Annotated in this window: 53 protein-coding genes (1 of these 53 cut by a window edge); 26 read left to right on the plus strand and 27 right to left on the minus strand. The window is 53.5% G+C overall.

Annotation, left to right across the window (positions count from 1 at the left end):
• The first annotated feature begins 156 nt into the window (after positions 1-156).
• On the plus strand, positions 157-564 hold the full coding sequence (locus tag MED297_RS12430; protein WP_008045407.1) for a GFA family protein: 408 nt from the start codon (positions 157-159) through the stop codon (positions 562-564).
• A 23-nt stretch (positions 565-587) separates the two neighbouring features.
• On the opposite strand, the gene MED297_RS12435 is transcribed toward MED297_RS12430, so the two are convergent.
• Positions 588-1,337 (minus strand): hypothetical protein, encoded by a 750-nt coding sequence (locus MED297_RS12435; protein WP_008045409.1) that lies wholly within the window; start codon positions 1,335-1,337, stop codon positions 588-590.
• A 302-nt stretch (positions 1,338-1,639) separates the two neighbouring features.
• On the opposite strand from MED297_RS12435, the gene MED297_RS12440 reads away from it, so the two are divergent.
• A complete protein-coding gene (locus MED297_RS12440) occupies positions 1,640-1,984 on the plus strand; it encodes a hypothetical protein (protein ID WP_040557206.1) in 345 nt (114 codons plus the stop codon).
• A gap of 45 nt (positions 1,985-2,029) precedes the next feature.
• Positions 2,030-2,527: a GNAT family N-acetyltransferase gene (locus tag MED297_RS12445; RefSeq protein ID WP_008045413.1), complete on the plus strand. Its 498-nt coding sequence runs from the start codon at positions 2,030-2,032 to the stop codon at positions 2,525-2,527.
• Positions 2,528-2,560: 33 nt separating this feature from the next.
• Here MED297_RS12445 and MED297_RS12450 read toward each other — a convergent pair whose 3' ends face one another.
• Complete coding sequence (locus MED297_RS12450) at positions 2,561-3,397, minus strand: helix-turn-helix transcriptional regulator (protein WP_154650931.1); 837 nt, start codon at positions 3,395-3,397, stop codon at positions 2,561-2,563.
• A 114-nt stretch (positions 3,398-3,511) separates the two neighbouring features.
• Between MED297_RS12450 and MED297_RS12455 the strand changes: the two genes are divergently transcribed.
• Positions 3,512-4,897, plus strand: coding sequence for an MATE family efflux transporter (locus tag MED297_RS12455; protein ID WP_050762917.1), 1,386 nt, complete (start codon positions 3,512-3,514; stop codon positions 4,895-4,897).
• Between the two features lie 41 nt (positions 4,898-4,938).
• Here the strand turns inward: MED297_RS12455 and MED297_RS12460 are convergent, their stop codons facing one another.
• The 8 genes from MED297_RS12460 to MED297_RS12495 form a co-directional block, all read right to left on the minus strand.
• The gene (locus tag MED297_RS12460; protein ID WP_008045420.1) at positions 4,939-5,400 is read right to left on the minus strand and encodes a CopD family protein; all 462 of its coding nucleotides are present in this window, start codon (positions 5,398-5,400) and stop codon (positions 4,939-4,941) included.
• A gap of 11 nt (positions 5,401-5,411) precedes the next feature.
• Positions 5,412-5,966 (minus strand): nitrous oxide reductase accessory protein NosL, encoded by a 555-nt coding sequence (locus MED297_RS12465; protein WP_008045422.1) that lies wholly within the window; start codon positions 5,964-5,966, stop codon positions 5,412-5,414.
• A gap of 2 nt (positions 5,967-5,968) precedes the next feature.
• On the minus strand, positions 5,969-6,787 hold the full coding sequence (locus MED297_RS12470; RefSeq protein WP_008045423.1) for an ABC transporter permease: 819 nt from the start codon (positions 6,785-6,787) through the stop codon (positions 5,969-5,971).
• Positions 6,784-7,713 carry an ABC transporter ATP-binding protein gene (locus MED297_RS12475; RefSeq protein WP_008045426.1) on the minus strand — a complete coding sequence of 310 codons (930 nt, stop codon included), beginning with the start codon at positions 7,711-7,713 and terminating at the stop codon, positions 6,784-6,786. Before MED297_RS12475 ends, MED297_RS12470 begins: the two co-directional genes overlap by 4 nt.
• Positions 7,713-8,984 carry a nitrous oxide reductase family maturation protein NosD gene (locus tag MED297_RS12480; protein WP_008045428.1) on the minus strand — a complete coding sequence of 424 codons (1,272 nt, stop codon included), beginning with the start codon at positions 8,982-8,984 and terminating at the stop codon, positions 7,713-7,715. The genes MED297_RS12475 and MED297_RS12480 overlap by 1 nt, the downstream gene beginning before the upstream one ends.
• 71 nt (positions 8,985-9,055) lie before the next feature.
• Positions 9,056-10,954, minus strand: coding sequence for a TAT-dependent nitrous-oxide reductase (gene nosZ, locus MED297_RS12485; protein ID WP_008045430.1), 1,899 nt, complete (start codon positions 10,952-10,954; stop codon positions 9,056-9,058).
• A 20-nt stretch (positions 10,955-10,974) separates the two neighbouring features.
• Entirely contained in the window at positions 10,975-13,065 is a 2,091-nt protein-coding gene (nosR, locus tag MED297_RS12490) for a transcriptional regulator NosR (protein ID WP_008045433.1), read from the minus strand.
• A 154-nt stretch (positions 13,066-13,219) separates the two neighbouring features.
• Positions 13,220-13,537, minus strand: coding sequence for a c-type cytochrome (locus MED297_RS12495; RefSeq protein WP_008045435.1), 318 nt, complete (start codon positions 13,535-13,537; stop codon positions 13,220-13,222).
• Positions 13,538-13,798: 261 nt separating this feature from the next.
• On the opposite strand from MED297_RS12495, the gene MED297_RS12500 reads away from it, so the two are divergent.
• The gene (locus MED297_RS12500) at positions 13,799-14,506 is read left to right on the plus strand and encodes a Crp/Fnr family transcriptional regulator (RefSeq protein WP_008045438.1); all 708 of its coding nucleotides are present in this window, start codon (positions 13,799-13,801) and stop codon (positions 14,504-14,506) included.
• A 93-nt stretch (positions 14,507-14,599) separates the two neighbouring features.
• Here MED297_RS12500 and MED297_RS12505 read toward each other — a convergent pair whose 3' ends face one another.
• From MED297_RS12505 to MED297_RS12515, 3 genes are all read right to left on the minus strand, one after another.
• Complete coding sequence (locus MED297_RS12505) at positions 14,600-15,793, minus strand: NnrS family protein (RefSeq protein WP_008045440.1); 1,194 nt, start codon at positions 15,791-15,793, stop codon at positions 14,600-14,602.
• A 17-nt stretch (positions 15,794-15,810) separates the two neighbouring features.
• The gene (locus MED297_RS12510; RefSeq protein WP_008045442.1) at positions 15,811-16,278 is read right to left on the minus strand and encodes an RrF2 family transcriptional regulator; all 468 of its coding nucleotides are present in this window, start codon (positions 16,276-16,278) and stop codon (positions 15,811-15,813) included.
• A gap of 257 nt (positions 16,279-16,535) precedes the next feature.
• Positions 16,536-19,349, minus strand: coding sequence for a M16 family metallopeptidase (locus MED297_RS12515; protein ID WP_008045443.1), 2,814 nt, complete (start codon positions 19,347-19,349; stop codon positions 16,536-16,538).
• Positions 19,350-19,778: 429 nt separating this feature from the next.
• Here MED297_RS12515 and ddlA point away from each other — a divergent pair, with 429 nt between their 5' ends.
• The 5 genes from ddlA (at position 19,779) to MED297_RS12540 (ending at position 24,018) form a co-directional block, all read left to right on the plus strand.
• Positions 19,779-20,858, plus strand: a complete 1,080-nt coding sequence (gene ddlA / locus MED297_RS12520; protein WP_008045445.1) for a D-alanine--D-alanine ligase — start codon at positions 19,779-19,781, stop codon at positions 20,856-20,858.
• 77 nt (positions 20,859-20,935) lie between these two features.
• Entirely contained in the window at positions 20,936-21,958 is a 1,023-nt protein-coding gene (gene arsB / locus MED297_RS12525; RefSeq protein ID WP_008045446.1) for an ACR3 family arsenite efflux transporter, read from the plus strand.
• 22 nt (positions 21,959-21,980) lie between these two features.
• Complete coding sequence (locus MED297_RS12530) at positions 21,981-22,481, plus strand: phosphatase domain-containing protein (protein WP_008045447.1); 501 nt, start codon at positions 21,981-21,983, stop codon at positions 22,479-22,481.
• A gap of 114 nt (positions 22,482-22,595) precedes the next feature.
• The gene (locus MED297_RS12535) at positions 22,596-23,027 is read left to right on the plus strand and encodes a GAF domain-containing protein (RefSeq protein WP_008045450.1); all 432 of its coding nucleotides are present in this window, start codon (positions 22,596-22,598) and stop codon (positions 23,025-23,027) included.
• Between the two features lie 10 nt (positions 23,028-23,037).
• Positions 23,038-24,018, plus strand: a complete 981-nt coding sequence (locus tag MED297_RS12540) for an ion transporter (RefSeq protein WP_008045452.1) — start codon at positions 23,038-23,040, stop codon at positions 24,016-24,018.
• A gap of 9 nt (positions 24,019-24,027) precedes the next feature.
• Here the strand turns inward: MED297_RS12540 and MED297_RS12545 are convergent, their stop codons facing one another.
• The 4 genes from MED297_RS12545 to MED297_RS12560 form a co-directional block, all read right to left on the minus strand.
• Entirely contained in the window at positions 24,028-25,206 is a 1,179-nt protein-coding gene (locus MED297_RS12545; protein WP_008045453.1) for a M24 family metallopeptidase, read from the minus strand.
• A 215-nt stretch (positions 25,207-25,421) separates the two neighbouring features.
• Positions 25,422-26,216 (minus strand): hypothetical protein, encoded by a 795-nt coding sequence (locus MED297_RS12550; protein ID WP_008045455.1) that lies wholly within the window; start codon positions 26,214-26,216, stop codon positions 25,422-25,424.
• Between the two features lie 95 nt (positions 26,217-26,311).
• Positions 26,312-29,644: a methylmalonyl-CoA mutase family protein gene (locus MED297_RS12555; protein ID WP_008045457.1), complete on the minus strand. Its 3,333-nt coding sequence runs from the start codon at positions 29,642-29,644 to the stop codon at positions 26,312-26,314.
• Between the two features lie 206 nt (positions 29,645-29,850).
• Positions 29,851-30,729, minus strand: coding sequence for a 3-hydroxybutyryl-CoA dehydrogenase (locus tag MED297_RS12560; RefSeq protein ID WP_008045460.1), 879 nt, complete (start codon positions 30,727-30,729; stop codon positions 29,851-29,853).
• Positions 30,730-30,895: 166 nt separating this feature from the next.
• On the opposite strand from MED297_RS12560, the gene MED297_RS12565 reads away from it, so the two are divergent.
• Together MED297_RS12565 and MED297_RS12570 are read left to right on the plus strand one after the other, a co-directional pair.
• On the plus strand, positions 30,896-31,291 hold the full coding sequence (locus tag MED297_RS12565) for a MerR family transcriptional regulator (RefSeq protein ID WP_008045462.1): 396 nt from the start codon (positions 30,896-30,898) through the stop codon (positions 31,289-31,291).
• Positions 31,292-31,384: 93 nt separating this feature from the next.
• Positions 31,385-31,876: a YajQ family cyclic di-GMP-binding protein gene (locus MED297_RS12570; RefSeq protein ID WP_008045464.1), complete on the plus strand. Its 492-nt coding sequence runs from the start codon at positions 31,385-31,387 to the stop codon at positions 31,874-31,876.
• A 6-nt stretch (positions 31,877-31,882) separates the two neighbouring features.
• Here MED297_RS12570 and MED297_RS12575 read toward each other — a convergent pair whose 3' ends face one another.
• From MED297_RS12575 to MED297_RS12590, 4 genes are all read right to left on the minus strand, one after another.
• Positions 31,883-32,779, minus strand: coding sequence for a chemotaxis protein (locus MED297_RS12575; RefSeq protein ID WP_008045466.1), 897 nt, complete (start codon positions 32,777-32,779; stop codon positions 31,883-31,885).
• 175 nt (positions 32,780-32,954) lie between these two features.
• A complete protein-coding gene (locus MED297_RS12580; protein WP_008045468.1) occupies positions 32,955-33,410 on the minus strand; it encodes a hypothetical protein in 456 nt (151 codons plus the stop codon).
• 147 nt (positions 33,411-33,557) lie between these two features.
• Positions 33,558-34,232: a response regulator gene (locus MED297_RS12585; protein WP_008045470.1), complete on the minus strand. Its 675-nt coding sequence runs from the start codon at positions 34,230-34,232 to the stop codon at positions 33,558-33,560.
• Positions 34,229-35,650 carry an ATP-binding protein gene (locus MED297_RS12590; RefSeq protein ID WP_008045471.1) on the minus strand — a complete coding sequence of 474 codons (1,422 nt, stop codon included), beginning with the start codon at positions 35,648-35,650 and terminating at the stop codon, positions 34,229-34,231. The genes MED297_RS12585 and MED297_RS12590 overlap by 4 nt, the downstream gene beginning before the upstream one ends.
• 131 nt (positions 35,651-35,781) lie before the next feature.
• Between MED297_RS12590 and MED297_RS12595 the strand changes: the two genes are divergently transcribed.
• Positions 35,782-36,714: an SDR family NAD(P)-dependent oxidoreductase gene (locus tag MED297_RS12595; RefSeq protein ID WP_008045472.1), complete on the plus strand. Its 933-nt coding sequence runs from the start codon at positions 35,782-35,784 to the stop codon at positions 36,712-36,714.
• Here the strand turns inward: MED297_RS12595 and MED297_RS12600 are convergent.
• Positions 36,675-37,118 (minus strand): chemotaxis protein CheW, encoded by a 444-nt coding sequence (locus MED297_RS12600; RefSeq protein ID WP_040557207.1) that lies wholly within the window; start codon positions 37,116-37,118, stop codon positions 36,675-36,677. The two genes, MED297_RS12595 and MED297_RS12600, sit on opposite strands and share 40 nt — an antisense overlap.
• A 305-nt stretch (positions 37,119-37,423) precedes the next feature.
• On the opposite strand from MED297_RS12600, the gene MED297_RS12605 reads away from it, so the two are divergent.
• From MED297_RS12605 to MED297_RS22095, 5 genes are all read left to right on the plus strand, one after another.
• Complete coding sequence (locus MED297_RS12605; protein ID WP_008045474.1) at positions 37,424-38,677, plus strand: sensor histidine kinase; 1,254 nt, start codon at positions 37,424-37,426, stop codon at positions 38,675-38,677.
• Between the two features lie 128 nt (positions 38,678-38,805).
• Complete coding sequence (locus MED297_RS12610; protein ID WP_008045475.1) at positions 38,806-40,740, plus strand: acetoacetate--CoA ligase; 1,935 nt, start codon at positions 38,806-38,808, stop codon at positions 40,738-40,740.
• Positions 40,741-40,934: 194 nt separating this feature from the next.
• The gene (locus MED297_RS12615; RefSeq protein ID WP_008045476.1) at positions 40,935-41,216 is read left to right on the plus strand and encodes a hypothetical protein; all 282 of its coding nucleotides are present in this window, start codon (positions 40,935-40,937) and stop codon (positions 41,214-41,216) included.
• A gap of 405 nt (positions 41,217-41,621) precedes the next feature.
• Complete coding sequence (gene katG, locus MED297_RS12620) at positions 41,622-43,826, plus strand: catalase/peroxidase HPI (RefSeq protein WP_008045477.1); 2,205 nt, start codon at positions 41,622-41,624, stop codon at positions 43,824-43,826.
• Positions 43,827-44,004: 178 nt separating this feature from the next.
• The gene (locus MED297_RS22095) at positions 44,005-44,166 is read left to right on the plus strand and encodes a hypothetical protein (protein ID WP_008045478.1); all 162 of its coding nucleotides are present in this window, start codon (positions 44,005-44,007) and stop codon (positions 44,164-44,166) included.
• Positions 44,167-44,187: 21 nt separating this feature from the next.
• Here the strand turns inward: MED297_RS22095 and MED297_RS12625 are convergent, their stop codons facing one another.
• Positions 44,188-45,264, minus strand: a complete 1,077-nt coding sequence (locus MED297_RS12625) for an NADH:flavin oxidoreductase (RefSeq protein ID WP_008045479.1) — start codon at positions 45,262-45,264, stop codon at positions 44,188-44,190.
• 181 nt (positions 45,265-45,445) lie between these two features.
• Between MED297_RS12625 and MED297_RS12630 the strand changes: the two genes are divergently transcribed.
• From MED297_RS12630 to MED297_RS12665, 8 genes are all read left to right on the plus strand, one after another.
• Positions 45,446-46,159, plus strand: coding sequence for a YebC/PmpR family DNA-binding transcriptional regulator (locus MED297_RS12630; protein WP_008045480.1), 714 nt, complete (start codon positions 45,446-45,448; stop codon positions 46,157-46,159).
• 60 nt (positions 46,160-46,219) lie between these two features.
• The gene (locus MED297_RS12635; RefSeq protein ID WP_008045489.1) at positions 46,220-46,618 is read left to right on the plus strand and encodes a ParB N-terminal domain-containing protein; all 399 of its coding nucleotides are present in this window, start codon (positions 46,220-46,222) and stop codon (positions 46,616-46,618) included.
• Between the two features lie 20 nt (positions 46,619-46,638).
• On the plus strand, positions 46,639-47,109 hold the full coding sequence (locus MED297_RS12640; protein ID WP_008045491.1) for a RidA family protein: 471 nt from the start codon (positions 46,639-46,641) through the stop codon (positions 47,107-47,109).
• A gap of 14 nt (positions 47,110-47,123) precedes the next feature.
• Positions 47,124-47,636 (plus strand): GNAT family N-acetyltransferase, encoded by a 513-nt coding sequence (locus MED297_RS12645; protein WP_161599302.1) that lies wholly within the window; start codon positions 47,124-47,126, stop codon positions 47,634-47,636.
• Between the two features lie 366 nt (positions 47,637-48,002).
• Positions 48,003-49,100 carry an ABC transporter ATP-binding protein gene (locus MED297_RS12650; RefSeq protein ID WP_008045496.1) on the plus strand — a complete coding sequence of 366 codons (1,098 nt, stop codon included), beginning with the start codon at positions 48,003-48,005 and terminating at the stop codon, positions 49,098-49,100.
• Positions 49,101-49,173: 73 nt separating this feature from the next.
• Complete coding sequence (locus MED297_RS12655; protein ID WP_008045497.1) at positions 49,174-50,268, plus strand: extracellular solute-binding protein; 1,095 nt, start codon at positions 49,174-49,176, stop codon at positions 50,266-50,268.
• A gap of 75 nt (positions 50,269-50,343) precedes the next feature.
• Complete coding sequence (locus tag MED297_RS12660) at positions 50,344-51,894, plus strand: ABC transporter permease (RefSeq protein ID WP_008045498.1); 1,551 nt, start codon at positions 50,344-50,346, stop codon at positions 51,892-51,894.
• Positions 51,895-51,900: 6 nt separating this feature from the next.
• Complete coding sequence (locus MED297_RS12665) at positions 51,901-52,755, plus strand: ABC transporter permease (protein ID WP_040557329.1); 855 nt, start codon at positions 51,901-51,903, stop codon at positions 52,753-52,755.
• Between the two features lie 1,099 nt (positions 52,756-53,854).
• Here the strand turns inward: MED297_RS12665 and MED297_RS12675 are convergent.
• The 4 genes in view from MED297_RS12675 to MED297_RS12690 are tightly spaced (at most 38 nt apart) and all read right to left on the minus strand, a layout consistent with a single transcriptional unit that may run on beyond the window.
• Entirely contained in the window at positions 53,855-54,829 is a 975-nt protein-coding gene (locus MED297_RS12675) for a substrate-binding domain-containing protein (RefSeq protein WP_008045501.1), read from the minus strand.
• Between the two features lie 38 nt (positions 54,830-54,867).
• Positions 54,868-55,851, minus strand: a complete 984-nt coding sequence (locus MED297_RS12680; RefSeq protein WP_008045503.1) for an ABC transporter permease — start codon at positions 55,849-55,851, stop codon at positions 54,868-54,870.
• A complete protein-coding gene (locus tag MED297_RS12685) occupies positions 55,848-57,380 on the minus strand; it encodes a sugar ABC transporter ATP-binding protein (protein WP_008045505.1) in 1,533 nt (510 codons plus the stop codon). The genes MED297_RS12680 and MED297_RS12685 overlap by 4 nt, the downstream gene beginning before the upstream one ends.
• Positions 57,377-57,671: the 3' portion of a Gfo/Idh/MocA family protein gene (locus MED297_RS12690; protein WP_040557209.1), read on the minus strand. The gene runs 842 nt beyond the window's last position; the window shows 295 of its 1,137 coding nt (coding positions 843-1,137); its start codon lies beyond the right edge, outside the window; its stop codon occupies positions 57,377-57,379. The genes MED297_RS12685 and MED297_RS12690 overlap by 4 nt, the downstream gene beginning before the upstream one ends.

Genomic DNA, 57,671 nt, shown 5'->3' on the forward strand with positions numbered 1-57,671 from the left:
GCCATATCCAGGCGAGTTTCCAGACCAAGACCCCGATTCCGCCGAAGATAAGTCCGAGGTCAAACGCCCATTCAATCGATTCCGGACACTCGACGATGGGCATTCTCATATAAATGATTTAACCTCATTTGAGTGAAACGGGAATCAGGAGCATTTATGCCTCAGCAACACAAAGGGTCTTGCCTGTGCGGCGCGGTCACATTTGAACTGACCGGAGAGTTCAAGAAATTCTTTCTGTGTCACTGCAGCCGCTGTCGGAAAACCTCCGGCTCAGCTCACTGCGCCAACCTGTTTGCGCCAAGCGCCGAAGTCACCTGGCTGACCGGCGAAGACAACCTCAGCTACTACCGCCACGAAGACACGCACTTTGCACGTACCTTCTGCAAAACCTGTGGTTCTAACGTACCAACGGTGTCAAAAGAACGAGGTCTGGTGGTGGTCCCGGCAGGGTGTTTGGACACCGATGTCGACCTGACCGCGCAGGCCAACATCTTTATGGGCAGTAAAGGTAACTGGGATGAAGACTTGTATAAGGCCCCACACTTTGAAGAACGGCCGGGTTAATGAACCCGACCGGCTAATCGGACTTATCGTTGAGGACCGGTGTAAGCCAACAACGTATCGTTGTTTTTCAGGACATAATAACGGGCATCATTCGGCCGACGCTGCATACCCAAAATCAGATAGGTATCACCGGTTTCAGTTACCTGATAAGCCTGATCCGCAAACGGCACATCCACCGTGACAACCTGAGCAGCCTCGCCATTTACCGTCAACAGGCCCTCCGTGTCATCGAAAACCAGCGTTTCCGCATTCGGGTGCGTTAAGGTCAGCGTACCGTCCATTTTCAGGCGGAACGGCATGTAGTAATCAAAATAGTCCACCGTCCAGGTCGATTCATCCTCGCCTTTTACGGAGTATGGATATCGCCAGCTTTTCAGCAAAAAGCCTAACTCTACATTGGCTTGTTCATCCGCGATGGAATAGCAGCCAGGACGCGTCTGACTGATTTCATAGTCACCTTCATACAGTCCAACTTCGCTGATATTGAATGTGCGATCACGGGTAAAATCACCCTGCCCGGTAATGAATGCAGCCGGACCTTGAAGATCGTCAGTTCTTGGTCCTTTGTTCGCAAACATCACCCAGGTTTCGCCGTTGTAGTAAACCCGTTCAGTATGAACGTAGTTATCACGCACGATCGTTGATGCCGCTTCAATTTTTGAGGGTTTCGCCGGCTCAGTCAATTCAGCCACACATTGCTCTTGATAACTGAGACCCGCGCAACCGGTAAAGGTAACCGCACCGATTAATGACAACAAAAAACCTTTTCTCATGTTTCATTCTCCTTTGAACATCGCCGGGTAATTTACGAAATTGAACAGCATTCCACAATAACGCCAAGCTGATTTAACGCATGACCGTTGAGACTAAAAGGGCTGCCAATGCGAACAAACATATAAATTGTGAATTCTGTCTAAAAAAATTTTCTTTGGTTGCGTTTCTGCACTCTAAAAAAACCAAGACGACAACCGCCCTCACATGAAAGCTGATACCCTCTCGCCCATAATCAGACGTGCTTAGTGTTCACGGTTATTAAATGGTGAACCGGCATCATCACAATCAGGACGTGTGCTTCATGAAAACTTTTCTGTTTTGTTTAACGGCGTTTCTGTCGAGTTTGCAAGCCGGGCTTTGCTATTTATGGACAAGCAAAGACGGCAAGACCATAGAGCAGTTCCGCAATATGCTGGACTTTGCCTACGGCGATGTACCGTTATGGACGACGATCGCATTCTCGTTCGGGGTTGGCTGGTACGGTGTTGCGTTTTTATGGATTGCTCTCGCGGGTTCAACCTTCCATCGTCGAGTCCCGGATAAGGTCATCAACAGCATTGTGACACTGTCAGTTTTTGTTCTTCTCGGTATGTTCTATGCGATGTACCCGATTCATTTTATGCTGACACACAGCATGAACATTTGAACAAGTCCACAAACAGTCATCATTCCTTCGGCGACGACAACAACCATGAACATCACCCTGCAAGCCAACCCAAGCTACGACATCATTCGTACGCTTTTTCAGTATTATCTTTATGACATGTCAGAATACACCGGCTGGCCACCGAATGAACACGGCTCTTATGACCCAGATGAGTCGGTGCTCGATCTTAAAGACTATTGGACCCAGCCAGACCACGAAGCCTTTTTGATTTTGGTTGACGGTGAGATGGCCGGCTTCTGCCTCATCAGACCGTACCCTTTCGCTCCGAACCTGAACGAAATCGGGCAGTTTTATGTGCTGCGCAAATTCAAGCGTCAGGGGGTGGGAGAAGCAGCGTTTCAGAAAATCGTCAAGAACCGTCCGGGGGACTGGTTAACGCGGATATTGCCAAACAACGACGGCGCTAAAGCGTTTTGGTTTCGAGTGATTGAAGCTCACGCCGACCATCATCACTATTCGGTATCCACCGAGCTTTATCGCGACATCGAGATGTTGTTTGTTTGGTATCGGATTGCGGGCTAGAGCGACTCAAAATTGTTCAATGCCCGAGAATGATCATGCGTGCTCAGCGTGCTTGATACGATACTCCGACGGACTCAAACCCGTCTCCCGCTTAAACCGATTCGAAAAATTAAACTGATCGGAAAACCCTAATCGTCCTGCTAACTCCGCCAACGGCCAATCCGTTTGTTCAAGTAACTGCCGGGCTCGATCCATACGCAACTGCCGGATGATCTGCTTCGGGCTTTTACCGAAGCGTTCCTGACAAAGCCGGTAAAAGTGCGGTTCGGAGTAGTAACAGAGGTTGGCAACCTGACCAACCGTCCACGGCTTGTGCAGGCTCTGCTCAACCTGGGCAAAGGCCGCGCTGAGTCGGTCGGGCGTTTCCGGTTGGTTGGCCTTCAGGTTCAGCTCAATGTAACTGGCCAGTTTTTGGAAGGACGCTTTTGGATAGGAGGCATCCAGGTAGCGTTCCTGATCGATCACATGACACAGATGGAACACCGCCGGTGCCTGCCCCGTAGGTCGAACTTCGGCAACATCGGGCATCCACTGGTTCCAGTGCATGGCCGGTAACAGCAGAAACCAACACATGTCCCATCGGTCGCCTTCGATTTCAAAGCGTGCGGGCGTATGCGCCGGAATGACCGTCATACTGCCGGGTTCAATCGCCTGCTCCCCATGCTCAGTGGTTATATGCCCGGTACCAGACGACGTGAACAGCAGGGTGTGGATACTTGGGTCCATTCGTTCAACTTCATAAGGTGGGCGCAAATGTGCAATGCCCGCCAGATGAATGCCAACGCTTGCCATGGCAGGGAAATCGTCCTGAGTGATGAAGATTTCAAAGCAATCGTCCCCGATGCGCATATGGTTACTGAAGCGATTCACAGCGCGACCTCACAATGATAGGAATTAACATGCTCATCATAGAATTTCGCATACTTTTTCGCCAGCGCCGGCCTAGACTTTGCGCCCATTAAGTCCCCCTTCGGAGTATGCCCTATGTCGACGCCCCTGGTTCAACAGATTCTCAGGCTTGCCCTGCCCGTTGCCATGCAAAGCGTATTGATATCCCTGCTGGGCATGTCCGATGTGTTCATGGTCGCGCCACTGGGTGCCGAAGCCATTGCGGCCATTGGTCTGGGTGCCAAGCTGCATTTCGTGTTGATTATGGTCATGGCTGGCATGGGCTCAGCGGTCTCCATTCTGGTTGCCCAGTACCATGGTCGTGGCGACACCGTCGCGTCTCAGTCTATTTTGTCGCTGGGCATTGCCGCCGGTTTGATATTGCTGGTGCCGATTTCCGTTGCCTTCTTCGCCTTTCCCCGGCAGCTGCTGTCGCTGCTGAGTACCGATGTCACCATGATTGATCTGGGCGTGCAGTATCTGCGTTTAACGGTACCGCTGTTGTTCTTCACTCACATCATCATCGCCTTTGAAAGCGCCTTGCGTGCACGCGCTGAAACCATGACCCCACTGATTCTGGCGTCAGGCGCGATAGTTATGAACATAGTTCTGAATTATCTGTTGATTCACGGTATCGGCCCGTTCCCCGAACTCGGTGTGGCCGGTGTGGCGATTGCCAGTGACATTGCCCGGTTCGTCCAGGTTGTGCTCTTTCTGGTGTATCTGTCCTGGTATGGGCATGCATTCCGGTTATCGCAGTTGATTAACGGGGCCAAAGTTATATCACGATACGTTGCCAAGTACGCGCGCACGGCCTGGCCACTCACTGTGAACTTTTCGGTCTGGGGTGTGGGCACTTTTATCTACCACGGCATCGCGTCCAAGGTCGGCACCGATGCCCTGGCGGCGCTGAGCCTGATCAGCCCGATTGAAGGCCTGTACCACTCGCTGTTTTTTGGTTTGGTGACGGCCTGTTCGGTGTTGATCGGTCAGAGTCTTGGCCGAAGCGAGTTTGATCACGCCATTAGCTTGGCCAAACGCTTTGCGCTGTTCGCACCGATGGGCTCGATGCTGGTTGGCTTGCTCATTCTCGCGTCCACACCGGTGTTTCTGCCCTGGCTGCTGCCAGAAGGCACAGCTCTTTATACGCTCAGTCAGAGTCTGCTGTGGGTGATGTGCCTGACGTTCTGGATCAAGGTACTGAACATGACGTTAATCGTCGGTGTTTTGCGAGCCGGCGGCGATGCCAAGTACGTGCTCTATATCGATATGATTGCGATGTGGGTATGCAGTATCCCGGCGGTGCTGTTGGTCGCCTTTGTCTTTGAGCTGAGTTACCCCTGGATTTACGCGACGATACTGGTCGAAGAGTTCGTTAAAGCCAGCTTGGTCATACAGCGGGCACGACGCAAGAAGTGGGTGAAGAATCTCACTGAAGCCTCGAATGACGACACCTATCCGGAACCGGCGATCGCAGCCTGAGTAAAAAATACGGGCAGCCTGCCAGGGCTGCCTGAAACTTGTCAGAACGCGCCCAGTCCGCCGCCACGAAACGACACGCCAACCACCACAAACAGGACTGACAACACAGTAACCGGGACAATGTGCCAAGCCATGTCGACCAGGCCTCTTTCGGTTAATCCGGGAATCACCCGGAAACGGGCATCCAGCGCAAACACCACCGTCAGCAACAATAACGTCAGCTTGGCGATAATCGCCCTTGCGATGGGATTGCTCCAATCAAACCAGGCGGACACATCGGGGATCAGCCGATACGCCAGAGCGACACCGGTTACCACCTGCAGCAACAACGCTGGCATACCAATGCGTTCGTAGGCGGACTCAAACGCCAACAGCCGAGACACCGACCGATCGCGCAATACAGTCGGCAGTATCACCGTTGCCAACACCAAATGCCCACCGGTCCAGACCGTTGCCGCCAGTACATGAATGATCAGCAGCCACTGGCTCTCAAGAAAACTCATAGGGTTATCACTCAGAGCCCGTCGTGTGACGTGTTCATCAACTCGCCAGACATCATTTCCGACCCACTCATTTCCATACTGTGGGACGACGCATTCAATCGCTCCAGAGTAATGTCTTCAAAGCCATAAACAGTGCCACCATAGGTGTCCGCAAAGGTAGCCGCATGTGACTGTGAGCTGAAGCTGGCCAGTGTGTCGCCCATGGCGCCTTTTTTCTCACTGCCGACAACATAAAAGGCGTCACGCGCATCGATGAAATGATCATCATCCGGCGATGCCCAGGGAGACCGCGACATGTCATGCACATACAGTTGAATAACCCGATGCTGGTTTTCCGGTTGCAGGTAAAAAGCAAACAGATCGCGCGTTGAACAGAACTTTGAAACTTCCGTAGCGCCTTTGGTCACCAATTCGCCTTTGGGCCCGGGAAACCCGGCAATCATCATCCCGCACAGATGACACTGATCACTGCGTTCGATCGTGGCCGCCTCGATCACGGTGTTCGGCGTGTCGTCCGCACAGGCCAACAACACAAAGGACAACATCAAGGATAGGAACGCTTTCATGGTTACAGTCTCTTTCGTTTTAACAGTAATGTCGACACACCCAGCAGCAACGCGGTCCATCCTGCCAACAGCGCGTAAAGTGGCAACAGACCGAACTGCATCTGACTCAGCGATGCCAGGACACCGGCTCCGTTGGACTCCAGCGTCAGCAGATTAATGATCCGGAACAGGTCGGTCGGATTCGCAAGCAAGGCGACTTTCAACGCCAGCGGATTCATCCAGCCGGCGCTGCGCACCAGAATTGCCAGCAACGCCAGGTCGTAAAGCAGCGTCAGAAAAAACCAGGCCAGTAATGCCAACCCGGCGGCGCGTGCCTTTTCCGATACCAGCAAACTGACACTGTGTGCTAACGCAACAAAGACCGCACCGAGCAGTACCGCCGATGACAAAAAAATACCAATGGCAGGCAACAGATCGGCTGCTGGCTGCTGCCAGGCCAGAAAAATAAAGGGGCCGCCAAAGCCCACCAGAACCGCGCAAGCCAGTATCAGACACTGACCCAGAAACTTACCCAGCACCCAACCAATACGGCTGACCGGATAAGTCATCAGCAACAACAAGGTGCCCTGCTCCTGCTCTCCGACAAAGGCGTCAAACCCAATAAGCAGCGCAATCAACGGAATCACAATCACCGTCAGACTGCTCAGGCTAGCCAGTGTCGCGTCGAGTGTGACCAGACCCTGTTGCCCCTGCACGGAAGCCCCGAACCAGGTAATGCCCAAGGCGATGATGGCGAAAACAACCGTCACCGACAGCAACCAGCGATTACGCCACCCATCGCGCCATTCTTTTTCGGCAATGACCCACAGATTGGTTTTCATTGGACGGTCTCCGCTTGTGTCAAAAAGTGCTGGTACAACTCGGGTAAGCCCGGCGACACCACCTGTATGTCGGCCAGCGCCGGATACGCCAGGGCCGCCTGCAGAACGGCAAGCTTCTGACTGGCCGGAAACACCAGACGATCATCCGTCTGCGCATACTGTTGAAGCACCCGATCGGATCGTAAACTGCCGTTGAGCCCCCGAGCGGCCATCGACACCGGCAGATCCGCCTGTACAAACAGATCATCGATCCGCCCCTGTGCAACGGCCCGGCCGCGATTCAGAATTAAGGCCGAGTCCAGATACGGTTCTAACCCGGGCAGAACGTGCGTGCAGATAATTACGCCACACCCCTGTTCGCGCAGCTCCGCTAATAACCGGAAAAAATCCAACGTGGCAATCGGATCGAGCCCGACGGTGGGTTCGTCGAGAATCAACAAAGACGGCGCGGTTTCAGATCCACCCCGATGTACTGACGGCAACAGTGCCTGAGCCAGGCCAAGCCTTTGCTTCATGCCTTTGGAGTAATGTTTAACGCGACGATCCGCCGATGGCGACAGCCCGACACGGTCCAACAACGCCGTGCTGCGTTGGCGGGCCGCTTTGCGAGATAAGCCATTCAGGCGGGCAAAGTATTCCAGCGTTTCCCGACCGGTAAGCATCGGATAAAAACTGACATTTTCCGGGACATAGCCAATCTGCTGATTACGCAAACCCGGGGCGCAACCCAACACCGACAATTGCCCGACATCAGCTTGGATCAAACCCAGTATCAGCTTAATCAGGGTGGTTTTGCCTGCGCCGTTATGGCCCATCAGGGCCAGCATCTCGCCTGGATGCAAGGTCAGATCAACGGCTTGCAGCACCTCGGTGTGATCGTAGTGTTTCCCGACCTGACTCAGTTCAATTAGGACCTGATCATTCATTATTCGACTCCATTGAGCTGGTAAAGGGGATAGCTGTCACGGACACCCGGCGACTTAAGCACCGGAAAATTCCGCTGGACCCAACGCAGCAGCAACACCGCAGGCGAGTCCATCAACACCTCCGCCTCGGGGTAGGTCCACATCAGTTTGTCCATGTCATCGTTGGGTTCAAACCCGGCATCGCCGATGCCGTCACTGTCCAGATCCCAACCCAGGTAATTGCTCCAGTAATTGCCACGGCCATCGACACTCCATTCCTGCTCGCGCGAGGAAACATATTTCACTTGCACGCGATTGTGCACAAACCGGTTCTCGGTAAAGCGATTGCCTTCGGACCCGGCCGTGAGATGAATGCCCAGATCGCTGTCGGCCAATAGGTTATTCCGGAACAGGTTCTGGCCGGAGTTGTAAACGAACAACGCCTTGCCTTCGTCGTTCACAACCTGACCATCAGTGTCGCTGCGAATGGATTCCAGCCGATTGCCGACAAACTCTGAACGATTGACGAAGTTCAACAGCAGACCGTAGTCGCGGCAGTTTTGCGCGACATTGTCTGATACCGCCAGACTGTGCGAACTCATCAGGGCATAGCCGACATCAACGTTCTGCGCGACATTACCCTCGACGGTGTTGGCGTGCGAGTACATGTAATGAATGCCAAAGCGAAGATTCCGCATCTGGTTATTGACCAATCGGTTGTGCTGGGAATTGATGATGTACAGACCGTCGCGGGTATCGGAGACCCGGTTGCCGTCGACGACAATCTGTTGCGAGCTGATCAGATGAATACCATTGCCCCGATCGGCGGAGCGCATGGCAGGGTTACCCTGAACCCGGTTGTGTTCGATCTGTGCTTCGTTGACGTTTTCGAGATATATCCCGAAGCCGTCGCCCTGTAACAGGGTATTGCGAACGGTGAGGTTATTAACGGACACCGCTTTAATGGCCGCATCGGTCTCGGTCAGGTCCGATCCCCAGCCACGAATGTTCAAGCCATCAATGGTGACGTCATCGGCCTGAATGCTCAGGGCATTGCCGGTGCCCTGCGCGTCGATCTGTACTGAGCCTTGTGCTCTTATAAGTACCGGAACCGAGATCAGAAACGACCCGGTGTAAGTACCTTCGGTCAAGGTAATGCGATCGCCCGCACTGGCCTGGCTCAACACCTGACGTAACTGGTGAGCCGAATCGACCGACCAGTCGGTCGCCAGTGCCGGCCATAGACTGGTCAGACCGATCACAAGCGTTGCCAATAAACCGAATCGTTTCATAAAGCCTCAGTTCTATTGCTCGTCTGGGCACCCAACCGGGCGCCCTTTAAGGCCGGCTATCAGGCCGGCTATCAGGCCGGCTTCACCAACATGCGACCGCGCATTTCCATGTGCAGCGCGTGGCAGAACCAATGACAGTAGAACCAATGCACCCCGGGTTTATCGGCGACAAAGGTCACTGAAGAAGTCTGCTGCGGGCTGATTTCCATACTGACGCCATGATTGGTCATGACAAAGCCATGTGAGACGTCTTCGATCATATCGAGGTTGGTCACGACAACGGTCACTTCATCGCCCTGATTCACCTCGAACTTTTCCATACCGAAGGTAGGCGCCACAGACGTCATATAGACGCGGACTTTGTTACCGTCGCGGATGATCTTGTTGTCGGTTTCCAATGTCACGCCGTCTTTGGTCGCCATCGCAACTGTGGAGGCGAAGAATGGATCGTCGCGTTTCCAGATCTTGGACGGCTTCATTTTCGAGCGATGCACAATCATGCAGTCATGCGGTTCGGCAAAGGTCGGACCGTCGTGCACCAGTTTCATTTCATCACCGGAAATATCAATCAGCTGATCGTTTTCAGCGTGCAATGGTCCCACCGGCAGGAAGCGGTCTTTGGAGAACTTACACAAGGCGATCAGATATTTACCATCGGCATCTCGCGTTTCACCCATGGTGGTGTGGTTATGCCCAGGCTGATATTGCACATCCAGTTTCTGGCGAATGTAGTTAACGCTGTCACCGTTGTAGTGCTTGATCGCGTCTTCAACACTCCACTTCACAATCTGACTGTCGATGAACACAGTGGTATACGCATTGCCACGGTTATCGAAGGCGGTGTGCAATGGACCAAGGCCCAGTTCCGGTTCGGCAACGATGGTATCGCGTGGCTGGATCTTATCGGCGAACAGGTCCGGCAGTTTCTTAATGGAGATCACCGATACGGTTGGAGACAGCTTACCGTTCGCTACAAAGTACTCCCCGTCCGGTGCGGTATTCAGGCCGTGCGGGCTCTTCGGTACCGGAATGTAACGTGTCAGGTTGGTACCGGCGGCTTTACGACCGTCGACCACCTTGACACCGTTGTAGGTTTTGTACTGACCCGCCGCGATGGCTTTTTCAATGGCAGGGACGTCAAACACCACCACATGGTCACGCTCGGCGGAAATCATGCTGCCGAGATTCATACCCATTTCTGAGTTGTAGCAGGTTGAAGCCACAAACCGACCGTCATAATCAGCATCGGTATTGTCCAGGTTTCCGTCGACAATGACTTGCCAGGCTACCTCCATGTTCTCTGCATCGATCGCATTGAAAAGCGACACGTACTGGCTTGGATCGTCCAACACTGAGCCATCGTTCGGCAGCGGAACTTCGTATTCGCCATTGCAGAACACGTATTTAGTGTGCGGAACTTTCTGTACACGCAAACCATGAATGGCGTGGGCATTGGGAATCTCGACGATTTTGTCGGTCTTCATGATGTCGCAACGAATCCGCGCCACACGGGTGTTGGCCTTGTCGTTAATGAACACGTACTTACCGTCGTAACGGCCATCCTGCATGCTCATGTGCGGATGGTGTGCGTCACCGTTCGGATGTTTCGCGCCTTCGCCCAACACTTCTTTTGACTCGTTGGTGATGTTCCAGCCCGTTGCGCTCTCGGTGTTGAACACCGGGATACGCATCAGTTCGCGCATCGAAGGAATCCCCAGAATACGGACTTCACCGGAGTGACCACCGCTCCAGAATCCGTAGTACTCATCCAGCTCGCCGGGTTCAACGGCGTATTTCATTTTTTCCTGGGTGGCGGCATGCGCTGCCTGAGAAAACATGGCGGCCGTCATGGTTGGTGCCATGACCCCGAGACTGCCGACGAGGGCAGACTTTTTGAAGAAACTCCGTCGGGATGAGTCGTCATCCAAATGGGTTTCAACCGGCTCTGTTGGTTGATTTTTGTTTGTCATTGTTGTCTCCCCTTTTCAGGTCAGTTGACTTCGGTTGCTTCGATCAGACGGCCACTTGCCTTAAGACGCTGTTTCTCTTTTTTCGCTTTCTTAATCAGCGGTGGACACTTGTTTTCATTGAAATAGGTCATCTGGCAATCCAGGCAGTAGTGGCACTCGCGCTGGTTGATGGTGCCGTCAGGCTGAATGGCCTGAATTTCACATTCGTTGGCACAAACACGGCAGGGCTTACCGCACTCATCGCGTCGTTTGAGCCAATCAAAGAGCTTAATGTTGGTGGGCACTGAGAGGGCGGCGCCCAGCGGGCACAGGTAGCGACAGAACGTTTTTCGTTGAAACAGGTTGGTTGCCAGGATCAGTCCGGCCCAGAGTACAAAGCCCCACTCGCGCGAAAACTTCAGCAAAAAGGTGGTCTTAAACGGTTCAATCTCGGCGTATTGTTCCGCCAGAGCAAGCGACTGTATGGATAGGCCAAACAGGGCCAGAAGAATCAGATATTTTATGGCCCAGAGCCGCTCATGGACCGCAAACGGAAGTTCGAACTGCGGAATTTTCAGTTTTCGAGCGACTTCGTTGATCAGCTCCTGCAGTGCACCGAACGGGCACAGCCAGCCACAGAACACACCACGCCCCCACAACAACGCAGTGACGGCAACCGCCACCCACATGATGAAAATGATCGGATCGAGCAGAAACATTTGCCAATCGAAGTCCGACATAAACGCCTGCAGAAAGGTAAAGACGTTGACGATCGAAATCTGTCCGGCACAGTACCAGCCGATGAAGCCAACGGTATAGATCAGAAACCCGGTTCGGACATGGTGCAGGAAGCGTGGGTAACGGACCAGTACATCCTGGAAGAACAGGATCGCCAACAATACGCTCAGACCGGCGATCAAGAACGCGATTTCTATGCGCTTGTCGTACCAGACCTGTTCCGTCAGGCTTCGTTCGGGTTCGACCACGGCCGGTTCCGGCCGTTCCAGATATTTTTCCAGAACCTGATAGTCGCCTTTAAAGCTGGTGAACACCGAATCAATCGCACCAACCTGCCGTCTGACCAGCAGTTCAAACTGAAACGGCTGACCGGGATCGAACCCGTGGTGGTCGCGGATGATGAACATGGACATTTCGCTGAAATCGGGTGCATCGTCCAGATAGATGTCCTGCAGGCGGATGTAATCCAGGTCCCGAAACGATATCGCCAGATCATTTTGCAGCAGCTGTATCCGATCAAATATGCCGCCACGCACATAACCGGACCCTTTGTACGAGTAGCCGTTACCAAACAGCGCCAGCACATGCTCACCCGGCTTCAGCTCACTTTGCAGCCAGGCATATTCATCGTCACCGAGGATGTTCTTGCCCACCGCCGGCAGGTCGATCAGCGTGTAATAAATATCGGTGAACGTTTCCTGTGACTGGTCCTGCGGTACCTCATCGATGCCTTCGGCGGCCGTTCCCGAAAAAGCTTCGCGGATGTCTTCGTTTTTCAGATGCAGTCGTCGAACCGAGCCTTCCCCGGTGAGTTCTTGCCAGGAAAGATCGACGTCTACTGGTTTTTTGATCGAGGCTGGTAAGGTAACGCGTTCGGTGGCTTCAATCAGACCCAACGCCCGGGCTAATTCGGTGGCCCCGCGGGTAATCCCGACGTTCATTACCATCACTGTCACGGTCGCGCCCGAGATGCCATCGAGCTGCACCTGACCGGACGTCCGGTTACCACCGACTTTGATACGATCGGTTAACGATAACCCGGTATACTGATCGGTAAAGTCGTGCAGTTTCGACTCAGGAATGCCGACCAACAGAATCGGCTCGTGATGTTCCAGCACCTGAGCATGCAAATAGTCGCCTTCCGGGCTGATGAACACCAGCATGTTCACCGGTTCACCAGAATAGGCCGGTACGCGATGCAGATCGTTGGTTTCGAACGCGTAAGCGACGGTTTCGCCAGCTTGTTGAATGCGCCAATACGGCAGCGCTTTGCCAGTGGCGCTTTCAATGCGTTCACTTAAAAATCCGGCGTCCGGATAGCGCTCATTCAATACCCGATCGGCCGGAACGGGCTCACTGACGAACAGCGCCCAACCGGGTGACGATAACAGCATGAGACTAACCATCAACAACACTCGAAACACTGCACACCACCACGAAAAAAACGAATAAGAAAGAGACTAAAACTCAGTGAGAAAATTGCGTTTGACTGTTATCAAACCGACCCGGGCGATCACAGGCCGATTGATATGAATCAACGGCGTCGGGTTACTGGCCCGACGGATCAAGACTGGCAAAGTACGCGGCCAGGTTTTTAATGTCCTCGTCCGATAACGGTGCCGCCATGCCATACATCACCGCCGCCTGACCACCGGCGCGTTCTTTACTGCGATACGCTTTGAGCGCAGACTCCAGATACGCTGCTTTCTGGCCGGCCAGGTTGGGATACATCGGTACCATCGAAATACCATTGGCACCATGACAGCCCACGCAGGTCATCGACTTGGCTTCACCGGCATCAATATCGGCGGCGAAGGCTAACCCGGACGTCGCCATGATCAGAGCACTGAGAAAAAATTTGTTCATACAATCCTCATTGAGTTAACTCGAGTGTGTTCAAAAAAAAATATCGCGAACCAGAAACGGACAAAGTCCAGACTAGTCTCATTACGTTCAGGCCGAGATACCCATTAGTGGGTAGCCACCCTGATTTAGAACCAGAACTCGACAGAAAAGTGAGTGGATGTTGGGCAGACCACGTTGTCTGTTGCGGCAAACCTTATCGACATGCCGCCAGACATCCTTGATACTTATCAAGAGCCGTCTGTGCATTGACAGAGGAGTCATATGATTCAGGATCCAAAGGTCATCACGAACCTAAGCAGCCATCATCTTTTTTCCAGTTTGAACGAAGTACAACTCTCGACCCTGTTACGCAATGCCACGCGTCGAACGCTTGATGAACGAGAGGTGTTGTTTCGCCAGAGCGAACCGGCCGATCGGTTTTACTATGTTAGCCACGGCATCATCCGGTTATACCGAACATCACCGAGCGGACATGAAAAAGTGGTTGATATCGTGCGGGAAGGTCAATGCTTTGCGGAAGCCATCATGTTCAATGCACAGGAGCGTTATCCGGTCACGGCCGATGCGCAGGTTGCCTCGGAAGTCATCGGCATCGAAAACGGATCGTTTCATGGACTGTTGAAAAGCGACAACGAACTGTGCATGGCGTTGATGCGTCAGATGAGTATTCGATTGCACAGTCAGTTAAATGAAATTGAAAACTTATCTTTGCAAAACGCCTTGCACCGACTGGTCAATTATCTGCTGCACGATCTGCAAAGCCCGAACGACACGCTGACCTTCGACATTCCCAAGCGACTGATTGCCTCGCAACTCGGCATTCAACCCGAAACCTTTTCCAGGCTGTTGAGAAAACTGGAAGACAATCAGCTGATTCAGGTTTCGAACCGTGACCTGAAGATTCTCGATCGTGACGGGCTCTATCAGCTCACGCGAGACAATCAACCGTTGCGAGCGCGCAAGCCCTGAAAAGAGTGATCGGGAGCGCGCTGCTCATAGTTAAGAAGGTGCTGAGGTACTGATGCCTGACGTTTCAGTCAACACCTGCGTAAAGTGAGGTCACTAGCCCGGACGTCCATCGACGCGAGCGCGGAAGACAACCGGTGCATAGCGAACCATAAAAAGACCAAACGCCATCACCCACAACGCCGCCGATACCTGAATGGCCAAGGCGTAATCACTGAGCAGATAAGGCAGCGCAACGCGACTGACCACCGACAGCAGCATCAACACCAAGGCTATGGTCATGGTATAGCCGACAGCGATTCGACGACCGGTGTGACCCAATGACACTCTCGATATCATCGAAAGAATCATAAAACCGATGCCACCGACAGTAATGGCATGCAACGCGGTGGATGCTGACGCCAACAACTGAAACTGGTTGAGCCCCAATAACCCATACCCCAGGCACACAAACCAATAGCTTAAGTGTAACGACCAAACCAACGGCGTCGAGTAGGTCACCCAGATGCGCCAACGTAGCGCTCTGATCAGGTTGATCGCGCCGGTAAAAAAGTAAATTAACCCCAGAACAATCGCGGGAGTGTTTAAAAACCCAAGAGTCGCGACCACACTCAGCAAGACCGAGCCAATGGACAACTTTTCGAGAATGGCAATCGGGGCGACACGTGCGGTCCCGGTGCCATTGGCAGTAAACATCGGAAACACCCGCCCACCCATAATCGTCATCACCAAGCTGATCAGCAAGACCGTCAGATATCCTATCGATGGCGCACTGACAGCCACTGCACCGGATAAAGACAGATGCATCAGTCCATTCAACACCGCCAACGTCAACAAAATCGGAATAAAAAACAGGTTGCGCCAAAGACGCACTTTGACAATGGGTCGGGCAAACGCTAAGGCCGCCGCCGGCAGAAACAGCACATCGAGGATGGCAATACTGAGCGCGCTGAACGCGTCCGGGAAAAACATCATCACCCGGGCGCACAGCCAAAGTAAAAAGAGCAGCACCAAGGGCACAGCCTTAACACTGGTTACTCCGGTCCAGTTCTGCACCGCGGTTAACAAGAAACCAACAATGACGCCGACGGTAAAACCGAACAGCATTTCATGCAGGTGCCAGAAATAGCTGCCACCGTAAGGTGAAAAAACCAAACGCCCGGAATAGGCCATTGCCCACAGCGCGATACTGATGGCACCGAACGCCGCACTGAACCAGAAGAACGGCCGGAACGCCAGGCGAAAAAGCGGAACCTGAAAATCCTGATGAATCGGAGATTGCGTACTCATACCCGTTGCTCCTGTGGTTATTGCGCTCTGGTTGATTCAGCGGCGTCTGTGGGTAAATGCAACAGCTCAGCCAACAGTTTCTGCTGAGACGGCACCGTCATATCTGCGAGCGTGAACTGATCGAGGTGGCAAAAAAACTGCTCCATGGCACCGGTAAACATCTGCTTGATCTGACAAGCCGGCGTGATGACGCATTGATTGTCCGCACCAAAACATTCCACCAACTTTGAACCTTCTTCAAAGTACCGGACCAACTCACCAATGTTGATTTCACTCGCCGGTCGACTCAACGCGATGCCGCCGTTGCGACCGCGGGTAGCCTTGACATACCCCTGTGCGTTCAGCACCTGAACCACTTTCATCAGATGATTTTTGGAAATGTCATAGCTCTCGGCCACATCCTGAATGCGGGCCGGATGTTCCGTATCGACATTGAGGTACACCAGCACTCGCAAGGCGTAATCGGTAAATCTTGTGATGTTCATTAGTTATCAGATTTCATCTTTAAAGATGCATTTAATATACATCTTTAAAGATGAAAATAAAACCTATGAGCCAAGCACAAGAACCTGGTATACAGGGACAAATCGGTTGTAGTGTTACATGAGGGAGGCGGCGTCGCTCAATGATCTAGTCGATTTAGCAGCGCCGTGAAAAAAACGACTGGTCGAACAAACAAGATAAGGTACCACCCTAAATTAACAAACAGGGTGGTACTCATTAAAACAATGAAAAGTTATCTTCAGGGATGATGAATCGCCACCACCTGCTTCCCGCTTAACCACGTCTGCACCAGAGTGTTCACCTGCTCAGCCGTGACCGCATCAATCTGCGGTTTCGGGTTGTCATAATCGATCAACGGCTGGCCGATGATCACCGCACCGACCAACTCATTGCGTTGGCCTCCGTTGGTCGACAACTGCTGTTCGTACTGTTCTGCAACCCGACGACGGGCTTCCGTGATTTCCTTGGCGGTAAAGGGGTTGGCTTGTAGGTCAGCCAAGGTTGCATCCAGAGTATCCAATGCTTCCTGCTCTCGTTCCGGATCGGTACTGAGGCTGATGTGTAATGCCCATTGCTGGCGATAAAAGGATTGCACGGTATCCCAGACGGACGTGCCATAGGTCAAACCGGAGTCTTCCCGAATGGCCTGATGCAAACGTTTTTCCAACGCTTGAATGGCGACTTCTGACGTGAAGTATCGAGCTGGGTTTACCGGCAAATCATCCACTGCGAACACGTAGTGAATGTCTGAGCGTTGTTCTTTTAAGCCATCGACAACGACGTTTTTAGACTCTGGAGTGGCTGGCTCATACGACACCATATCGTCGGCATAACCAATGGGTAAACCGGCCAACGTAGATTCCAGTAACGGCGTAACCTGTTCGGGGGTGGTATCACCAACAATCACGATGACCGCGCTCAAGGACGTTTTCAGCAGGTGCTGCTGTACATCCAAAATCTGCTCGGCCGTAATACGACCGATGACCTCTGGCGACATCATTTGGTAGCGCGGGTCCTCGTTACCATACACGGCGGAGAAGTAAGCCTGGCTGTAGGCAAAATCGGGAGTGTTGGCATACTCGTTCATCGATTGCACCGAAGTATTGAGCGTCAACTCGACCATACGATCGTTCAACTGTTCTTCGGTATAAGTCCCGGCCATCATCTGCAACAGCATGCCCAACTGATCCGATGGACCTGACACGTCAACACCGCTGTAGCCTTCGCGCAAAAACGGGCTGTAGCTGACACCTTTGGCGGTCAGGTGATCGAAAAAGTCCTGCCCTGATAACCCATAGAGTCCCGATCGAACCCGGGCTTCCAGCCATTCATCGGCCGCTGGTATCAAAGCATCCGGAACCTGAAGGGTCCCACCCAAGAGCAAGGCTGTTGCGGACACACTATCAGGTTCCAGTGCACTCGGTTTGAGAACGACAGTCAGACCATTGTCCAGCTGCCAAAAGTACAGCCCTTCGCTATCGAGCATATCGGTTTGCTCGATGATCTCACCGGAAAAATCATACGCGGCGGTAGTTTCCACGATCGCTCGCGCAACCGGTTCGGTCACGGTTTTATCCAGTGACAATTGATACTGCTGAGTCCAACGCTCAGGCGAGACATCCGCCGACTGCGGGTGATAAAAATAGCCGAAGGCCCGGTCGATTTCGTAGGCGTGGGTAACATAGGCATTCAGCTGGTCGAGGGTCACCACCGCATTCATCTGTTCCAGTTCTTCGATACTGGCCTCGATGTCTTCCTGCACTTCATTTGCACTGAGGAAATACAACAAAAAATCCATGTGGTCATACGCCGACGCGCCTTCCAGCCAAGAGGCGGTATCAACCAGCTCGGCCAGCATCTGTTGTTTCGCCGATTCGAACTCCTGTGCGGTGACACCAAATTGCTGCAGGCGTTTCAGTTCAGTCACCATCGCATTCAGGGCCTCGGTCTCTTTCCCTTCATAGACGGTGGTCCAGACATCCAGAATCGGGGTGCCATCATAAAAGGCATCGGTTGCCACATAAGCATCGACCAGAGCAGGATTTTCCTGTTCACCCAACCGCTGTAAACGGGCTTCTAACGCCAGGGTATAAACCCGGTTCAGGTACTCAGCTTCCCGGTACTCTGGTGTTTGAGCATCAATCTCAATTGCCGGTAAATACAACTGCCAGTTGTATCCGGTCTGATGGCTGTCGGTTGCACTGAGCAGACGGAGGCCATCAATTTCGACCTCTCCGACTTCCGGCAACTGCTGAGTCACCCGCTCGGCATGCCAGTCGGCAAAATGCTCGGTGATCTGAGCCTGCGCTTCCAGAGCCCCTTCCGGCATGACCACGATCACTTCGGTATTGTCCGGGCGGTACCACTGCTGGTAGTAATCCTGAAGTTGCTCGGCAGTCGCGTTCGCCACGATGTCCGTATCGCCAATCGGCAATCGCTCGGCATAACGGGTTCCGGCATAGGTGTTCTGAAACTCTATCATCCATGCGGGTGTCTCGGTGCCCTGACTGCTGCGCCACTCTTCAATAATCACCGGCGCTTCTTTCGTCACTTCGGCCGGTTCAAACTCAATGGCATCGGCCCAGTCGCGCAGAACATCGAACGCGGTCGCTAATAAGTCCGGATCGTCGGCAGGAATGGTCAACTCATAAACGGTCTCGTCAAAGGACGTATAGGCATTGATGTCCCCACCAAAGCTCATGCCGGCGGCTTCGAAAAACGCAATCATGTCCTGTTCGGGGAAGTTTTCGGTGCCGTTAAACGCCATGTGTTCGACGAAGTGCGCGAGTCCACGCTGTTCATCGGTTTCATTTAACGACCCAGAGCGAATGCGCAAGCGCAGTTCAACGCGATCACGACTGCCATTATCCGGCAGAGTTTTCACTATCCAGTTCAGCCCATTATCCAATGAGCCGGTGGTAATCAACGGATCGACGACGGGTGCCCAATTCCGACTGGCCTGAAATTGATAAGAAGCGTCATCGTTTGGAGACGGCAGCAACGCGCAGCCGGTTAGAGCAACGACCAGACCGGTCGCTATCAATGGTTTCATGCAGGTTTCCTTTTTTACATGAAGGGATTAAATCATTGGACCATTGCTCATTGACTTTCATGGTTTCGAAAGACAGACAAACAACGGCGATCATCCGATGGATAAACAGACTTAGACTAATTACTTAAAAAATAGGTAAGAGAGTGAGACGAAAAAATTCGCTGTTCGGTCATCCTTGTTACTGACATGGACAGGCGGTGACACTCCCTGACACCCGAAGCGCATCATCATAATTATTCAACCTATGAAGACAAGCCGAAACGCTTCGACGCGCGCGCTGGTGATGATATTTGTCAACTCACCCAGACAATTGAGTAGCTTTTGATCAACCTCCGGATCAATTCCCGGACAACCGCTGGCTGCAGTGCTTCCCTTGCGCGGCCCGCGTCTTCATAATACCGGTTGCAATGCAATCATCAGGGTGTACTCGTGGATCAGAAAGTCAAAGTCGGTATCGTTTTCGGAGGGCGCTCTGCGGAGCATCAGGTATCACTCCAGTCGGCCAAAAGCATCATCGATGCCATCGACAGAACCCGTTATGAACCCGTATTGATTGGCATCACGGAACAGGGGCAATGGCTGCTCAACGATGCGACGGACTTTCTGCTCAATGCAACCGATCCGAAAACCATTGAACTGAATCGTCAGGGCCAGCCGGTCACCCTCGCCGCCGGGGATCAGCGTGGTTCCGTCATCCCGACCACGCAAAGCCCGATCAATGCTCAGGTCGATGTCTTGTTCCCGGTCTTACACGGCCCGTACGGCGAAGATGGCTCCATTCAGGGCTTAGCGCGTCTGGCGAACCTGCCCTGCGTTGGCAGCGGTATTCTCGGCTCGGCGGTCGGCATGGACAAAGACATCGCCAAGCGTCTGCTGATTCATGCCGGCCTGAACGTCGCGGATTACGAGGTTGTCCGCAACGGCCAGCTTACTGAGGCCTTGATCGAACGCATCGAAACACGCTTGCAGTACCCGGTGTTTGTTAAACCCGCCAACATGGGCTCGAGCATCGGTGTCAGCAAAGCCGAGAACCGAGAAGCCCTGATCACCGCCGTCGCGGACGCGGCCCGGTTCGACCCTAAAATTCTTGTGGAAGCGCTGGTTGTCGGACGCGAAATTGAATGCGCGGTGCTCGGTAACGATACACCGGAAGCGTCGGTATGCGGTGAAATCGCCGCTAATCAAACGCATGCCTTTTACGATTACGACGCCAAATACATCGATGCCGACGGCGCGGTGTTGAGCATTCCGGCCGCGATTAGCGACGAGGCCTCCGAGCGCATTCGTGAGATTTCCAAACAGGTTTTCACCACGCTGGAGTGTCGGGGGTTAACACGGGTAGATGTGTTCCTGACCGATGCGGGCGAAGTCGTCATTAACGAAGTGAACACCATCCCCGGCTTCACCAAGATCAGCATGTATCCAAAACTGTGGGAGCACAGCGGCCTGCCCTACCCGAAACTGATCGACCGGCTGATTCAACTGGCCATCGACGATTTTCGCGAGTAACCGGTAAGCTTATTGAGCTTTACTTATACGGATGATCATATATATGATTATCCGTATATTTATCAGGACCTTCCTTTATGGGAATCTTTGAACGCTTACTGACGCTCTGGGTGGCGCTGGCCATCGTTCTCGGTGTTGTTACCGGACAGGCCTTTCCCGCATTGTTTTCATTTCTGGCCGGTGCCGAACTGGCGCACGTTAATCTGGTGGTCGCCGCGCTGATCTGGGTGATGATCTTCCCGATGATGGTGCAGATTAACTTTGCAGCGGTTCGCCGAATCGGGCAGTCCCCCAAAGGATTGGCATTGACCCTGGTGATTAACTGGCTGATTAAACCCTTTACCATGGCCGCTTTGGGCTGGTTGTTTTTCCGGGTTATTTTTGCGCCGCTCATCACCCCTGAAACGGCCATGGAATATCTGGCTGGCGTCATTTTATTGGGCGTCGCACCGTGCACGGCCATGGTGTTCGTCTGGAGTCAGCTGACCCGCGGTGACGCCAACTACACACTGGTTCAGGTGGCCGTGAACGATGTCATTATGATTTTTGCGTTCGCCCCGATCGCCGCCTTCCTGCTGGGCATCACCGAAGTTGCCGTGCCCTGGCAAACCCTGTTGCTCTCGGTCACGTTGTACGTGCTGCTGCCATTGATTGCCGGGGTACTGGTGCGTCGGATGCTCGAACGTCGCTCCGGAGAGACCGCCATTCAAGCGTTTCTGCATCGGGCCAAACCCTGGTCCATTCTCGGTCTGCTGGGCACCGTGGTGCTGTTGTTCGGGTTTCAGGCACAACGCATTCTGGATAACCCGTTCGCTATTTTGCTGATTGCCATTCCGTTACTGATTCAGACCTATGGCATTTTCTTTATTGCCTACGGGGCTGCGCGCAGCCTGAAGCTACCGCACCCGGTCGCGGCACCGGCCTGCCTGATCGGGACTTCGAACTTTTTTGAGCTGGCGGTCGCGGTCGCCATTTCACTGTTCGGTCTGAACTCCGGTGCCGCTTTAGCGACCGTTGTAGGAGTTCTGGTGGAAGTGCCTGTGATGCTCAGTCTGGTCTGGTTTGCCAATCGCACCCGACACTGGTTTCCTACTCAATAGGGTCTGCTAAAAGGTTTTAACAATGACTCATCCATTCGACACCCTGCCCTTGCCGACTGGCGGCGCCTTTGTGTTTACACCGTGTCCGGGCACCCGTGGCGAGGCACTGCCCGACGCCTTAAGCCGACTGAAACACACCGGTGCGTCCACCTTGATTACCATGCTCTCAAATGAGGAGCTCGATCATCTCGGTGTGCCCGATCTGGGCAAGGTTGCCGCCGATGAAGGGTTTCATTGGGTGCAACTGCCCATTGAGGATGACTGCGCCCCGGAAGCGCCTTTCGAGCAGGCATTTGCTCAGCATGGGGAAGCCTTACTACAACGTTTAACAGCCGGCGAAACGCTGGTAATTCATTGCCGTGGAGGCACGGGCCGAACCGGTTTAATGGCAGCCATCTTGTTGCTCAACGCCGGTATGGACGGCGCAGAGGTTCAATCGCGCATTCAGTCCGTTCGACCCAAAGCGCTGACCATCGACACACAAACGACCTGGCTGAAAGCCCGCTACCCGGCATTCAACTGAGCAGGTTTCCCGGCCTTCCGTCAGTCTTTTGGGGAACTGATTAACCAGCGTTAGGTCAACGTCTCACTCTTGGCTATACTCAAAATCAACAGGAAATCAGTCGAGGAGCCCACCATGCAGCTGACGCGCAGTTTTGCTGAGCCGTTGTCGGCCCTCAATGACGATCTGGGAACAGACATCGCGATCATCAGCTCCGTGGTAGACGCCTGTTATACGATTTTAGAAGTACAGGCGCCAAGCGATTTTCTGGACGCGGGAAGACGTTTCCCTCTTGGCGATACCTACTGCCATCAAGTGGTTCAAGATGCGAAGACAATTAGCTATGACGCCTTGGGGCGCATTCGTGCCGAGATACTGCATCCGGTCTACACCGCTATGCAGTTGGAAGCCTACGTCGGCACACCGCTATGGTATGAAAGGAAAATCATCGGTACTCTGAGCTTTTCGGGCTTCGGCCCGAAAGTCGGCGGCTTCAATGCGCAGGACCTGAAAAAAGTCGAACAACTGGCCGCCGAGATCAGCACGGCCTTAGAACCCAAACAATAAGCCAACCATTATGCCCGACGCGCTTCGCAAACAGACGGCTCGCATTCTCAGCGTCGATGGTCGACATCGGCTCAGCCGTGTGGTCGATTGGCTGCTCATCCTTCTGATCAGTCTCAACGTTCTCGCCATCATTCTGGAATCGGTGCCGTCCTTTCACGACCGCTATGCCACCCCTCTGTTCTGGTTCGAAGCGTTTTCCGTCACCGTCTTTTCCGTTGAATATGTGTTGCGGGTCTGGTCGAGTGTTGAGCTGGTGGGGTTCAATGACACCGGGGCCTTTAAAGCCCGACTGCGCTACATGGTCACCCCCTTAGCCCTGATTGACCTTTTGGCCATTGCCCCTTTTTATCTCAGTATTCTCTTTGCGGTCGACCTGCGTTTTCTCCGGGTCATCCGACTGCTGCGCATTTTTAAGCTAACCCGATACTCCGGCGCGATGAATCTGCTGCTGAGTGTATTCCGCGAAGAAGCACAGGCATTTATGGCCGCGTTTTTTGTCCTGCTGATGTTGCTGATCCTCGCCTCCAGCGGCATCTATCTGTTGGAACATGAGGTGCAGCCAGACGCGTTCGGCAGCATCCCGGATGCGATGTGGTGGGCAATGGCCACGCTGACCACGGTCGGCTATGGCGATGTAGTACCGATTACACCTCTTGGAAAACTCTTCGGTGGTTTGATTACCGTCATCGGTATCGGCATGGTCGCCCTGCCTGCCGGCATTCTGGCCTCCGGATTTGCCGATCAGGTGCATCGCCGCCGCAGCCAGTACGAGGAACGATTAGAACAGGTGCTGGGCGATGGCATCATCACCCACCATGAACAAGAAGATTTAAGCCATTTGCGAGAATCCCTCGGCCTGAGTCAGGATGAGGTAGAGGATCTGACGCATGCCTACCTGAAAAAACATCAGCAATCGATTCGCCAATGCCCGCATTGCCATAAGCCGCTGATCCAGGAGCGACGTTCCGATCGCTCCTCTTCTGACGAGTAACCGTTGCGACTATTTCGTAAACAGCTGCCGGGGAAAATCGACCAATAACTCATACCCGGTTTCAGTGACGAGCACACTCTCGGTAATCTCGATTCCCCAATCGTCCTGCCAGATCCCGGGCATGAAGTGAAAGGTCATACCGGGCTTCAGCAACGTCTCATCGGTGGCGCGCAGACTGAATGTGCGTTCGCCCCAATCCGGCGGATAACTGACGCCGATCGGGTAACCGCACCGCGCACCTTTCCGGTCAATACCGTACTTCGCCATGGTGGCGTCGAGCGCGTTAGCAATGTCGCAGGTCCGGTTTCCTGGCTTGGCTTGTTCTAGCCCGGCATCAATAGCTTCGAGCAGTGCTTTTTCGGCATTGCGGAAGCGTTCGCTGGGTTTGCCCAAATAGAGTGTGCGAGACATGGGGGCGTGATAACGCTTGAAGCATCCTGAAATTTCAAAAAAGGTCCCTTCATTTGCTCTGAAGGGTTTATCGTCCCAGGTGATATGAGACGCGGAAGCTTCTTTCCCCGAGGGTAACAGCGGGACGATAGACGGATAATCACCGGAATATCCGTCAACGCCGGCAATGGCGGTTTCGTAGATCTGCGACACCACATGACTTTTGGGAATGCCGGCACGCGCGACATCGAGAATCCGCTGATGAATACGGGCCGTGATTTTCCCGGCGATGCGCATGTATTCGATTTCTTTTTCAGACTTGATGGCCCGGGCCCAGTTCACTAGGTTATGACTGTCGACAAAGCGTGCTTCCGGCATGGCCAAAGCCAGTGAACGATGCGCATCGGCCGTATAATAGTAGTTGTCCATTTCCGTCGCGATAGTGCAGCCCTGCCAACCATTTTCGATAAACAAATGCTCAGCCAGCCAGGTCATCGGATGGTTATCCAGGTTTTGCACATATTCTTCAGGGTAGCCGACCATGTTCTCACGCTTCATGAAGCAGCGAATGAGGGCCGCGCTTTCGTCCATCTTACGGCCAAACCAGATGGGTTCCTCATGATCGACATGCACAATCACACCCTGATGCACGTAAAACGACCAGCCATCATATCCGGTCAGCCAATTCATGTTGCCCGGGTCGGTGGCGATCAGGACATCCACCTTACGCTTACGCATCTCCCGTCGAACGCGTTTAACACGGCTCTGATATTCTTTTTTGGTAAAAGCCAGCTTCATGCGTCACCTCTCTTTTTAAACTCGATTTGATTCATGTTGAATGCAAAACGTGAACCGGTTTTTTGAGTTGGACGTTATTTGTACGATAGACGAAGATGGCTGGGGTTGAAAGGATGACTCGAAAGGTAACTCAGATAAGGCGGTAAGCAGAACAGGGCTCAGCGCGCGACCGGAAGATGATGGGTCGCCGCTGAGCATTCAGGCTATAAAACGAATCAGAAATTCAGCGTATAGACAGCATCCATTCCGGTTTTAAAGTATTCAAGCGAGCCACTCATGGATGACCCGTTAAAAGACCAGGTTGCGTCGACGGTGACCGTGTCGCCATTCTTGGTGCCATCATATTCTAACGATCCTGAGCAGCCGGCGGTTTCTTGCATGGTCCAGTTTTCGCTTGCAGACGTCAGGACGACTTCTTCACTTCCAGATGCGGTACGGCTACTCGTTCGGGTCGAACTCAACACACCGTCGTCATAGATTTCAAATGTCAGATTACCAAAGTCCCCAATGGTTCCTGAAACAACTAAGTCCGTCTGATAACCGGAACCCTCATCCATCTCGACAACAGTTTGATAGTGATCGCCTGAGGATACGACCGTCCGAACACGCACCGGGACGCCACCATTCAAGTTTGCTGGCACATCGTAATTGCATTGGTTTTTAGCATAGGACTCTTCAGTGCAGGCATAGACTGTTAGAAAACTCATGAAGCCATCACTCAGGCTCGGAGCTAGAAAAGCGATTACGGCAAATGCTCCGGTCACATCGTCTTCAGCCAGCTCGATACTACCTGCAGCGGCAGTTGCACTCTGGATGAGTGTCAACTCACTGCGTTGGTCAATGGGGTCATTAGCGACGATTTCATCGTCGTCATCAAAGTTACAGACATTATGAGAAGCTTTAAAATCGACGTCAGTACTTCCTTGATTATCACCGTTGGAACCTTCCGGTTGACAGCCGAATAAGACGAATGCCAAAGGGATCGAGCAAAGCACGGTTGATTGGTTCATTGTGATTCCTTGTTTTCTTTTTTTATGAACGAACCATCAATTATGCTTCTTATGGGTGCTGATCTGCAGTGACCAAAGTCACGAATCAGAATCATTCACACATTGCGTCGATACTCGCCACCCACTTCATAGAGGGCATGACTGATCTGTCCCAGGCTGGCAACTTTGACGGCGTCCATCAAGACACCAAAGACATTGCCATGCGCCTTTGCGGTTTCTTTTAACTGACTAAGCGCCATATCGGTGCGGGCTTCGTGCTGCTTCTGAAAACTCTGCAATGCGTGAATCTGCTGGTGCTTTTCCTCATCTGTGGATCGCGCCAGTTCCAGGTCACCACTGGTGTTGCCGTTGTCGTCACCCAGGAAGGTGTTCACACCGATGATCGGCAGCTCGCCGGAATATTTTTTGTGTTCGTACAGCATCGATTCGTCCTGAATCTTGGAGCGTTGGTACATGGTATCCATCGCGCCGAGTACACCGCCGCGTTCACTGAGTCGTTCAAACTCCTGATACACCGCTTCTTCGACGAGGTCGGTCAAGGCATCAATGGCATGCGAACCCTGCAGCGGGTTTTCGATCTGATTCAGCCCCAGCTCTTTGTTGATGATCAACTGGATGGCCACCGCGCGTCGCACGCTGTCTTCCGTCGGTGTGGTGATGGCTTCGTCAAATGCATTGGTGTGCAGACTGTTGCAACTGTCAAACAGTGCATAGAGCGCCTGCAGCGTAGTCCGGATGTCATTGAACTGAATTTCCTGTGCGTGCAGCGAGCGGCCGGACGTTTGAATGTGATACTTCATCATCTGCGAGCGGGCATTCGCGCCATAACGATGCTTCATCGCCCGCGACCAGATACGACGGGCCACCCGACCTATCACCGCATACTCAGCATCCATGCCATTACTGAAAAAGAAACTCAGGTTTGGCGCGAAATCGTTCAGGTCCATGCCGCGCGCCCGATAATATTCCACCAGCGTAAAGCCATTGGCCAGGGTAAACGCCAACTGGGTGATCGGGTTCGCACCAGCTTCGGCAATGTGGTAACCGCTGACACTGACGGAATAAAAATTACGTACGCCGTGATCGATGAACCATTGCTGCACATCACCCATCAGGTGCAATGCAAATTCGGTCGAGAAAATACAGGTGTTCTGTGCCTGGTCTTCTTTCAGAATATCGGCTTGCACGGTGCCGCGTACCTGCTTCAGAGTCTTCGCTCGAATGTCCTGATACTCCGATTCCGACACCAGCTGATCGCCGGTCACACCCAGCAATCCTAAGCCAAGCCCGTTATGTCCTTCCGGCAACGCTCCATGATAGGTAATGCCTTCAGCGCGCAGGGTGTTTATTTTGGCTTCTGCCTCGCTCCAACGGCCCTGTTCTTTCAGATACAACTCAACCTGTTGATCGACGGCCGTGTTCATAAACATCGCCAGTATCATCGGCGCCGGCCCGTTAATCGTCATCGACACCGAAGTGGTTGGTGCACACAGATCGAACCCGGAATAGAGTTTTTTCATGTCGTCGAGTGAGGCGATCGACACCCCGGAGTTGCCAACTTTGCCATAAACATCCGGTCGTTCTGCCGGGTCTTCACCGTAGAGCGTGACGGAATCGAACGCCGTCGACAAACGGGCGGCGGGCTGCCCTTTCGACAGGTAATGAAAGCGTCGATTGGTGCGCTCTGGGGTACCCTCGCCGGCAAACATGCGCGTCGGATCTTCACCCGCTCGACGATACGGATAAACCCCCGCCGTATAAGGGAAGTGCCCGGGCAGGTTTTCTTTGCCGGTAAACAGAACCTGTTCACCCCAATCTTCCGTCTTACAGGAAGCCACTTTGGGGATACGGTTACCACTGAGGGTTGCCCGATAGTTGTCGCCTTGAATGACTTTGTCGCGCACGGTGTATTCAAAAGTCTCGGCTTCGACGCCCGCCATTCGCGCTTTAAAGCTTTGCACAGCGACAACGGTGTCCGGCTGCAACTGACTGAGTTGCTGATGATAATGCTCGACCAATACCGACTGCGCAGCATCAAGTTCCGTCTGCGTGACTTTTTCAAGCGGCGCCACATTGACGCCAAGAACACGCAAGCTTTCGTAAAGATGCTGCACCCGCCGTGCTGATTGCGACTGCTCAACAATCGACTCGTTCAATGAACGACCCTGCTCGGCAATTTCGGCCAGGTAACGTTGATGCTTACCCGGAATCAACACATGCGATTCCGGTGTACCAGCCGGTAACTGGCCCTGCCATTCTCGCGAGTCCTGATCATTCACCATCCGACACAGGTAATTGAAAAAACCATTCACACCCGGGTCATTAAAGTGGCTGGCAATGCTCGCAAAGACCGGCACGTCGTCATCGGCCAGTGAGAACTCGTTGCGATTGCGGCGCCATTGTTTGCGCACGTCACGCAATGCATCCTGCGCGCCTTTGCGGTCAAACTTATTGATCACGACCCAGTCGGCCAGATCGAGCATGTCGATTTTTTCCAGCTGGCTGGCGGCCCCGAACTCCGGCGTCATGACGTAACCGGGAATATCCACCAGATCGACAATGGCCGAGTCGCTTTGGCCAGTACCGGCGGTTTCGACAAAGACCAGATCGAACCCCTGGTGCGTTAATGCGGTAATGGCATCGTTCAGCATTTCATTGGTGGACAGGTTTTGGCGACGGGTCGCCATGGAGCGGAAAAATACATTCGGTTGCCGCAAGCTGTTCATACGAATGCGATCACCGAGCAACGCGCCACCGGTTCGACGGCGGGTTGGGTCAATGGCCAGGACTGCAAAGGTTCGATCCGGAAACTCGGTCGCGAAACGCAACACCAGTTCATCGGTTAGGCTGGATTTGCCGGCCCCGCCGGTGCCGGTCAACCCGATGGTCAGGCATTGTCGGGTAGCCGGTGCATCTTTCGCGCGGCCTTGTTCGATGTCCGTCAGTTGTCGGGCATGCTTCAGAAACGGATGCGCTTGTGCGGTCAGTTCGGCGGAATGAGAGGCCTGGTGCTTGCGAATTTGCTCGACGGCGTCATCGATCATGCCGGTCAGGCCGATCTTCTGGCCGTCATTGGGGTGGTAAATCCGGGTGACCCCGTACGCCTGAAGCTCTGTGATTTCCTCCGGCGTAATGGTCCCGCCGCCGCCGCCAATGATGGCAATGTGTGCTGCACCAGCCTCTCGCAGTTGATCGACCAGATAACGGAAAAACTCGTTGTGCCCGCCCTGATAGGAACTGATGGCGATGGCGTCGGCGTCTTCCTGAAGAGCTGCCTGAACGATGTCATTCACCGAACGGTTATGACCTAGATGAATGACTTCACAGCCGCGGTCCTGAATCAGGCGGCGCATCACATTAATGGCGGCATCGTGGCCGTCGAACAAACTCGCGGCCGTCACCACCCGCAACGGGGTCGTTGTATTCATGGTTCTCTCCGGTCGATCAGCGCGTGCCGGTTGGCGGCTGATTCTGATTTTTTATTTTTTTACGGGTTTCGTGCCGGGCTTACCGATTTTCAGACCTTCTTGTTATTGATGTTATCTGATCGGTAAAACATCCGCCTCGGGAACGACCGAGGCGGTTTAACAATTGGGATCATCACCCTGCTGCGATGACCCCGTGACTTGCCTGATTAAAACGTGGCAATGTTCTCAGGCTCGGCTTCGTAGGTATAAAAACCTTCGCCAGATTTTTTACCCAACAGTCCGGCATCCACCATCTGTTGCAACAGCGGGCACGGACGATACTTACTGTCTTTAAAGCCATCGTGCAGAACATTCATGATAAACAGACAGGTATCGAGTCCAATCACGTCGGCCAGCTTTAACGGCCCCATTGGATGGTTCATGCCCAACGTCATGACGGCGTCGATGTCTTCTGCGGAGGCAACGCCTTCATACAGGGTATAGATCGCTTCGTTGATCATCGGCATCAGCAGCCGGTTCGATACAAAACCCGGGTAATCTTTGACCGACACCGGCGTTTTATTGAGTGTTTTAGACACTTCATGCAATGTATTGAAGGTCTCATCACTGGTCTGTAAGCCGCGAATCAGTTCAACCAGTTCCATGATCGGAACCGGATTCATAAAGTGCATGCCCATGAACCGATCCGGGCGCTTGGTGGCCGCCGCCATGCGGGTCAGGGAAATCGCGCTGGTGTTCGACGCCAGAATGGTATGCTCCGGACAGATGCGATCAATACTCTGAAACAGGGCGATCTTAGTCGGCTCTTCTTCAGTCACGGCTTCCACTACCAGATCGCACTCAGCAAACACCTCCATGCGAGGAGACGTATGAATGCGTTCAATCGACGCTAATTTGCGTTCTTCGTCGATCATGCCGCGGGCGATACACTTATCGAGCCCTTTCTGGATTTTACCGACCGATTTCTGCAGATGACTCGGTTGATTATCGACCAGATGCACCTCGTAGCCATTGCGGGCAAACACCTGCGCAATGCCGCTGCCCATAGTTCCGGCGCCCAGGACACCTACGGTTTTAATTGTCATAATAGCTCCCTCAAACCTTGTCGACGGTGAAGTTCCGGTTCGATGCTTGCCAAGCAGCCTAGTTTTCGTTTACGTTAACGTCAACCATGTGAACCGGTTCAGAATCACAGTATTCCGTAAACTCACCGAAACATGCCTGATACGCATCAACGAGACCCGCACATTAATGAACGACGCAGACCAATACAGCATTCGCGATCTGGCCGATGAATTCGACATCACCACCCGCACGATCCGTTTTTACGAAGACAAAGGGCTGATGCAGCCTGCCCGTGATGGTCAGCGACGAGTCTACAGCAAAGGCGATCGCGCCCGGCTGAAGCTTATCCTGCGTGGTAAGCGTTTGGGGTTCAGCCTCGACGAAATCACGCAGCTGGTCAGCCTGTATGAAACACCGGAAGATACCGTGCCGCAGCTGGAGCAGTATCTGGAAACACTGCGCAACCACCGATCGCTGCTGGAAAAGCAACGCGCCGATATCGAACGAACACTGACCGACCTGGCGCGGGCGGAAGAAGAATGTCGTCAAGCATTAACCACGACGCTGAACGGCCAGTCTTAACCTGCCGCGGGGCGCGGTGTTCACTTGCACCGAGCCTCACTGGCACGTAATCTTTGCGCATCCCAATTTTACTGATCCCACAGGACCCCTGCGATGCCATCCTTTGACATTGTCTCTGAAGTTGAAAAGTCTGAACTGAAAAACGCGGTTGAGAACGCCAACCGTGAACTTGCCACCCGCTTTGATTTCCGGGGCGTCGACGCCAGTATTGAGCTGTCCGGCGATGACACCATCACGCTGAAGTGTGAGTCCGACTTTCAGGTTCGGCAGCTGCAGGACATTGCCGCCAATAACTGCATCAAGCGTGGCATTAATGCTGCCTTTGCCGAGGTCGAGGACACGCCGATCCATACCGGTAAAACCTTCTCGCTGAACATGAAGTTCAAGAATGGACTGGAGACACCAACCGCCAAACTCATTGTCAAACGCATCAAAGAAAGCGGACTGAAAGTGAAAGCCAATATTCAGGGCGAAAAGGTCCGCGTTGAAGGCAAAAAACGCGATGATCTCCAGGGTGTGATGCAGCTCTTACGAGATGAAAAGAAGATCGAACAGGACCTTCAGTTCAACAACATGCGTGACTGAACTCGGTTAACTCCCGGGCTGTTGACTCAACCGTTCCGCCCCCCGCAGCATCGACATCACCAACTCTTTGGCATCAAACTTGGTCAGTGCTTCGTCGGCACCGACCTGTTTGGCCTGAGAAACGGAAATCTCGCTGGAAATTGAGGTATGCAGGATAATGTAGGCTTTGGCCAGCGGCGGTGCACTGCGCACTTCAAACGTCAGTTCATAGCCGTCCAACCCGGGCATTTCAATGTCACTGACCAGAATGTCGACAGCCTCCCCCTGATTGGCCCGCTCATGCATCAGGTCCAGTGCTTTCTGACCGTTATCAGTCACTGCAAAAGGAATGTTCAGCGCGCTGAGCACATCCGTCAGCTGTTTTCTGGCTGTGCGCGAATCGTCCACCACCAGGATATTCAGCGGCTTTAGCCGTTCACGATCGACATCTGTCACCGACACGCGGGTATTGGTGCTGGGATATACCCGTTCCAATAACAGTTCAACGTCCATGAGCTGGACCAGCTTCTCGTCCACCTCGACCGTACCGGTGATGAACACATTCGGCCCCAGCGACTTGGACGGCGACTGAATGTTTCGCCAATTGGTCTCGATGATGCGATCAATCCGGCTGACCAGAAACCCCACGGTTTTTCGCTGACAGTCGGTGACGACAATAAAAGCATCGTCCAAGCGATCTTCTGGAATCGGGCCGTTGCCCACAACCTCCGCCATATCCACGATGGGAATGGTCTGACCACGAATCGTCAGTGCCCCTTTGACACCGGGTTGAGACTGTATCATCGGGGTGACTTTCCGAAACGGCACCAGCTCCCGGATTTTCAACGTACCCAAGGCAAACTGCCGATCGTTGTGTAACCGGAACAGGAGCAACCCCTGTGCGTGCTGCGCTTTTGAACTCACTGTGAAAACTGCCCTCTGACACCGTTCTGTGGATAGGTTATCGGCGGCTAAACCGGTTGCTGAAGTATAGCGGTTAGAATGATCGATGCGTGATGCTGGGTCAGTAAAAAAGCTAAAAAACCGGGCTAAGCCCGGTCAAAAAAAACAATAGGAATCCATTGGGGGGGATTTTAACTCAGCGCTTACCAGGACCGCCGCGTTCGCCCATGCCGCCCCGACTACCCGGACCAAAGCCACCGCGATGCGCTTCCATGTACTCAATGAACTCCGCTGTGACGTCGGGTCTGAGGATGACGTTCAACTCATCGGTCAACTGTTGCGTCATGTCGGCCTGATGGGCGTCACGAATCGCCTGCATTTCTTCATAGCTTGGGCGCTCTTCTCGGTCCATCAGGCTCTGGCGAACTTCCCACATGGCATCACGCTGAGCGTCCCAATTGGCTTCAAGAACGGCCAACACCTCGGTTCGCTGCGCGTCCGTCAGTTCCAATTGGGTGAAGATGTAATCGAATCGCTCGGCGGCATCCACCTGTCCGCGTCCGCCACCATTAAAGGCATAGGCCGAGCCTGCGCCCAGTGCCAACGTTGCAACCACGGTTGCGGCAATAAATTGTTTCTTGAACGAGGTCATGGTTAATCTCCTGATCGATGATTAGCAAAGGCCGGTTGCCTTTGGATAAGACCCAGTATCGGATTCAATTGCGCAAACAATATGGACGAAATGTGCAATGACACCCCGCTGACAAAGCAGGCAAGAGCAGCCTGTTTCAACAGGCTGCTAGGCTCTGGGGTGATAACGGTAACCCGCCCCGTACACAGAATGGATGAAATCGTGATCCTCGCTGAGTTGCTGCAGCTTACGACGCAGTTTCTTAATATGACTGTCGACGGTCCGATCCGACACGATGCGCCGGTCTTCATAGATATGATCAATGATCTGATCACGTGAAAAAATCCGTCTTGGATGGTTTTGCAGCAACGCAAGCAGACGGACTTCCACTTGGGTCAGTTCGACACTGTGGCTGCCCAACTCCACCATCGCGAGGGCTTCGTTCAATATGGGATTCAACGAAACCGGCGGAGCAGCTTCCGGATGCGTGCGTCGCAAGATCACTTTCACCCGGGCCACCAGCTCACGCAAACTGAAGGGTTTGCAGAGATAGTCATCGGCCCCGATTTCCAGGCCAATGAGACGATCCACTTCCTCGACGCGGGCCGTGGTCATGATGATCGGCACTGTGCTGCGACGTCGCAGATTCCGGCACAGTTCCAGACCATCGAGCCCCGGAAGCATCAGATCGAGCACCAGCAGATCCGGTTCATGCGTTTCTAACCATTGCTGAGCGGTGTCGCCCCGGTCGAACAGCGTCACCTCGTAACCGGCCGCCTTCAGGTAATCGCGTTCCAGTTCAGCCAGTTGGCGTTCATCTTCAACAATGACAATGTGGCTCATGCTTTGAAATCCTCATAATCCGGTAACGTCAGCTCAATGCGCAAACCGCCCGCGGCACTGTGCAAGGCCTGGATGTGGCCGTCGTGCGCCGTCACGATGTTCGCCACGATGGCCAACCCCAGGCCCGCGCCACCACTGTCTCGCGAACGTGATGATTCCACCCGATACAGCCGGTCAAACAGGCGCGGCAAATCATCGTCACCCACCCCGGGATACGAGTCTTCCCAGTTCAGTTTCACCTGCCCCCCGGCCCTGTCCAGACGAACATGCAAGGTTCCGGGACGATCCGTATAGCGCAGAGTATTTTGCAGCAGATTGTTGAACAGTTGCGTCAAACGGGCCTGATCGGCCCGAACCCAGAGCGGTTGCGCAGGCGGCACCCATTGTAAGGTTAAGCCGTCACTGTCCGACACCGGAAAACTGCGTTCCAGAAACCCGTTCAGCTGTTCTGTCAGATCAACCCGGTCAAACCGATAACTCAGCGCACCGGCATCCGATTGCGATAGCTGGTGCAGATCGTTGACCAACTGGGTTAAGCGCACCACCTGCGCATGCATGGATACCAGCCAAGCTTCATCCACCTGCCGAACCCCATCCTGGGCGGCCTCAATGTCAGCAAGAAAGATGGCAACCGGCGTTCGCAGTTCGTGCGCAATATCGCTGACCAATTGTTGACGGTCTTGCTGATTTTTCTGCAACGCGCGCGCTAGGCGATTAAAATCGGCCGCCAGCCGGCCCAGTTCATCCCGGCGCTCCTCGGGAACGGAGACCGACAGATCGCCCTGCGTCATTTCGCGTACCGCGCCACTCAATCGTTGAATCGGCCGCACGAGCCAACCGGAGAAAGGGATCGCTAACAATCCGGCAATCAGAATTCCGGCGAGTCCAATGATCACTAACTGCCGTTGCTGCTGACGGGCAAACAGATCATCAAAACGGCTGTCCAATCGCGCCGATGGAACAAACCCAAGGTAGGCGATCGGCTGAGCAGAGCTCGTTGACGTCACCGGTATCCATACATGCTGATCTTTCCGGCCAGCCGCCCCCAGCAGTAGATCATCGGTTCCTGCTTCACGCAGAACCAGTCGATCAAAATAGCCTCCGTTCATCGGTGGCCCCGGCATCCGGTCTTTGGAGAATCGGTCGATCAAGCGCATTTCCCGACGGGACATGGATGATTGAACGACCCGAACCCAGGTCGGCTTATCCCACCCGACCCAACGCCAATCACCCTGCCGTTGATACTCTTCAGCAATGTTCTCAATCAATGGCTGTAACCGACGCCCTTCCTGCTGTGCGATATAGTCAGAAAAGCTTCGGCTAAAGCTGGCCGCGTTCAATGCCATCAACAGTCCCACCATCAGTACATTGCCCAGGACAATGAGGCTGAACAACTTCACGCGAATGGAATTAAACATGGGAGCAGTAACCGGCAGACAACGAAGTTGTCAGCTTATCAGGAAAATGTGCAAACAAAATGCATGAACCAATCCGGTCCATTTTTCGTACAACCCGCTATGAACAGTAACCTGACATTGGTCATCTAAAGATGCTCGATACCTTGAAAGACTACAGCGTGGTGTATTCCTTTGACCGAAGCGGCTATGAACGTCACGCCCGTCATTTTTCTGAACTGAATGCAACCTCGTTAGCCGGTAAGCACTTCCTGGTTACCGGAGGCACACGCGGTATTGGTCAGGCCATTACCGAAGGTTTGCTGGCCTACGGTGCTGAAGTTACGGTCAGTGCACGCTCAGATCGCGACTACCGGGCCAATTTCGGCCACCATTCCCGAGTTCGTTTTTTGCCGTTGGATCTGGCTGACTTCAACGCCGTCATGGCCGCTGATCTGTCGGTATACGATGGCGTGGTGCTGAACGCGGGGGGAATGCCAGACAAACTGCAGGTTGTCGAAGACCGGTTTGATGTCATTTTCGCCTCACAGGTGGTCGGCCATTTCCTATTGGTACGCCGGCTCATCACTGAAGGCAGCCTGAAGCCGTTAAGCCCGGTTCACTGGGTCGCCAGTGGCGGCATGTATCTGCAAAAGCTCAATCTCTCGGATCTCAGCTGGCAACGCACCGATTACGATAAAGTGAAGAGCTATGCCAATGCCAAGCGCGCTCAGGTGATTCTCAATGAGCTGATGGCACAGCGATTTAAGAACTTCACGTTTTCCTGTTCTCACCCGGGATGGGTGGCCACTCAGGCCCTGGCCGATGCATTGCCGGGCTTCACTAAAAAGCTCGGGCATCGGTTGCGTACTCCGGAGCAAGGCGCTGATACGATTCTCTGGTGCCTGGAACAAGGCCGGAAGTTGAAAAGCGGGCGCTTTTGGTTTGATCGTCGGGCCCGTAAAACGCATCCGTTTTTCTGGACCCGGGAACGCGAAGCCGATCGACTGGCGTTACTGGAACTGCTGGAGGCGGAATGGCATGCCCATCAATCCATACCGTCTAAAGTCGCCACGTCGGTGAACTGAGCCATTAACTGCTCCAGAGCGGTTGCATTGATCAACTGATACAGGCGTTCATCCCGGGATATCGTGCCGAGAATGTAGCCACCGGCCATGTTGGTGTCCATGTCATCGACGTTGAAGTATTGCACCCCTTCAACCTTGTCGACGGCGAGACCAACCCGGCTTTCCGGGAAATCCAACACCAACATAAAGCTGGGGTCTTCGACGACGCCGGCCCCGTTCATTTCAAGCACATCCATCACGGCCAGTGTTTCACCACGCAGACTGATCAGGCCTTTCACACCAACCGCATGACTAGGCACCGGGTTCAGCGGTAGCCAGGGGACCACTTCTTTGATCAGGGTTGCCGGAAACGCCAAAGGCTCACCGTTCAACTGAACAACGACCCACATTTCTAATGATGCCATCTTTATAACCCCTTACTCACCGCACTTTCAGATTAGACAGCAACCTCCGCCTTGGCAAACGGATTGTCACTTTTTCCGGTCGGCCCCTATACTGCTTTTTACAGGTCCCAAACGCTGTATCGGCCAGTCACTGAAGACTTTAAGGCATGACGGCAAAAAACCGTTGAGCGACTTTGCAGGCATCAGGACCTGTGCAAACATAACCTCTACCCATCGGCACACCACGTGCGCCGGGTGTATGGTTGGGAGGGTGGACCGCAAGCGTCGTTATGCACTGAGTGTCATCAGTCATCCGAGGAGTATGAATGACGTATCTGGAACGACTCAACAACGCCTTTGAACGGCTCAAACAAGCCCGCAGCGCCGATGATCTCTATCGACAGGCCGTATTGGCTGCCCAGCAACAACTGGGTTTTGATCGAGCCGGCATCTTTCTCTACGACCGGTCAGCCAATCAGATTGTGGGAACCTGGGGCAACGATGCCAACGGGCAACTGCGTGACGAGCGTGATTATCGCGCGCCCATGGAAAAGCATTTGATCGTACAGGCGTCAGACCCGCATATTCGCCTCACGGAGGATGCGCCCCTAAAGGAGCTCGGGCAGACCGTCGGCACCGGCTGGCACTTGCAGGCAGCGATATTCTCCGGTGAGGAACTGCACGGCTGGCTGTTTGTGGACAACCTGATTCACCATCAACCCATCACCGATGAACAATTTCATGTTATCCAGAGCTTCTCGAATGCGCTGGGCCAACTCATCATACACAGTCAGATTGAAGACACCCTGATCGACGCGCTCGACTCATTGGTCAGTCATGAGAACCAAACCCTGTCAGCTCTGGACCGGGTCTCACAACTGGAAGCTCAGATCGCCGGCAGTCGCCGCCTGGTGCAACTGGCCGAGCGACTCAGTGGTTTGGTGCCCATGAGTGCCCGGGCGGTTGGCAATCTGGTAAATTTTGTCTCGCTGCTGTCATCAACGCAGTTTGCCGACTCGGATCAGGCATTGCTGGCGTCGGCACAAAAATCGGCCAATCAGCTGTCACGGATTTATCGCTACTTCGACCAAAAGGTGCACGAAGCCACCGAAAACGACATTCAAACCTTGGAGGCTTCTGTCGTTCAGCACTATTGGCAAAACCAGTTCAACCCGCTGTTTCGTACCACCCCCCACGAACTTGAGATACACACCAATACGCCCGAGGATGACATTGCTTTACCGCTCATTCTCTTAACGCAGCTGGTTAAAGAGCTGCTCACCAACGCGTTGTGTCACGGCCTGGAAAAGAGTACCGGTGGGCGGGCCTGCGTCACCCTTGAACAATCCGATCGATTACTGTGCGTGCATGTCGAAGACTCAGGGATTGGGTTGGAGCCGGATCAGTACGAAGAAGTCCTGAAGCTCTTTGTGACCTCAAAACCCAACGAGTATTTAGGTACCGGCTTAAACGTCACCCAACACTACACGGAACGCTGGTTGAACGGTCAGCTGGAGTTGAGTGAGTCGCCGCTGGGCGGGTTGCGTTGCACGATCCGCATTCCACGACCTGACAACTGAGACTGTAAGCGCCGCCTGACACCCCATCAGGACGCAGATGTTCGCCTCGTACCAACCGACTATTCCCCTGATTTTGCCTGCGCGGTAGGGTACGGCGTCATAACTCAACAAGAATAAAAGAGAGTGTTATGTCTGATCTGCTTTATCAGCCAAGTGAACAGCAAATGGCGAAAAGCCAGCTGACGGCCTTCAGCCAACAGCTAACGGCTGCCACGGACCAACCGTTCCCCGACTACCCGTCGCTTCATCAATACAGCATCACCCATCTGGACACCTTTTGGCGTCAGGTCTGGCAATTTGGCGGGGTAATCGGTGAGCCGGGCGATACCGTGCTGACGTCCAATCAGATGCCCGGCGCTCGCTGGTTTCCGGACGCTCAACTGAACTTTGCTGAAAACCTGCTGGCTCACGGCCACGATGAACAGACCGCCTTGATCAATCTCAGCGAATCCCGCGGGGAAAGCCGACTCAGCTACGGCGAGCTGCGCCACCAGGTCATGCAGCTCGCGGCTTACCTGAAACAGGAATGCGATGTGCAACCGGGCGATCGCGTCTGCGCCTATCTCGGCAACACACCGGAAGCCCTCATTGGTATGTTAGCCACGACCTGGCTGGGTGCCACCTGGTCATCCGCGTCTCCGGATTTTGGTCGGGAAGGGGCACTGGACCGCTTTGGTCAGATCGAGCCTAAGGTGCTGATCGCCGGTAACGGCTATCGTTATGGCGGCAAAGATTTTGATCGCAGTGATGTGATTCAGGCGCTGATGGAAGACATCCCTTCCATCAAACACGCCCTCATCGTCCCGGTTCTGGCTACCGTGGCACAGCCTGAGAACACAACCGCCTTTGACGACGCCGTATCCGGGCAACGCCTACCACCGGACGTCACCCGTTTCCCCTTCGACCATCCGCTTTATATCCTGTTTTCGTCCGGAACCACCGGCAAACCCAAATGCATTGTTCACAGTGCCGGCGGTACGCTGCTACAACACATTAAAGAACTGCGCCTGCATGGGGACATCCGGCAGGATTCGGTATTCTTCTATTTCACCACCACCGGCTGGATGATGTGGAACTGGCTGGCCTCAGGCCTCGTCACCGGTGCCACCCTGGTTTTGTACGACGGTAACCCGATGGCACCCACTCCGGATGTTCTCTGGGCACACGCCGCGAATCTGGGTATCACTCACTTTGGCACCAGCGCCAAATACCTCTCGGCGTGTCGCAAGCAGAATCTGTCCATTCCTGAGCTACCAGCCTTACAGGTGATCTTCTCAACGGGTTCGCCGCTGGCACCGGAGGATTTCGACTGGGTATACCAAGAGGTGAAACCGGATGTGCTGTTGCATTCCATATCCGGAGGCACGGACATCGTCTCCTGTTTCGTCGGCGGCAACCCCTGGTCGCCAGTGGTCAAAGGTAAAATTCAGGCAGCCAATCTGGGGATGGCCGTGGAGTCCTGGAGTGACGAAGGAAAGCCCCTGATAGATCAGCGCGGCGAGTTGGTCTGTACCCGCCCGGCCCCCTGTATGCCACTGGGATTCTGGAAAGACGACGACCAACAACGATATCGTGCGGCCTATTTCGAACGCTTCCCTGGAGTCTGGGCGCACGGAGACTTTTGCACCATCGACGCGCAGGGGCAGGTGGTGATCCTGGGTCGCAGCGATACCACGCTGAACCCTGGTGGCGTGCGCATTGGCACCGCCGAAATCTATCGCCAGGTGGAACTGATCGACGCGGTGCAGGACTCACTGGTGGTCGGACGGCCCAACGGCGATGACATGGACGTGGTCCTGTTTGTGGTGCTTTCCGAAGGTGTCACCCTGACCGACGAGTTGAAAACAACCATTGCCGGCAAAATCCGCCAAAACACGACCCCCCGACATGTGCCCCGCTTCATCATTGAGGTTCCGGCCATTCCCTACACCCGTTCCGGCAAAAAAGTTGAACTGGCCGTGACTCAGATCCTACGTGGCGAGTCACCGAAAAACCTGACCGCCCTCGCCAATGCGGACTGCCTGGCACATTACCAGCGTGTTGCTGATCATTGGTCTGAATGACCCTTTCCTCGGGCCGCCCGCCGTGTCGGCGGCCTTGGTACTCACCATTAAGACAAGGATGGATAGCCAGATGCGACCTTCCGTATTGCCAGAGGCTACTTTATCGATGGTTCTGGCTCCAAGCGACGGCTGACCCTATAGTCACTGTCAAACAACAACGGAACACCTCACAAGGAATTCAGGGAGGCAGATTCATGACACAAGCCATCAACACCGTATTTAAGTTTGTCAGTGAAAATCCTGGCTATCGGGCATCACTCGGCGTCATCGCCAGCAGCCTCGCATCCAAAACCGTACTGGCCTGGGGCGCAGTCAATGAAAGCAGTGAAGATATCTGGGTTCCGGAACTGAACAACATTCGTCACAGTTGGCCGGATGCCACCTGGACACCCATGACACAGCAGCAAGCTTCGTTGTTTGATGAAGCCTATCAGCGTGCGCAGACCCCACGACAGGACTGGCTGCTCTCGCTGTAACATCGAATGGACCGGTCAGGGAAAACCGGTAACCGTCATAGCAAGGATGCTATGCACTTTTTAGATATCCCGATGTTGTCCTCGGGCCGGCGGAGGCTCTGCAGCCGGCATTGAGCCTCTTTCTGAGGTTCAGTACTCCTCGACCTTTGGGGCTCTGCGAGCCCCCTTTTTTTTTAAGAATCGCTAACGCAAATTTCAGACCAAATACTGACCATTGATCTCCGTCAATCCCTCCACTCCCGCTCCCAGCGCCATTTCCTTTACGATAGATAAAACCGATTAACGCCTTCAATTTTTATTGCATTACTTAATCAATAATCAGGTCTATCGTGTATCTATCGAAACCGGCAAGAGATCGAGAGCCGTATCTGATCCCTGCCAACTCTCACTGAAAAGGAGTGAACCATGAGCGAACAAAAAAGTGCTGGAAAATGCCCGGTGATGCACGGCGGCAATACTCGAGTCGGCGGACGCGGCACACAAAACAAAGATTGGTGGCCGAATCAGCTGAACCTGAAAATTCTGCATCAGAACGATAAAAAATCGAACCCGCTCGGCGAAGACTTCGACTATGCCGAAGCGTTTAAAAAGCTGAATCTGGACGAGGTCAAAAAAGACATCGAACATGTCATGACCGATTCTCAGGATTGGTGGCCAGCCGACTATGGCCACTATGGTCCATTCATGATTCGCATGGCCTGGCATGCCGCCGGCACTTACCGTACCGCCGATGGCCGCGGTGGTGCGTCCACCGGCAACCAGCGCTTTGCGCCACTGAACAGCTGGCCGGACAACGGCAACCTCGACAAAGCCCGCCGCCTACTGTGGCCGGTGAAGAAAAAGTATGGCAACAGCCTGTCATGGGCCGACCTGTTTGTACTGGCCGGCAATGTCGCCATTGAGTCCATGGGCTTGAAAACCTTTGGCTTTGGTGGCGGCCGCGAAGACATCTGGGAACCGGAAGAAGACGTCTACTGGGGAACAGAAACCGAATGGCTGGGCAACGACCGTTACAGCGGTGATCGCGACCTGGAAGATCCACTGGCCGCAGTGCAGATGGGGCTCATCTACGTGAACCCGGAAGGCCCGGACGGCAACCCAGACCCGAAAGCCTCCGGTCGGGACGTACGCGAAACCTTTGCCCGCATGGCCATGAATGACTATGAAACCGTGGCGCTGACCGCAGGCGGACACACCTTTGGTAAAACCCACGGAGCCGGGGATGCGGCGCTGGTGGGACCGGAGCCGGAAGCCGCACCGATGGAAGAAATGGGTTTCGGCTGGAAAAACGCGCATGGCAGCGGCAAAGGCCGTGACACCATCACCAGTGGTCTGGAAGGCGCCTGGACACCTACGCCGACACAATGGGATATGAGCTATTTCGATGTGTTGTTCGGCTACGACTGGGAAGTGACTAAGAGCCCGGCCGGTGCTAACCAATGGGTACCGAAAAATCTGGCCGACAAAGACAAAGCGCCGGACGCTGAAGATGCCGCTACAAAAGTGGGCATCATGATGACCACCGCCGACATGTCGATGAAGGAAGACCCTGAGTACCGCAAAATCTCAGAACACTTCCACAAAAACCCGGACGAGTTTGCCGATGCTTTTGCCCGCGCCTGGTTCAAACTGACCCACCGTGACATGGGACCGAAGGTTCGGTATCTGGGGTCGGAAGTGCCGGATGAAGATTTGATCTGGCAGGACCCGGTGCCAGCCGTGGATCACGACCTGATTGACGATGCAGACATCGCACACCTGAAACAAACGATTCTGGACTCCGGTCTGAGTGTTTCTGAGCTGGTCTATACCGCCTGGTCATCCGCGTCGACCTACCGGGGATCGGACCACCGAGGAGGTGCCAATGGCGCGCGCATTCGCCTGGCACCACAGAAAGATTGGGAAGTGAATCAACCAGCGCAACTGCAGCAGGTGCTGAGCACATTGGAAAGCATTCAAAGCGCATTCAATGATGCCCAGAGCGGTAACAAGCGAGTGTCTCTGGCCGACCTGATCGTGCTTGGTGGTGTCGCCGCCGTTGAAAAAGCGGCGAAAGACGCTGGTCATGCGGTCGACGTAACGTTTGCACCCGGTCGCACGGACGCAACAGATGAACAAACCGATGTCGAGTCGTTTGATGTGATGGAACCGCATGCCGATGGCTTCCGCAACTACCTGAAGAAACGCTACAGCGTATCCACGGAAGAACTGCTGCTTGATCGTGCACAACTGCTGACGCTGACCGCACCGGAGATGACCGTGCTGGTTGGTGGGATGCGCGTGCTCGGCGCCAATTATGGTAATTCTCAGCATGGAGTGTTCACCGATAAACCTGGCGTCCTGAGTAACGACTTCTTCGTCAACCTGACGGACATGGGTGTTGAATGGGCGCCTACGGACGACGACGCCGAAGAGTTTGAAGGTAAGGACCGTGCCACCGGTCAGGTGAAATGGACCGCCACCCGGGCTGACCTGGTGTTCGGTTCAAACTCTCAATTGCGGGCACTGGCAGAGGTGTATGCGCAAGACGATGCGAAAGCCAAGTTCGTCAACGACTTTGTTGCCGCCTGGACCAAAGTGATGAACGCCGATCGCTTTGATCTGGCTTAATCGATTCCTGGTTTTCTAACGTATCTAAAATAGAGCTACCCCTAGGGGTAGCTTTTTTACGACTCTGGATTCACAGCAGACGCTTGGAGATTCGTCTGTCTGTATTGCACGCGAACGCCGGGGACTATATATTCCGCGTCCCGATTTCCGCCGTCGCAAATAACGCAGGAAACCCACCTTGATTTACGATTCTGAAAAACCCATTGAGCTGCTGTTGCCCAGTGAAACGGCCCGTTTCGGAATGCAGAAACGGACACGCCTGATGCGACACTTGGTCGTGCTGAGCGGCTTCAGTCTCAGTGCCACCGCAGGCGCCGTTCTATACTGGCTGACGTTGTAAAACCAACGGGCTGACGTTTTATCAGCCCTCAACAAACCCTTCCCATCGACCCATGTAATCGACAAAGGTTGGCGACAGGCCTTCTTCAGCCAACGTCGCCCGACTGACCGGCAAAGAGCGAGGCTCAAACAGCTCATCCGCTTGCATACGGGCGGGAAAGTCGTGATGAATAATCGCCGCCCGGCCAAGCAGGACAAAATCCACACCGGTTGCCATCGCTTGCTGAATGTCCGCCGGCGTCCGCAGCTTACCGGCCACACCCAACGGCACGCCATAACGCGGCAGTTCCGCATACCAGTCAATCAAACGTTTGTGTTGAAAGTCAGGATCTTTGGGAGAACCGAAACAATCCCAGAGACTGATGTCGAGAAAATCAATGCCGGCCTCGCGCATCAGGCTTTCGCTTAACGTCAGCATCTCGGCAAACGCCAGTCCGAAACCTTCAGGTGACAGCCGCACGCCAACAATGAACTCGTTACCGCACGCCTGCCGAATACCGGCGATCACTTCACGCAACAAACGACTTCGGTTCTCCGCCGATCCGCCATAGGCATCCGTCCGGCGATTGTACTCAGTACTCAGGAACTGGCAGAGAATGTAATTGTGCGCACCGTGCAGCTCAACGCCATCAAAGCCGGCTCGCTGGCAACGAACCGCTGCGGCAATAAAATCATCACGCAACTGAATAACCTCATCCAATCGCAATGCCCGAGCGCCGGTTTCGGCATGGTCCGATGGTGCAACCGGGTGCTGCCCTATCAGTTCGGCCGGAGCCCGGCAGCCACCGTGAAAGATCTGCACCAGCGCCAGGCTTTCATGAGCCTGTATACCTTCCGCCAAACGCTGAAGACCGGGCAACTGTGCATCCTCATAAACACCCAACTCACCCGACCAGCCTTTACCGTTGGCCTGCACATTGGCCGCACAGGTCATGGTGGCACCAAAGCCGCCTTTCGCACGCATCGTCAACCAATGAAGCTCTTCATCGGAGAGCGTCCCATCTTCGTGGCTTTGCTTATTGGTCATCGGGGCCAACATAAAGCGATTGGGCAAAACACGACCGTTCGGTAACTCAAGCGGGGTAAATAAGGATGTCATGGTGATTTCCGGATAAATACACAAGCCGTCTATCGTGACGGATTGCCGGTTTGCACTCAACCGTCCGACGCAAAATGACGTCCGGGATGATCTGAGACGCAATTTCGCCGATAAAAACGTGAAACCCCGGTGAGAAAACAGCTAAAATGCGCGCTTTCCAAAACAACACTGGACGCTAGTTATGGGCCGCGCCTTTCAAAACCGCAAAGAATCCATTGCCAAAACCTCGGACATGAAGTCCAAGATCTACAGCAAATACAGCCGTGAACTCTACATGTGCGCCAAATCCGGTGGCACCGACCCAGATGGCAACCTGGCTCTCTCCAGCCTGCTGGAACGCGCCAAAAAAGATCAGGTGCCAGCGCACGTCATTCAGAAAGCGCTCGATAAAGCAGCCGGCGGTGGCGGTGAAGATTACTCAGTGGCCCGATATGAAGGCTTTGGTCCCGGCAATGTCATGGTGATTGTGGATTGCCTGACCGACAACCCGAACCGAACCTACGGTGACGTGAACGCCGCCTTCAAAAAAGCCAAAGCCAAACTGGCAGTCCAGGGCGCGGTCAGCCACATGTTTGATCACAGCGCGATCTTTTCCTTTGCCGGTGACGATGAAGAAGCCGTATTGGAAGCGCTGCTGGAAGCCGATGTCGATGTGACCGATGTGGAATGCGAAGATGGCAAAGTGACGGTCTTTGCACCCCATACCGAGTTTGCGGCCGTGCGTAACGCGCTGAAATCGGCTTTCGAGGCGGACTTTGAGGTCGAAGAAATCCAGTTCGTGCCGCAAGACACCATCAGCCTTGGTGATGAAGACGCGGAGCAGTTTCAGAAGCTGGTCGACTTGCTGACGTTCCTTGATGACGTTCAGAACGTCTACCACAACGCCGAACTCTGAGACCCCATCACCGTCGGTCAGACCGATCGACGGTGATTCATATTCGGGGTAACCCGCGTCATGCCAAAGACAGTGCCACCGGCCTTAACCAATCATCTGCTGCCCTTTAACTGGGATGTGAAACGGCTCTGGGCGCTGAACGCGGTCGTTGAAACCCACCCTATGTCCACCTTTCTTGACCTGTTTGATTTGCCCTTCTGGAGCTCCCGGCCTAACGCCGGCATGCTTTTCGATCTGACGCCGAATCAGGTGTTGGCAGACCCGGACCGCTACCCTCACCAGCAACAGCGACTGGAAAAGGCGGACCTGCGTTACCCCATCGACTTTATCCGGCACAATGGCCGGTATTTTATACTGGACGGTCTGCATCGGTTGGTACGATTGCATCAGCAGAACATGGAGACGGTTGCCGTTCGTTGTCATCCGCTCTCGATCCGTGTTCAAATTGAGGTCGATTAACCCGCAAGGACACCGCCGCCATGTCAATTGAAGCCCGCTTAGCCTCACTGGGCCTGAGCTTACCAACCGCGAGCCAACCACAAGGCAGTTATGCCAATTGCGTGCAGACCGGAAATTTGCTGTTTGTGGCCGGTAAAGGCCCGGTATCGGGATTCGTATCACCTCCGAAAGGGAAACTTGGTGCACAGTTCAGCGTCGAAGAAGGCTATCAGTTTGCGCGCCTGACCGGTTTAGACATTCTGGCCGCGGTACAGCTCGAGCTCGGCAGTCTCGATCGCGTTGCCAGAGTGGTCAAGCTGCAGGGATTTATCAATGCCACGGCTGACTTTGAACAACACCCTAAAGTACTGGATGGCTGCTCCGACCTGATGACCGAGGTCTTTGGCGAAAAAGGCCGTCATGCCCGATCCGTTTTTGGCGCGATGTCCGTTCGCGGCAATCTGCCGCTGATCATCGATTCCATCTTTGAAGTTGAAGCGGACGCCAAATGACAGATTCTGAAAAAATGACAAAAAATCACGCACCAACCTTGTGCAAATTGAGTACCACAGACTACCCCGCCCTGTTTGATTTCGAACAGAGTAACAAAAACTGGTTTGAACAGTGGGTACCCCCTCGTCCGGACAGTTATCAACACTATGACAGCTTCTGTACTCAGTGTGATCGTCTGCGTGCTGAGATGCGCGATGGACGTGCCGGCTACTTTCTGGGGTATCTTGGCGATTCACTGGTCGGACGCTTTAACCTGACGACCCTACAGGAGGGTACCGCCGATGTCGGCTATCGTATTGGTCAGGCCTTCACCGGTCGCGGACTGGCGTTCCCTTTTGCGTCCCTGTTGGTCGATGAAGCCCGGACGCTGGGCTTAAAAACGTTGACAGCATCGGCCCTGAAAGAAAACATCGCGTCCAGCAAAACCTTACAGCGGCTGGGTTTTGTTCAACAGAACACAGTGCCCGAAATCGTCCACATCAACAAAAAGGCCATGACCTTGCTGGCCTATCAGCGGTCTCTCTGAGCAAACCATTAACCGACCGGCAACGATTAATCGCCTTACCGGCTGTCGACAAGGGGGTCACCTGGCAGAAAGCCTGATGCTTCGAGTGGCATTTTTTGTTTGCTATCAACCACTTAAGGTTCAAAAAATAGATAGAACACTATCGAACAGAGATACGCTAAAACACCGCATTTACAACCGACTCACATCAATTTTTGTCCGAAAAATCCAGCAATTTTGACCACATTTGCACCAAAACAGTGAATTGCGTCTAAGAAATGAACACTTGCCTGCCTTGCGAACACCCGGTAGTCTGAAAAAATACTTACAACACAAGACAGTTTTGAACCCAGATCAAAACTGCGATGGCGAGAGAGGGAAGCATTCGTGTCCGAGGCACAAGATGATCAGTTTGTCGTGTTTGATTCCGTTCAGAAGAGCTACGATGGCCGGAACCTGGTTGTTAAAAACCTGAACCTGGACATAGCCAAGGGCGAGTTTCTGACCATGCTCGGGCCGTCTGGCTCCGGTAAAACCACCTGCCTGATGATGCTGGCCGGTTTCGAAACCGCCACCCACGGCGAGATTAAACTCGGTGGCCAGGCCATCAACAACATCCCCCCCTACAAACGCGGCATCGGCATGGTTTTTCAGAACTATGCACTGTTCCCGCACATGACGGTCGGCGAAAACCTCGCCTTCCCGTTAGAAGTACGCAAGATCGGCAAAGCCGACCGCGAACAGAAAGTAAAGCGCGCGCTGAGCATGGTGCAGATGGACGATTTCATGCATCGCCGCCCCGCCCAACTCTCGGGTGGTCAGCAGCAGCGTATTGCGCTCGCCCGCGCGCTGGTATTCGAACCGGAACTGGTGCTGATGGACGAACCCCTTGGCGCGCTCGACAAACAGCTGCGCGAACACATGCAGTACGAGATCAAACATCTGCATGAACAACTGGGCATTACCGTGGTGTATGTGACGCACGATCAATCGGAGGCGCTGACCATGTCCGATCGGGTCGCGGTGTTCGATGACGGCATCATTCAACAGCTGGCGACACCGGAAGAACTCTATGAACGCCCGACCAACTCGTTTGTGGCCCAGTTCATCGGTGAAAACAACCGGCTCATGGGTACCGTGTCGACAATCGATGGCGATCAGGCTGTCGTGAAACTGGATAACGGCGCAGAAACCTCCGCCCTGGCTGTCAACTGCGGTGCCGCGGGCGAACGTACGCTGCTCTCGATTCGTCCTGAACGAGTGCAACTGGCGCACGAAGCCAAACAGAACGTCACCCAGGCCAAAGTGCTTGAGCTGATTTACCTCGGTGACCACATCCGCTGCCGGATGGACGTTCACGGCGACACCAACTTTATTGCCAAGATCCCGAATGCCCCGGAATCCCACCGGGTCGCGGTTGGCGAAACCATCGATGTCGGCTGGCCTGCAGACGATTGCCGGGCCCTCGATGTCAGAAGCGCATAATGCGCCACTCTCACCGCTTCTATGCAAGGCAAGCGGTTCTAACGCGAAACGAGCAAAAGTGAGGACTACACCTATGACGTTAAGCAAAACCCTGGCCGCCGGTGTGATGACGCTGGCTACTGTTGGCAGCGCACTGGCGACCGATCTGACGATTGTGTCCTGGGGCGGCGCCTATTCTGAATCTCAACAGAAGGCCTATCACGACCCATACATGGAGATGAATCCGGACATCAACATCATCAACGATGAAAGCTCCGCGGAAGCCGTTGCCAAGCTGCGTGCCATGAACGAAGCCGGCAATGTCACCTGGGATCTGGTTGACGTGGTGGCCTCGGACGCGCTGCGTTTATGCGACGAAGGCCTGGCGATGGAAGTTGATCACGACGACGTACTGGCACCGGCTCCGGACGGCACCGATGCCAGTGACGACTTCGGTGATCTGATCGTCTCTGACTGCTTCATTCCACAGATCGTCTATTCAACGACCGTCGGTTACCGTTCAGACGCCGTGGGTGATAACCCACCAACAGACATCTGTGCAATTTTCGATACTGAAACCTACCCCGGCAAACGTTCGTTGGAAAAACGCCCGATCAACAACATGGAATGGGCGCTGCTGTGTGATGGCGTGCCAAAAGATGAGGTCTACGACGTTCTTGAAACCAACGCCGGTCAGGAACGCGCACTGGCCAAACTGGACACCATCAAAGATGACGTGATCTGGTGGTCAGCCGGTGCCGATACGCCACAGTTGCTGGCCGACGGCGAAGTGATCATGGGCTCTACCTACAATGGCCGTCTGTTCTCGCTGATCGTTGAACAGAATCAGCCGGTTGAAATGCTCTGGGACGCTCAGGTCTTTGACCTCGACGGCTGGATCATCCCAGCGGGTCTGCCCGATGAGCGTGTCGAAGAAGTGCTGGATTACCTGTATTTCGCCACAGACACTCAGCGTCTGGCCGATCAGGCGAAGTACATCTCCTACGGTCCGGCTCGTGAGTCGTCAGCCCCCTTAGTCGGCAAGCATGCTGAACTGGGCATCGAAATGGCACCACACATGCCAACTGACCCGAACAACTCGAAGAATACCTTCCTGTATAACTACGAGTTCTGGGCCGATTATCGCGACGATATCGACGCGAAGTTCCAGGCCTGGCTGGTTCGATAAGAACCCGACGGATACGGGAGTGGCCTGAGCCACTCCCCTTTTCTTCCTTGAAACAGAGCACTGCTGACACGGCTTATGCAAAACGAATCGACTCCTGAAATTCCCCTGGCTGCCGACGGACGTCCGTTGGAACAGAGCCTGCAACGGGCACTTCGAGCGCAGAAAATCCGCGCCTTTTTACTGGTGGTTCCGTTACTGGTCTTTGTCCTGATTACTTTTCTGGCTCCGATTGCCGACATGCTGTACCGCGCCGTCGACAACCGTATCGTCTCCGAGACATTGCCACGCACGGTCGAAGCGCTGTCCGATTGGGAAGAAAGCGAAAATGAGCCACCGGAAGAAGACGTCTTCATTGCGCTCTATTACGACCTCTTTTTTGCCGCCGAAAATAAGATTCATACCCGACTCGGTTCCCGTCTGAACTATCAGGAAACCGGCATGTCGTCGTTGTTTCGACGCACCGGCCGCCGAGTCGACCGTTTTGATACCGATGAACTCACCGATGCCTTCATCGACTTTGATCCGCGCTGGGAAGACCCCACGCACTGGATCACACTCAGTGAACACCCCGAATTTGCCAACCAGCTGCCCGAGACCGCTGGTGTCTGGGACGACTGGACACAACTGCTGATCGCTGAAGAAGACGAACTCAGCGAAGAAGAACCTGAAGATTTAATTTATTTCGCGTTGTACCGTGACCTGAACAATATCGGCCAACCCGTTGCGTTGATGGACAATTGGTCTGAAACCGTCAGCGCCGCACAATCGTTTGAGCCGGTAAGCCTGCGTGAGCAATTTGCCGACGCCGATGAAGACTGGCTGCTGCCATCCGTGTGGGGCACCATCAAACGCTTTTCACCAACCATCACTGACGGATACCTGCTGAATGCCGTCGACATGCAGAAAACGGCGGACGGCATAGAAGCCCAGCCCGAGTCCCGACAAATTTACGGGCTGCTGTTTGGCCGGACGCTGTTCATGTCCCTGGTCATTACCATTTCCAGTATTCTGCTGGCGTACCCGATTTCCTACTTCCTGACGTCACTGCCCATGCGCAAGGCCAACCTGTTGCTGATTTTAGTCTTACTGCCGTTCTGGACGTCACTGCTGGTGAGAACTTCGGCCTGGAAAGTCCTGCTGCAACAACAGGGGGTCATCAATGATCTGCTGGTTTGGGTCGGGCTGGTCGACGATGCCAACCGACTGGTGATGATGAACAACCAGACCGGTACCATCATCGCCATGACGCATATTTTGTTGCCGTTTATGATTCTGCCGATGTACTCGGTGATGCGGACCATCCCACCGAGTTATGTCCGCGCGGCGAAGTCTCTGGGCGCCACGAACTGGACAGCATTCTGGCGCGTCTACTTCCCGCAATCAGTGCCTGGCATCGGGGCCGGTTCCATTCTGGTCTTCATCATGGCGATTGGTTACTACATTACGCCGGCCATTGTGGGGGGCACTGAAGGCATCTTCATTTCCAACCGCATCGCCTACCACATTTCCAGCTCCTTGAACTGGGGTCTCGCCTCCGCACTGGGTGGCATCCTGTTGCTCGCGGTGGTCATTCTGTACTGGCTATACGACAAGTTCGTCGGCATCGACAACCTGAAACTGGGGTAAATGGATATGAATACACTGCCAAGTTATGCCAGCACCGGCGAAAAGGTCTGGTTTTACGGTTTCCGGGTCCTGTGCGGGCTGATTTTCTTTTTTCTGGTCGCACCGATCATCGTCATCATCCCGTTGTCGTTTAACGCACAAAACTTCTTTACCTTTACCAAGGAGATGCTGGCGTTTGACCCGGCCGGCTATTCGTTAAAACACTACCAGGACTTTTTCACCAACAGCGACTGGACCGGCGCGATTCTGAACTCAATCCGCATCGCACCGGTGGCAACATTAATCTCCGTATCGCTCGGTACCCTGGCGGCAATTGGGCTAAGTAACCCGCACATGCCATTCAAACGATTAATCACGGCCTTTCTGATTTCACCAATGATTGTTCCACTGGTCATTTCGGCCGCCGGTATGTACTTCTTCTTCAGCCGCATCGGCTTGCAGGGAACGTACTGGGGGGTCGTACTGGCACACGCCGTACTGGGTATCCCATTCGTGATTATTACGGTGACCGCCACCATGGTCGGCTTTGACCGCTCACTGACACGGGCGGCTGCCAGCCTGGGCGCAAACCCGATCACCACCTTCTGGAAAATTCAGATGCCGTTAATTCTGCCGGGGGTCATCTCTGGTGGACTGTTCGCCTTCATTACGTCTTTCGACGAAGTGGTTGTGGTGCTGTTCGTCGGCTCTTCTGCACAGAAGACGCTGCCCTGGCAGATGTTTATCGGCTTGCGTGAGCAGATCAGCCCGACCATTCTGGCGGTTGCAACGGTATTGGTCGCCCTGTCGATTTTGCTGTTAACCACGGTTGAGCTGTTGCGCCGTCGATCGGAACGGATTCGGGGTTTAACACCGGGTTAGCGGAGTGCAGTGAGCTAACCGGGTGCTACCCGTTGCGGCTAATCAGGAGCACACCAACCCTCGCCTTTCTGTAAAGGCCAGCCGGTTTACCTATGAAACTTATAGAACATCAGGCCGACAAATGCGGAAACAGGATGTTTCCGCGGCTTAACCAATGAAGTTAAGATTTTCCTATCTGTAAAACTTCAGAAGTCTCTTGCCCGTACTTACCGTAAGAAACTGTTTTTCCTGATATCAGCACCGCCCGCGGGGCAGTGTTGTGCTGCGCTACCGAGACCAGATATCCGGATTTCTTTCGTAAGAGTAAAACCGCCCTGTCTGACACGTCGTTTCAAAATACTCGACGGCATTTCCCCATTGATAAGAATAGAAACGTCTTGTTGTACAGGTTTCACTCTGTAACCTGACACGCGCCACTCTGGCATCTTCTTGGTAATAACGACGACAGACAGCAAGACTGGCAGGATGTCCCTGACTTGGCGCGAGTTCAAAAAGACCATACTCAGCCGCCGCCGCATGCAATCTAGTGGCCGCCTTTCCGGGTCTTTCCCCGGAATTGCCCTCACCAAGTACCTGACCGAGAATGCTCAGTCCACCCCCGATGGCAGTAACACTCGACTGCCTCTCCTGAGGTCTGGTCTTCTCAGCTGACCATGCACTATATCCCTCTTCGTAACATTGCTTTCTCATAGCATCGTCAGCAAACACCTTGGTGTTTGATAAAAGCGTCATAGTAACAAGAAACAGTACACCGATAGACTTAGGCAAGTTCGCCTCCGCGTTTAATTAAACCGTGTGTGGTATTTAAAGTTAAACCAGAAAGGAAAGCCGAAGCAAGCATGTCAGTTCCGTTGCATCGCACCTTGACAAACTAAGGGGTAAGTTCCAGATAACCATAACGAGCATGGCTCACGTACAGGGCGTGACTCATCCAATGAATGCACCCTGCGTCACCGCTGAGTCAGGTTTCAAAGATGAGGGGGAGTCTAGGTATTATCTTTAATACACGAACATTGAAAAACAAAAAAAGGCCATTCACAGTAAATGGCCTTTTAGATGGTGAGCTTCAATCAATGAAGCTCACGAGAAGCATTGCTTATTAATAAGCGGCTTCGGCTTGATAGAACTCATCAGCATTGTCTTCAGTGATCAAATCAGCCGCAAGAACAACACGTGAAGGTACGCCGTGGTACATGTCACCCAGGTGCTCACCATGGGCACCATGAACAGCAAGTGCGATTGCAGAGGCAACCATCGAAGGTGAGTAAGTCACCGTTGCCTGAACCAATGGATCACCGTTACGCACCATTTCGATGACGTCTTTTGAACCGCCGCCACCAACGACGATTTTAATATCAGTACGGCCGGATTCTTTAATGGCGGTCATCGCAGCTTTGAGTACATCATCGTCACCTGCCCAGACTGCGTCGATGTTTTGGTGCTTACGCAGCAAGTTTTCCATAACACTGAGCGCTTTCTGTGGGTTCCAGTCGGTAGGCTGTGAATCCAGAATGGTGATGCCGCTGTACTTAGCAATTTCGGCTTCAAACGCGTCAACACGCTGGTCGTTAATTGGAATAGATAAGCCTTCAAGAACCACCACATCGCCTTTACCGTTTAACTGATCAGCGATGTATTTAGCGGCTTGAGTACCCATGCCAGGATTGTCTCCGGCGATGAACACGTTTTGCGCTGGCGTTTCCAGTTCGCGGTCAACAACAACCGTGTAAACGCCTTCATTGTAGGCTTCAGCAATCACGCGCTGCAGCGTATTTGGGTTGTGCGGCAAGATAACCAACGCATCAATACCTTTCACCATCAAATCTTCGACGTCTGCAACTTGCTTAGTACCGGAGTTAGCCGCGACAACGAAAAACTCGGCGTCATCGTATTTTGCACCCAACTCATCGGCCGCTTTGTTCGCCCACCAGAGCAAGCCCGCCGTCCAACCGTGATCGGCTGCAGGAACACTCACCCCAACACGAAGACTGTCAGCAGCCATTGACTGTGAAACAAACCCAAGTGCGACTGCAGCGACGAGCGTCAACTGCTTAACTTTTTTTATCAATTTCATTGTTGTTTCCTTTTAATGTTTTTAAAAAAACACCGAAGTTACTTGTTGTTTTTGTATTGCAGTAGCACTGCGATTAAAATTACCAAGCCTTTAACCAAACCCTGAAGGTAAGCAGAAACGCCCAGCAAATTTAACATGTTGTTGATGATGCCCAGGATCAAAGCCCCGATAACCGTACCAACAATCGTACCTCGACCTCCCGCTAAGCTCGTGCCGCCAATGACAACAGCCGCAATCGCGTCGAGTTCGAAATATGCACCCATATCGCCAGGAGCCACAGAGTTCAGGCGTGAGCTCAACAAGACGGCTGACACACCGACGCAGAACCCGGCAATAACAAAGGTTAAGAAGATCACCCGTTCAACAGGAATGGCTGAATAACGGGCAACATTTGGATTGGAACCTACCGCACACACATGCCGTCCATACGCTGTATGGCGAAGCAGGATATGAGCGAAGACAGCGAGTAAAAAGAATACCCAGACAGGAAATGGAACCCCCATGAAGTACCCACCGCCTATCTCGGGGTACAGGTTATTGTTGCCAACAACTTCTCCGGCGTCCGACAAGTAGAGCGCCACTGAGCGGAAGATTGACATCGTTGCAAGCGTTACGATGAAGGCCGTTACCCGCCCTTTCGTCACCATCACGCCATTAATCGCCCCTAAAGCCGCGCCAAAGACCAGCGCTACGGCGATGCCAAAAAACACGCCACCGACGTCTCCGGCTATTGAGTTGATGGCAAACATGGTGACCACACCCACCAGTGCGACCATCGAACCGACAGACAGGTCGATGCCAGCCGCAATAATGACGAAGGTAGCGCCAATTGCGATGATTCCGGTATAGCTCACCTGTCTTAGGATATTGGTAATGTTTCTCGCGTTTAGAAAATATTCACTGGCGATACTGGAGGCAATAAAAAGCACAACCAATGCGATCAGCGGTGCATAAGTCGCGAAGTCGATGCGTTTTATGACACGCATTAACGGGTTAACGTTGGAAGTCATTTGAGTAGTCATGCTATGGCTCCTGACAAAGTTTCTTCGGCTGAGTCCTGATTAACACCGGCCGCGTAATACATGATTTTTTCTTCGTTAATATCACTGCCTGATAGCTCAGCAACCTGTCTGGCTTCGCGCATCACAATTACCCGGTGACTTAAGCCGATAATTTCTTCCAGTTCAGAAGAAATCAGCAACACGGCGATGCCTTTTTGAGTTAACTCATTCACAAAGTGATAGATTTCTTTTTTTGCATTCACATCGATACCACGAGTCGGCTCATCCAGAATCAGCACGTCAGGGTTGGTGTCCATTAATTTGGCCAGGTACACTTTCTGCTGATTCCCCCCACTTAAACGCCCAACTTCCATGGTCAAGCTGTCGGATTTAATGGAAAACTCACCCTTATATTGACCAGCCACATCAAGTGCTTTTTTGTGATCAATTAATGGTTTTAGGTACTTTTTAAGTGACACCAATGTGATGTTCTGAGGCAGGTCAAAGTTCATCACCAAACCCGCACCCTGGCGGTCTTCAGACAGCAACGCGATGTTTAGGTTAAAGGCATCTTTCGGGCTTTTAACACGAATGTCTGCACCGTCTTTTTTAAAGCTCGTAAACTGACATTTGCGCAAGCCAAAAATGCACTCAGCGATTTCAGTACGGCCCGAGCCAATCAGGCCAGCAAGCCCCAAAACCTCTCCACGACGTACTTGTAAAGACACATCCTTGACGCGGTTTTGTGTATCGCTCAGCTCATTAATTTCCAGGGCAACCTCACCAATATCTTCGTTTTTGGCCGGATAGATCTGGTTTAACTCACGTCCCACCATTCTTACTGCCATGTCATGTTCAGATAAGGCAGAAACCGCATCAAAGTAGACAGGCTCACCATCGCGTAGAATCAGTAAGCGGTCACACATGGATTTGATTTCTTTTAACTTATGCGAAATGAATAACAGGGTGACGCCCTTTGCCTTTAAGGACTCAACCACTCGGAACAGAACGGCGACTTCTTTGTCCGTTAACACGGTGGTGGGTTCGTCCATGATCACGATTCGGGCATCAAAGATCAGGATCTTGGCCACTTCCACCATTTGCTTTTGGGCGACGCTTAAGGTTTCTATCGTTGCATCAGGATCAAGGTTCGCCTCGAGCTCCGTTAACACTTCAGCTGTTTTCTGGCGCATACTGCGCTTGTCTAACAGTTTCGTGATCGGGTGCCGTAGTTCGCGACCTAAAAATACGTTTTCAAAAACGGACAGCGTGGGTACTAAGTTGAATTCTTGAGGAATCATCGCAACCCCATGCGCCTTCGCCAACTCAGGAGTCACTTTCTCGAAACGATGACCTTCAATTTCAACAATACCTCTTGAAGCTTCGTAAACACCGTTGATAATCTTCAAGAGCGTCGATTTACCCGCGCCGTTCTCGCCTAAAATTCCCAGCACTTCTCCGCGATTCAGTTCAATCGATACATCCTTCAGCACCAGGTTCTGGCCAAAAGATTTGGCGATGTTCTCGAGTTTAAGCGGCACGGTGTTCATGCATCTTCCCCTACATGAACCCATTCACCACCTCGTTGATCGGATTCAATGGCCAACTCAATGAACTGCATTCCCTGAACACCCGTTCGGGTATCCGCCAGCCACCCTTTTTTGAATCCCTGTTTGCGAATTTTTTCAGCAAACTTGCTGTACAGATTCGCGAAAGCTTCCAGATAACCTTCAGGGTGCCCACCGGGTGTGCGGGTGCTCGACGCTGCGTACTCACCAAGGAACTCGGCACGGCGGGTGATACGCTTGCTTGGTTCACCATAAGGACGCAGCCACATCACA

It is taken from the genome of Reinekea blandensis MED297, from assembly GCF_000153185.1.
GTDB lineage: Bacteria > Pseudomonadota > Gammaproteobacteria > Pseudomonadales > Natronospirillaceae > Reinekea > Reinekea blandensis.

Bases quoted from the DNA above. Each gene is read 5' to 3' on its own strand.
- MED297_RS12595 (WP_008045472.1), top strand. From the start codon at position 35,782: ATGCTCGATACCTTGAAAGACTACAGCGTGGTGTATTCCTTTGACCGA.
- MED297_RS12460 (WP_008045420.1), bottom strand. From the start codon at position 5,400: ATGAGTTTTCTTGAGAGCCAGTGGCTGCTGATCATTCATGTACTGGCG.
- MED297_RS12560 (WP_008045460.1), bottom strand. From the start codon at position 30,729: ATGACAATTAAAACCGTAGGTGTCCTGGGCGCCGGAACTATGGGCAGC.
- katG (WP_008045477.1), top strand. From the start codon at position 41,622: ATGAGCGAACAAAAAAGTGCTGGAAAATGCCCGGTGATGCACGGCGGC.
- MED297_RS12480 (WP_008045428.1), bottom strand. From the start codon at position 8,984: ATGAAACGATTCGGTTTATTGGCAACGCTTGTGATCGGTCTGACCAGT.
- MED297_RS12580 (WP_008045468.1), bottom strand. From the start codon at position 33,410: ATGACCTCGTTCAAGAAACAATTTATTGCCGCAACCGTGGTTGCAACG.
- MED297_RS12640 (WP_008045491.1), top strand. From the start codon at position 46,639: ATGTCAATTGAAGCCCGCTTAGCCTCACTGGGCCTGAGCTTACCAACC.
- MED297_RS12665 (WP_040557329.1), top strand. From the start codon at position 51,901: ATGAATACACTGCCAAGTTATGCCAGCACCGGCGAAAAGGTCTGGTTT.
- MED297_RS12625 (WP_008045479.1), bottom strand. From the start codon at position 45,264: ATGACATCCTTATTTACCCCGCTTGAGTTACCGAACGGTCGTGTTTTG.
- MED297_RS12515 (WP_008045443.1), bottom strand. From the start codon at position 19,349: ATGAAACCATTGATAGCGACCGGTCTGGTCGTTGCTCTAACCGGCTGC.
- arsB (WP_008045446.1), top strand. From the start codon at position 20,936: ATGGGAATCTTTGAACGCTTACTGACGCTCTGGGTGGCGCTGGCCATC.
- MED297_RS12470 (WP_008045423.1), bottom strand. From the start codon at position 6,787: ATGAAAACCAATCTGTGGGTCATTGCCGAAAAAGAATGGCGCGATGGG.
- MED297_RS12680 (WP_008045503.1), bottom strand. From the start codon at position 55,851: ATGACTACTCAAATGACTTCCAACGTTAACCCGTTAATGCGTGTCATA.
- MED297_RS12675 (WP_008045501.1), bottom strand. From the start codon at position 54,829: ATGAAATTGATAAAAAAAGTTAAGCAGTTGACGCTCGTCGCTGCAGTC.
- MED297_RS12555 (WP_008045457.1), bottom strand. From the start codon at position 29,644: ATGAATACAACGACCCCGTTGCGGGTGGTGACGGCCGCGAGTTTGTTC.
- MED297_RS12430 (WP_008045407.1), top strand. From the start codon at position 157: ATGCCTCAGCAACACAAAGGGTCTTGCCTGTGCGGCGCGGTCACATTT.
- MED297_RS12545 (WP_008045453.1), bottom strand. From the start codon at position 25,206: ATGAAGCTGGCTTTTACCAAAAAAGAATATCAGAGCCGTGTTAAACGC.
- MED297_RS12475 (WP_008045426.1), bottom strand. From the start codon at position 7,713: ATGAATGATCAGGTCCTAATTGAACTGAGTCAGGTCGGGAAACACTAC.
- MED297_RS12435 (WP_008045409.1), bottom strand. From the start codon at position 1,337: ATGAGAAAAGGTTTTTTGTTGTCATTAATCGGTGCGGTTACCTTTACC.
- MED297_RS12535 (WP_008045450.1), top strand. From the start codon at position 22,596: ATGCAGCTGACGCGCAGTTTTGCTGAGCCGTTGTCGGCCCTCAATGAC.
- MED297_RS12510 (WP_008045442.1), bottom strand. From the start codon at position 16,278: ATGAACATCACAAGATTTACCGATTACGCCTTGCGAGTGCTGGTGTAC.
- MED297_RS12660 (WP_008045498.1), top strand. From the start codon at position 50,344: ATGCAAAACGAATCGACTCCTGAAATTCCCCTGGCTGCCGACGGACGT.
- MED297_RS12505 (WP_008045440.1), bottom strand. From the start codon at position 15,793: ATGAGTACGCAATCTCCGATTCATCAGGATTTTCAGGTTCCGCTTTTT.
- MED297_RS12570 (WP_008045464.1), top strand. From the start codon at position 31,385: ATGCCATCCTTTGACATTGTCTCTGAAGTTGAAAAGTCTGAACTGAAA.
- MED297_RS12455 (WP_050762917.1), top strand. From the start codon at position 3,512: ATGTCGACGCCCCTGGTTCAACAGATTCTCAGGCTTGCCCTGCCCGTT.
- MED297_RS12530 (WP_008045447.1), top strand. From the start codon at position 21,981: ATGACTCATCCATTCGACACCCTGCCCTTGCCGACTGGCGGCGCCTTT.
- MED297_RS12565 (WP_008045462.1), top strand. From the start codon at position 30,896: ATGAACGACGCAGACCAATACAGCATTCGCGATCTGGCCGATGAATTC.
- MED297_RS12585 (WP_008045470.1), bottom strand. From the start codon at position 34,232: ATGAGCCACATTGTCATTGTTGAAGATGAACGCCAACTGGCTGAACTG.
- MED297_RS12615 (WP_008045476.1), top strand. From the start codon at position 40,935: ATGACACAAGCCATCAACACCGTATTTAAGTTTGTCAGTGAAAATCCT.
- MED297_RS12635 (WP_008045489.1), top strand. From the start codon at position 46,220: ATGCCAAAGACAGTGCCACCGGCCTTAACCAATCATCTGCTGCCCTTT.
- MED297_RS12465 (WP_008045422.1), bottom strand. From the start codon at position 5,966: ATGAAAGCGTTCCTATCCTTGATGTTGTCCTTTGTGTTGTTGGCCTGT.
- MED297_RS12655 (WP_008045497.1), top strand. From the start codon at position 49,174: ATGACGTTAAGCAAAACCCTGGCCGCCGGTGTGATGACGCTGGCTACT.
- MED297_RS12605 (WP_008045474.1), top strand. From the start codon at position 37,424: ATGACGTATCTGGAACGACTCAACAACGCCTTTGAACGGCTCAAACAA.
- MED297_RS12630 (WP_008045480.1), top strand. From the start codon at position 45,446: ATGGGCCGCGCCTTTCAAAACCGCAAAGAATCCATTGCCAAAACCTCG.
- MED297_RS12645 (WP_161599302.1), top strand. From the start codon at position 47,124: ATGACAAAAAATCACGCACCAACCTTGTGCAAATTGAGTACCACAGAC.
- nosZ (WP_008045430.1), bottom strand. From the start codon at position 10,954: ATGACAAACAAAAATCAACCAACAGAGCCGGTTGAAACCCATTTGGAT.
- MED297_RS12440 (WP_040557206.1), top strand. From the start codon at position 1,640: ATGAAAACTTTTCTGTTTTGTTTAACGGCGTTTCTGTCGAGTTTGCAA.
- MED297_RS12590 (WP_008045471.1), bottom strand. From the start codon at position 35,650: ATGTTTAATTCCATTCGCGTGAAGTTGTTCAGCCTCATTGTCCTGGGC.
- MED297_RS12685 (WP_008045505.1), bottom strand. From the start codon at position 57,380: ATGAACACCGTGCCGCTTAAACTCGAGAACATCGCCAAATCTTTTGGC.
- MED297_RS12500 (WP_008045438.1), top strand. From the start codon at position 13,799: ATGATTCAGGATCCAAAGGTCATCACGAACCTAAGCAGCCATCATCTT.
- MED297_RS12495 (WP_008045435.1), bottom strand. From the start codon at position 13,537: ATGAACAAATTTTTTCTCAGTGCTCTGATCATGGCGACGTCCGGGTTA.
- MED297_RS12550 (WP_008045455.1), bottom strand. From the start codon at position 26,216: ATGAACCAATCAACCGTGCTTTGCTCGATCCCTTTGGCATTCGTCTTA.
- nosR (WP_008045433.1), bottom strand. From the start codon at position 13,065: ATGCTGTTATCGTCACCCGGTTGGGCGCTGTTCGTCAGTGAGCCCGTT.
- MED297_RS12540 (WP_008045452.1), top strand. From the start codon at position 23,038: ATGCCCGACGCGCTTCGCAAACAGACGGCTCGCATTCTCAGCGTCGAT.
- MED297_RS12610 (WP_008045475.1), top strand. From the start codon at position 38,806: ATGTCTGATCTGCTTTATCAGCCAAGTGAACAGCAAATGGCGAAAAGC.
- MED297_RS12445 (WP_008045413.1), top strand. From the start codon at position 2,030: ATGAACATCACCCTGCAAGCCAACCCAAGCTACGACATCATTCGTACG.
- MED297_RS12600 (WP_040557207.1), bottom strand. From the start codon at position 37,118: ATGGCATCATTAGAAATGTGGGTCGTTGTTCAGTTGAACGGTGAGCCT.